At 35.0% G+C, this 57,671-nt stretch carries 62 protein-coding genes, 1 tRNA gene and 1 pseudogene (1 of these 64 running past the window's edge); 28 read left to right on the top strand and 36 right to left on the bottom strand.

The features are described from left to right. A partial coding sequence (locus HPY60_04190) for a hypothetical protein (GenBank protein ID NPV50382.1) occupies positions 1–993 on the top strand: 993 nt, incomplete at its 5' end. A gap of 149 nt (positions 994–1,142) precedes the next feature. Here the strand turns inward: HPY60_04190 and HPY60_04195 are convergent. From HPY60_04195 to HPY60_04215, 5 genes are all read right to left on the bottom strand, one after another. After that, positions 1,143–1,670: a hypothetical protein gene (locus HPY60_04195; GenBank protein NPV50383.1), complete on the bottom strand. Its 528-nt coding sequence runs from the start codon at positions 1,668–1,670 to the stop codon at positions 1,143–1,145. A 7-nt stretch (positions 1,671–1,677) separates the two neighbouring features. Continuing rightward, positions 1,678–2,604, bottom strand: a complete 927-nt coding sequence (locus tag HPY60_04200; GenBank protein ID NPV50384.1) for a hypothetical protein — start codon at positions 2,602–2,604, stop codon at positions 1,678–1,680. A 245-nt stretch (positions 2,605–2,849) separates the two neighbouring features. Next, positions 2,850–2,924: transfer RNA gene (locus HPY60_04205), tRNA-Thr, on the bottom strand. A gap of 33 nt (positions 2,925–2,957) precedes the next feature. Continuing rightward, positions 2,958–3,917 carry a ribose 1,5-bisphosphate isomerase gene (locus tag HPY60_04210; protein ID NPV50385.1) on the bottom strand — a complete coding sequence of 320 codons (960 nt, stop codon included), beginning with the start codon at positions 3,915–3,917 and terminating at the stop codon, positions 2,958–2,960. Then, the gene (locus tag HPY60_04215; protein NPV50386.1) at positions 3,910–4,809 is read right to left on the bottom strand and encodes a carbohydrate kinase family protein; all 900 of its coding nucleotides are present in this window, start codon (positions 4,807–4,809) and stop codon (positions 3,910–3,912) included. Before HPY60_04215 ends, HPY60_04210 begins: the two co-directional genes overlap by 8 nt. 66 nt (positions 4,810–4,875) lie before the next feature. On the opposite strand from HPY60_04215, the gene HPY60_04220 reads away from it, so the two are divergent. After that, positions 4,876–5,700 (top strand): ATP-binding cassette domain-containing protein, encoded by an 825-nt coding sequence (locus tag HPY60_04220; GenBank protein NPV50387.1) that lies wholly within the window; start codon positions 4,876–4,878, stop codon positions 5,698–5,700. 5 nt (positions 5,701–5,705) lie between these two features. Continuing rightward, a complete protein-coding gene (locus HPY60_04225; protein ID NPV50388.1) occupies positions 5,706–6,500 on the top strand; it encodes an ATP-binding cassette domain-containing protein in 795 nt (264 codons plus the stop codon). A 290-nt stretch (positions 6,501–6,790) separates the two neighbouring features. Here HPY60_04225 and HPY60_04230 read toward each other — a convergent pair whose 3' ends face one another. From HPY60_04230 to HPY60_04240, 3 genes are read right to left on the bottom strand one after another with little or no spacing between them, the layout of a single operon-like run. Continuing rightward, on the bottom strand, positions 6,791–7,831 hold the full coding sequence (locus tag HPY60_04230; protein NPV50389.1) for a DUF2117 domain-containing protein: 1,041 nt from the start codon (positions 7,829–7,831) through the stop codon (positions 6,791–6,793). Further along, positions 7,825–9,180: a phosphoglucosamine mutase gene (glmM, locus tag HPY60_04235; protein NPV50390.1), complete on the bottom strand. Its 1,356-nt coding sequence runs from the start codon at positions 9,178–9,180 to the stop codon at positions 7,825–7,827. The genes HPY60_04230 and glmM overlap by 7 nt, the downstream gene beginning before the upstream one ends. Positions 9,181–9,184: 4 nt before the next feature. Continuing rightward, a complete protein-coding gene (locus tag HPY60_04240; GenBank protein ID NPV50391.1) occupies positions 9,185–10,429 on the bottom strand; it encodes a hypothetical protein in 1,245 nt (414 codons plus the stop codon). A gap of 86 nt (positions 10,430–10,515) precedes the next feature. Between HPY60_04240 and hycI the strand changes: the two genes are divergently transcribed. After that, on the top strand, positions 10,516–10,989 hold the full coding sequence (gene hycI, locus HPY60_04245) for a hydrogenase maturation peptidase HycI (protein ID NPV50392.1): 474 nt from the start codon (positions 10,516–10,518) through the stop codon (positions 10,987–10,989). On the opposite strand, the gene HPY60_04250 is transcribed toward hycI, so the two are convergent. Both HPY60_04250 and HPY60_04255 read right to left on the bottom strand, forming a co-directional pair. After that, positions 10,986–11,462: a hypothetical protein gene (locus HPY60_04250; protein ID NPV50393.1), complete on the bottom strand. Its 477-nt coding sequence runs from the start codon at positions 11,460–11,462 to the stop codon at positions 10,986–10,988. The two genes, hycI and HPY60_04250, sit on opposite strands and share 4 nt — an antisense overlap. Positions 11,463–11,479: 17 nt before the next feature. Continuing rightward, positions 11,480–11,962: a hypothetical protein gene (locus tag HPY60_04255; GenBank protein ID NPV50394.1), complete on the bottom strand. Its 483-nt coding sequence runs from the start codon at positions 11,960–11,962 to the stop codon at positions 11,480–11,482. Between the two features lie 129 nt (positions 11,963–12,091). Between HPY60_04255 and HPY60_04260 the strand changes: the two genes are divergently transcribed. The 3 genes from HPY60_04260 (at position 12,092) to HPY60_04270 (ending at position 14,335) form a co-directional block, all read left to right on the top strand. Continuing rightward, positions 12,092–12,619 (top strand): hypothetical protein, encoded by a 528-nt coding sequence (locus tag HPY60_04260; GenBank protein NPV50395.1) that lies wholly within the window; start codon positions 12,092–12,094, stop codon positions 12,617–12,619. A gap of 50 nt (positions 12,620–12,669) precedes the next feature. After that, on the top strand, positions 12,670–12,831 hold the full coding sequence (locus HPY60_04265; protein NPV50396.1) for a hypothetical protein: 162 nt from the start codon (positions 12,670–12,672) through the stop codon (positions 12,829–12,831). 217 nt (positions 12,832–13,048) lie between these two features. Further along, the gene (locus HPY60_04270; GenBank protein ID NPV50397.1) at positions 13,049–14,335 is read left to right on the top strand and encodes a phenylacetate--CoA ligase; all 1,287 of its coding nucleotides are present in this window, start codon (positions 13,049–13,051) and stop codon (positions 14,333–14,335) included. Between the two features lie 29 nt (positions 14,336–14,364). Here the strand turns inward: HPY60_04270 and HPY60_04275 are convergent, their stop codons facing one another. The 8 genes from HPY60_04275 to HPY60_04310 are packed head-to-tail and all read right to left on the bottom strand — an operon-like array spanning position 14,365 to position 22,830. Further along, on the bottom strand, positions 14,365–16,014 hold the full coding sequence (locus HPY60_04275; protein NPV50398.1) for an FAD-binding protein: 1,650 nt from the start codon (positions 16,012–16,014) through the stop codon (positions 14,365–14,367). An 8-nt stretch (positions 16,015–16,022) separates the two neighbouring features. After that, positions 16,023–16,667 carry a 4Fe-4S dicluster domain-containing protein gene (locus HPY60_04280; protein ID NPV50399.1) on the bottom strand — a complete coding sequence of 215 codons (645 nt, stop codon included), beginning with the start codon at positions 16,665–16,667 and terminating at the stop codon, positions 16,023–16,025. A 42-nt stretch (positions 16,668–16,709) separates the two neighbouring features. Further along, positions 16,710–17,591 carry a CoB--CoM heterodisulfide reductase iron-sulfur subunit B family protein gene (locus tag HPY60_04285; protein ID NPV50400.1) on the bottom strand — a complete coding sequence of 294 codons (882 nt, stop codon included), beginning with the start codon at positions 17,589–17,591 and terminating at the stop codon, positions 16,710–16,712. After that, on the bottom strand, positions 17,591–17,998 hold the full coding sequence (locus HPY60_04290) for a heterodisulfide reductase (protein ID NPV50401.1): 408 nt from the start codon (positions 17,996–17,998) through the stop codon (positions 17,591–17,593). The genes HPY60_04285 and HPY60_04290 overlap by 1 nt, the downstream gene beginning before the upstream one ends. Continuing rightward, complete coding sequence (locus HPY60_04295) at positions 17,995–19,452, bottom strand: Ni/Fe hydrogenase subunit alpha (protein NPV50402.1); 1,458 nt, start codon at positions 19,450–19,452, stop codon at positions 17,995–17,997. Before HPY60_04295 ends, HPY60_04290 begins: the two co-directional genes overlap by 4 nt. Continuing rightward, positions 19,449–20,420 (bottom strand): oxidoreductase, encoded by a 972-nt coding sequence (locus HPY60_04300; GenBank protein ID NPV50403.1) that lies wholly within the window; start codon positions 20,418–20,420, stop codon positions 19,449–19,451. Before HPY60_04300 ends, HPY60_04295 begins: the two co-directional genes overlap by 4 nt. A 2-nt stretch (positions 20,421–20,422) precedes the next feature. Beyond that, entirely contained in the window at positions 20,423–20,839 is a 417-nt protein-coding gene (locus HPY60_04305) for a hydrogenase iron-sulfur subunit (GenBank protein NPV50404.1), read from the bottom strand. A gap of 5 nt (positions 20,840–20,844) precedes the next feature. Beyond that, positions 20,845–22,830, bottom strand: a complete 1,986-nt coding sequence (locus HPY60_04310) for a CoB--CoM heterodisulfide reductase iron-sulfur subunit A family protein (protein NPV50405.1) — start codon at positions 22,828–22,830, stop codon at positions 20,845–20,847. A gap of 335 nt (positions 22,831–23,165) precedes the next feature. Between HPY60_04310 and HPY60_04315 the strand changes: the two genes are divergently transcribed. Genes HPY60_04315 through HPY60_04325 form a run of 3 tightly spaced genes read left to right on the top strand, consistent with a single transcriptional unit; the run spans position 23,166 to position 26,013 of the window. Further along, a complete protein-coding gene (locus tag HPY60_04315; GenBank protein ID NPV50406.1) occupies positions 23,166–24,047 on the top strand; it encodes a fumarate hydratase in 882 nt (293 codons plus the stop codon). A gap of 4 nt (positions 24,048–24,051) precedes the next feature. Beyond that, a complete protein-coding gene (locus HPY60_04320) occupies positions 24,052–24,648 on the top strand; it encodes a fumarate hydratase (protein NPV50407.1) in 597 nt (198 codons plus the stop codon). Positions 24,649–24,657: 9 nt separating this feature from the next. Then, positions 24,658–26,013 (top strand): NADP-dependent malic enzyme, encoded by a 1,356-nt coding sequence (locus HPY60_04325; protein ID NPV50408.1) that lies wholly within the window; start codon positions 24,658–24,660, stop codon positions 26,011–26,013. 11 nt (positions 26,014–26,024) lie between these two features. On the opposite strand, the gene HPY60_04330 is transcribed toward HPY60_04325, so the two are convergent. Both HPY60_04330 and HPY60_04335 read right to left on the bottom strand, forming a co-directional pair. Next, positions 26,025–26,501, bottom strand: a complete 477-nt coding sequence (locus HPY60_04330) for a HEPN domain-containing protein (protein ID NPV50409.1) — start codon at positions 26,499–26,501, stop codon at positions 26,025–26,027. Further along, on the bottom strand, positions 26,476–27,024 hold the full coding sequence (locus HPY60_04335; protein NPV50410.1) for an ArsR family transcriptional regulator: 549 nt from the start codon (positions 27,022–27,024) through the stop codon (positions 26,476–26,478). The genes HPY60_04330 and HPY60_04335 overlap by 26 nt, the downstream gene beginning before the upstream one ends. A gap of 181 nt (positions 27,025–27,205) precedes the next feature. Between HPY60_04335 and HPY60_04340 the strand changes: the two genes are divergently transcribed. Together HPY60_04340 and HPY60_04345 are read left to right on the top strand one after the other, a co-directional pair. Beyond that, complete coding sequence (locus HPY60_04340) at positions 27,206–27,589, top strand: HEPN domain-containing protein (protein ID NPV50411.1); 384 nt, start codon at positions 27,206–27,208, stop codon at positions 27,587–27,589. Further along, positions 27,562–27,873, top strand: a complete 312-nt coding sequence (locus HPY60_04345; GenBank protein NPV50412.1) for a nucleotidyltransferase domain-containing protein — start codon at positions 27,562–27,564, stop codon at positions 27,871–27,873. The genes HPY60_04340 and HPY60_04345 overlap by 28 nt, the downstream gene beginning before the upstream one ends. A gap of 11 nt (positions 27,874–27,884) precedes the next feature. On the opposite strand, the gene HPY60_04350 is transcribed toward HPY60_04345, so the two are convergent. After that, entirely contained in the window at positions 27,885–29,309 is a 1,425-nt protein-coding gene (locus HPY60_04350) for a ribulose-bisphosphate carboxylase (protein ID NPV50413.1), read from the bottom strand. Between the two features lie 125 nt (positions 29,310–29,434). Between HPY60_04350 and HPY60_04355 the strand changes: the two genes are divergently transcribed. After that, complete coding sequence (locus HPY60_04355) at positions 29,435–29,734, top strand: nucleotidyltransferase family protein (GenBank protein NPV50414.1); 300 nt, start codon at positions 29,435–29,437, stop codon at positions 29,732–29,734. Then, positions 29,724–30,068, top strand: a complete 345-nt coding sequence (locus HPY60_04360) for a DUF86 domain-containing protein (protein ID NPV50415.1) — start codon at positions 29,724–29,726, stop codon at positions 30,066–30,068. The genes HPY60_04355 and HPY60_04360 overlap by 11 nt, the downstream gene beginning before the upstream one ends. 4 nt (positions 30,069–30,072) lie before the next feature. On the opposite strand, the gene HPY60_04365 is transcribed toward HPY60_04360, so the two are convergent. Next, positions 30,073–30,996, bottom strand: a complete 924-nt coding sequence (locus HPY60_04365) for a UbiA family prenyltransferase (GenBank protein NPV50416.1) — start codon at positions 30,994–30,996, stop codon at positions 30,073–30,075. Positions 30,997–31,098: 102 nt separating this feature from the next. Here HPY60_04365 and HPY60_04370 point away from each other — a divergent pair, with 102 nt between their 5' ends. The 3 genes from HPY60_04370 to HPY60_04380 all read left to right on the top strand — a co-directional run bounded on the left by HPY60_04370 (position 31,099) and on the right by HPY60_04380 (position 34,052). Further along, complete coding sequence (locus tag HPY60_04370) at positions 31,099–32,130, top strand: DUF354 domain-containing protein (protein NPV50417.1); 1,032 nt, start codon at positions 31,099–31,101, stop codon at positions 32,128–32,130. Positions 32,131–32,185: 55 nt separating this feature from the next. Further along, complete coding sequence (locus HPY60_04375) at positions 32,186–32,353, top strand: hypothetical protein (protein ID NPV50418.1); 168 nt, start codon at positions 32,186–32,188, stop codon at positions 32,351–32,353. 316 nt (positions 32,354–32,669) lie between these two features. Next, positions 32,670–34,052: an oligosaccharide flippase family protein gene (locus HPY60_04380; protein ID NPV50419.1), complete on the top strand. Its 1,383-nt coding sequence runs from the start codon at positions 32,670–32,672 to the stop codon at positions 34,050–34,052. On the opposite strand, the gene HPY60_04385 is transcribed toward HPY60_04380, so the two are convergent. From HPY60_04385 to HPY60_04415, 7 genes and pseudogenes are all read right to left on the bottom strand, one after another. Beyond that, complete coding sequence (locus HPY60_04385; protein NPV50420.1) at positions 34,038–35,066, bottom strand: polysaccharide biosynthesis protein; 1,029 nt, start codon at positions 35,064–35,066, stop codon at positions 34,038–34,040. The two genes, HPY60_04380 and HPY60_04385, sit on opposite strands and share 15 nt — an antisense overlap. Further along, positions 35,067–36,197 (bottom strand): DegT/DnrJ/EryC1/StrS family aminotransferase, encoded by a 1,131-nt coding sequence (locus tag HPY60_04390; protein NPV50421.1) that lies wholly within the window; start codon positions 36,195–36,197, stop codon positions 35,067–35,069. 2 nt (positions 36,198–36,199) lie between these two features. Continuing rightward, the gene (locus HPY60_04395; protein NPV50422.1) at positions 36,200–36,628 is read right to left on the bottom strand and encodes an acyltransferase; all 429 of its coding nucleotides are present in this window, start codon (positions 36,626–36,628) and stop codon (positions 36,200–36,202) included. A 78-nt stretch (positions 36,629–36,706) separates the two neighbouring features. After that, on the bottom strand, positions 36,707–37,849 hold the full coding sequence (locus HPY60_04400) for an N-acetyl sugar amidotransferase (protein NPV50423.1): 1,143 nt from the start codon (positions 37,847–37,849) through the stop codon (positions 36,707–36,709). A 142-nt stretch (positions 37,850–37,991) separates the two neighbouring features. Next, positions 37,992–39,137: a UDP-N-acetylglucosamine 2-epimerase (hydrolyzing) gene (gene neuC, locus HPY60_04405; protein NPV50424.1), complete on the bottom strand. Its 1,146-nt coding sequence runs from the start codon at positions 39,135–39,137 to the stop codon at positions 37,992–37,994. Continuing rightward, complete coding sequence (gene neuB, locus HPY60_04410) at positions 39,134–40,180, bottom strand: N-acetylneuraminate synthase (protein NPV50425.1); 1,047 nt, start codon at positions 40,178–40,180, stop codon at positions 39,134–39,136. The genes neuC and neuB overlap by 4 nt, the downstream gene beginning before the upstream one ends. Positions 40,181–40,183: 3 nt before the next feature. Further along, a pseudogene (locus HPY60_04415) lies at positions 40,184–40,881 on the bottom strand (acylneuraminate cytidylyltransferase family protein). Positions 40,882–40,965: 84 nt separating this feature from the next. Here HPY60_04415 and HPY60_04420 point away from each other — a divergent pair. From HPY60_04420 to asnB (HPY60_04450), 7 genes are read left to right on the top strand one after another with little or no spacing between them, the layout of a single operon-like run. Then, positions 40,966–42,390, top strand: coding sequence for a hypothetical protein (locus tag HPY60_04420; protein NPV50426.1), 1,425 nt, complete (start codon positions 40,966–40,968; stop codon positions 42,388–42,390). A gap of 26 nt (positions 42,391–42,416) precedes the next feature. Then, the gene (locus tag HPY60_04425) at positions 42,417–43,556 is read left to right on the top strand and encodes an N-acetyl sugar amidotransferase (GenBank protein ID NPV50427.1); all 1,140 of its coding nucleotides are present in this window, start codon (positions 42,417–42,419) and stop codon (positions 43,554–43,556) included. 15 nt (positions 43,557–43,571) lie between these two features. Continuing rightward, positions 43,572–44,180: an imidazole glycerol phosphate synthase subunit HisH gene (gene hisH / locus HPY60_04430; GenBank protein ID NPV50428.1), complete on the top strand. Its 609-nt coding sequence runs from the start codon at positions 43,572–43,574 to the stop codon at positions 44,178–44,180. 5 nt (positions 44,181–44,185) lie between these two features. Continuing rightward, positions 44,186–44,947 carry an imidazole glycerol phosphate synthase subunit HisF gene (gene hisF, locus HPY60_04435; protein ID NPV50429.1) on the top strand — a complete coding sequence of 254 codons (762 nt, stop codon included), beginning with the start codon at positions 44,186–44,188 and terminating at the stop codon, positions 44,945–44,947. Between the two features lie 55 nt (positions 44,948–45,002). After that, on the top strand, positions 45,003–46,196 hold the full coding sequence (locus HPY60_04440; GenBank protein NPV50430.1) for a glycosyltransferase: 1,194 nt from the start codon (positions 45,003–45,005) through the stop codon (positions 46,194–46,196). After that, the gene (locus tag HPY60_04445; GenBank protein NPV50431.1) at positions 46,171–46,974 is read left to right on the top strand and encodes a class I SAM-dependent methyltransferase; all 804 of its coding nucleotides are present in this window, start codon (positions 46,171–46,173) and stop codon (positions 46,972–46,974) included. The genes HPY60_04440 and HPY60_04445 overlap by 26 nt, the downstream gene beginning before the upstream one ends. A 45-nt stretch (positions 46,975–47,019) precedes the next feature. Further along, positions 47,020–48,780, top strand: a complete 1,761-nt coding sequence (gene asnB, locus HPY60_04450) for an asparagine synthase (glutamine-hydrolyzing) (GenBank protein NPV50432.1) — start codon at positions 47,020–47,022, stop codon at positions 48,778–48,780. Here asnB (HPY60_04450) and HPY60_04455 read toward each other — a convergent pair. From HPY60_04455 to HPY60_04480, 6 genes are read right to left on the bottom strand one after another with little or no spacing between them, the layout of a single operon-like run. Beyond that, positions 48,777–49,721, bottom strand: coding sequence for an SDR family oxidoreductase (locus HPY60_04455; protein ID NPV50433.1), 945 nt, complete (start codon positions 49,719–49,721; stop codon positions 48,777–48,779). The two genes, asnB (HPY60_04450) and HPY60_04455, sit on opposite strands and share 4 nt — an antisense overlap. Further along, the gene (locus HPY60_04460; GenBank protein NPV50434.1) at positions 49,717–51,054 is read right to left on the bottom strand and encodes a nucleotide sugar dehydrogenase; all 1,338 of its coding nucleotides are present in this window, start codon (positions 51,052–51,054) and stop codon (positions 49,717–49,719) included. Before HPY60_04460 ends, HPY60_04455 begins: the two co-directional genes overlap by 5 nt. Next, positions 51,054–52,100, bottom strand: a complete 1,047-nt coding sequence (locus tag HPY60_04465) for a glycosyltransferase (protein NPV50435.1) — start codon at positions 52,098–52,100, stop codon at positions 51,054–51,056. Before HPY60_04465 ends, HPY60_04460 begins: the two co-directional genes overlap by 1 nt. Positions 52,101–52,144: 44 nt before the next feature. Next, positions 52,145–54,019, bottom strand: a complete 1,875-nt coding sequence (asnB, locus tag HPY60_04470; GenBank protein NPV50436.1) for an asparagine synthase (glutamine-hydrolyzing) — start codon at positions 54,017–54,019, stop codon at positions 52,145–52,147. A 9-nt stretch (positions 54,020–54,028) separates the two neighbouring features. Next, entirely contained in the window at positions 54,029–54,745 is a 717-nt protein-coding gene (gene nadE, locus HPY60_04475; protein ID NPV50437.1) for an NAD(+) synthase, read from the bottom strand. Then, positions 54,738–55,181, bottom strand: a complete 444-nt coding sequence (locus HPY60_04480) for an Lrp/AsnC family transcriptional regulator (protein ID NPV50438.1) — start codon at positions 55,179–55,181, stop codon at positions 54,738–54,740. Before HPY60_04480 ends, nadE begins: the two co-directional genes overlap by 8 nt. A gap of 44 nt (positions 55,182–55,225) precedes the next feature. On the opposite strand from HPY60_04480, the gene trmY reads away from it, so the two are divergent. The 4 genes from trmY (at position 55,226) to HPY60_04500 (ending at position 57,376) form a co-directional block, all read left to right on the top strand. Beyond that, positions 55,226–55,807: a tRNA (pseudouridine(54)-N(1))-methyltransferase TrmY gene (trmY, locus tag HPY60_04485; protein NPV50439.1), complete on the top strand. Its 582-nt coding sequence runs from the start codon at positions 55,226–55,228 to the stop codon at positions 55,805–55,807. 23 nt (positions 55,808–55,830) lie between these two features. Continuing rightward, positions 55,831–56,508 (top strand): hypothetical protein, encoded by a 678-nt coding sequence (locus tag HPY60_04490; GenBank protein ID NPV50440.1) that lies wholly within the window; start codon positions 55,831–55,833, stop codon positions 56,506–56,508. Between the two features lie 279 nt (positions 56,509–56,787). After that, positions 56,788–57,000, top strand: a complete 213-nt coding sequence (locus tag HPY60_04495; protein ID NPV50441.1) for a DUF2281 domain-containing protein — start codon at positions 56,788–56,790, stop codon at positions 56,998–57,000. Positions 57,001–57,037: 37 nt separating this feature from the next. Further along, complete coding sequence (locus tag HPY60_04500) at positions 57,038–57,376, top strand: PIN domain-containing protein (protein ID NPV50442.1); 339 nt, start codon at positions 57,038–57,040, stop codon at positions 57,374–57,376. A 55-nt stretch (positions 57,377–57,431) separates the two neighbouring features. Here HPY60_04500 and HPY60_04505 read toward each other — a convergent pair whose 3' ends face one another. Further along, positions 57,432–57,671, bottom strand: partial view of a PQQ-binding-like beta-propeller repeat protein gene (locus HPY60_04505; protein ID NPV50443.1) — the end only. Its footprint extends 816 nt past the window's final position; only the last 240 of its 1,056 coding nucleotides appear in the window; its start codon lies off the right edge, out of view; its stop codon occupies positions 57,432–57,434.

Below are 57,671 nucleotides of genomic sequence, written 5' to 3' on the forward strand. Positions count from 1 at the left end.
ACCTATGACCCTGCTGCAAGATCTGATCTCTGGGACAGCTTCATATCAACAATACTGCCGGATGCGGATGTAAGGCTATTTGTGCAGAAGATCTGCGGGCTATCTCTAAATGCTGCAATAATCGAGCAGAGGTACTACTGCTGCTACGGCAAGAGGGATAACGGGAAGTCAAGATTCACTGAAGCCATAACAAGGGTACTTGGCGACTATTCGCAAGTTGCACCATTTACCACATTTGAAAAAAAGAAGCTGCAGACTGGCCAGGCAAGAAGCGACATTATTAGAATGAAGAACAAGCGTTTGGTCGTTATCCATGAGGTCCCGGAGGATGCCAACAGGGTCGATGACAACCTGATAAAAAGCATAACTGGAGGGGATGTGATCGCATCACGCGATCTATATCAGAAGGAAGAGGAGTACACCCCCACCTGTAAGCTTATTTTTGAGGGAAATCACAAGCTCAAATACTCTGGCCATGAGCCCAACTTCATCAAAAGAACGGTATTTGTGCATTTTGACGTTACAATCCCTGAAGATAAGCAGGACAAGGAGCTTCCATACAAGCTTTCAGACCCCAATGTAAAAAGCGCAATTTTGAACTGGATGTATGAAGGATGGATTGAATACAAAAAGGACATTGAACTAAACAAGAAGCTAACAATACCTCCTAAAGTTAGGGCCATAACGACTGAGGCAAACCTAGAAAACGATCCGGTCGGATTTTTCCTTGAAAAGTGCTGCTATATAGAGAAAGGTTCCAAAGTCAAGAGCTTTGAGCTCTACACCGTCTATGAAAACTTCTCACAACTTGAAGGGATTACCACGTTTAAGATCCAGAAGTTCGGGCGCATAATGAAGGACAAGGGATATGACAAGGAAAGAACCATGGAAGGGGTTCTATACATGGACATAGGCATCAAGCGCGAGTGGCTGTCAAATGAAGAGTATATTGAATTTAATCCACCGGAAGAAGCAATAATTGAAGACACCTAGAATCTATGTAGGATATGTAGGTTTTACCCCATTTCCTAGAAAATATAAAATTTTACGCCTCGTATAGGGGTTTTTATGAAAATGGCCAATATCCTACATAACCTACATAAATCAGATTGGCCCTAATTTTAAGGCCAATTGCATACTTATCACTTAGATTCAAAAAGCCCTCTAAAAAATAGTATGATCTTGTGGCCAACTAGACCAGAGGCCACCTGGAGTATGAACTCCCCATTTTTTATAATATCGTTATAGTCCACAGTTAAAAAAGCTGGATTGGAAGGAGATTCTCTAAAGGACCATAAAATTGAATTACTAATGATTTTGGAATCCTTTTCAAGATTGTGGGGGCTCTTTCCAGTTTTCGTTACAAGTTCATCAAGTATGGCTTTTTCTAGATTCTTATACAGCTTGTCGTCATGGAAATTCTTTTCAGCTGCACGTGAAAAGAAATCAAAGGCGGTCTTCTGAACTGATCTGATTGTTCTGACATCCCTGCCAGGGGTACTAAATCTCTCTAGCCTCTTTTTCTCAAATTCCATTCTTACTTCTCTTGAGTAAAAATATTTGTAACTAGAAAAGGGGAATTTCTGGAAATGTTTTTTTGCATTAATGTGAAATTTATCGTTGGGATAGGCATATGCTATAGGAACGCCAGAGTCACAAAAGAAGTTCATAGCAACCCTACGATAGCATCATTCTCTCTAGTTTTTTTAATTCCTCGGGCTTTAGATCTTTTGATAGTTCTTCCGTATAAGAAAGCATTTCCTCATATGAAGGCCATAGGTTTTCTTTTATCAGATCTGACTGAAGTTCTTGCAGCTCTTTTCTTATTTTTACTACTTCTAATTTTGATTTCTCTGTGAATCTTTTAATTTCCTCTTCTTTTTTTGGGCCCGTCAGTGTATTGGTGTACGGTGTCAAATATGTATAAAGCCTATCCTGGATTTCTTTTAGCTTTCCCAGATAGACAAATGCTTTGGATCTATTTTTATTATTTCTTAGGCCTAGCATCATGCTTTCAAATATATCTGTAAAATCACAAAAAGCCTGGAGTATTTCTTCATCTTTCACATGGTGCAGCGAAGTGTAGTAGTCTGTTATAACATTCTCAATCTTGTTATTGATCAAGGGATCATAACTGTCTTTTTTTATGGAATCTATTACTTGACTAATGAATTCCACTGTTTGTATATTGTTTTTATACAGAGGCTTATACTCCTTCGGGCATTTATTTTTGTATACCCAGTCGTAAAATTGTTCCCTTGGTTTCATGAATATGCCCTTGTAGTCGTTAATGATTTTGTCTATAGCTAAACGCTCTTCAGGTTTGGACTTAATATCTGAGCTAACATAATCGGATAAAGAGTTAACATGCTTGGTATTCAAGATCTCTACAGCCACGGGAGAAAAAAATCCGTGTCTGTACCAGCCATAAGTAAGATTAGTATAGTTCAATTTCTCAGCCATAAATACTATGAATTTCACAAGCCTTGTCTTTGTCAGGTATTTCCTTTGACTATCATCTCTAATATTGGCCATCAGAGAATCAAGGGCAAATTTTATGAAATCCTCTTCTGGAAAAGTATTGAAATTTACTGGGCCTACCATCTTTATTTTGCCTCCAGGAGATTAAATTCTATACAATTATATAATTATCGAGGTCTTACAAGTATATTGTAATTAAAATACTTTATAAATTATATACCTCAAGCTTACACTTGTAAAATATCTTAAATAGAAATTTAAGGGTGTTACAGATAAGGCCAAATTGATTTACATTAGGAAAAGAAGAGAATGCAATAATTTCATTTTTATTTATATACTAAGCCGAGTGATTTCGAATTAAAATAGGAAGCCCCGGGGGGGATTTGAACCCCCGACTTGCTGATTACAAGTCAGCCGCTCTAGCCAGGCTGAGCCACCGAGGCGCAATCTAAAAAGAACTATAACAATTTATAAATTTAATCCTCCCATGGTTCCTTCTCAAACAATCCCAATCCATAAGTTTCCTTCAATACTAAAATTGCTGCTTGAGGAGCTATTAATCCTTTTTCTGTTATAATCAAATCTATGTACTCAGGAGGAGTAACATCAAATGCAGGATTATTGACTTTAAGTCCTTTTAGTTTTTCATAATCTTCTTTTGAAATCACTTCAAATATGTCTCTTTCTTCAATTTCGATTAATTCTCCACAATAAGTCTGAGGATTAAATTTGTAAGTTTCTGCTGCAACGATTACCTTAACTCTTGCTTCGTGCGCTATTGATGCAAGCGTTGCTGTACCCACTTTATTGACCACAGCCCCATTTGCTGCTACTGCATCTGCGCCAATAATAACATGGTCGGCCTCACGTATGAATATCCTAGCTGCCGAGTCCACAATTAAAGTAACATCTATACCTTCATCTAGTAATTCCTTTGCTGTTAGTAGCCCTTGAAGCCTTGGCCTTGTCTCATCAGCATACACTTTGATCTTCTTCCCATCCCTATGAGCCTTCTTTATGATACCAAGGGCCATTGAACTATTGCAATGGGTAAAGATAACATCTCCGTCTCTTATACGCTTTGAGCCTATTTCGGCAATCCTTTCAAGTGCAAGATTTGAATTTTCACAAAAATCATCAGATGCTATTGAGATCATTTTTTTTAGAGATGCGACATCTTCTCCGTTCTTATATCCTTTCCCAAGTTCAACTAAGACGTACCTAAGGGCATTTTCAAGTGAAACGGCAGTTGGTCTTGTAGCAATAAGAAATCTGGCTGTTTTCTTAATATCTTTAACAAATCCATCGGGGTCATTGCCTTTATAGCTTTCCGCCTCTAACTTAAGGGCTTCTGCAACAGTTCTACCTATTTTTGCAGCCCCTCTTATCTTCATCTCTTTTATATCCTCTGCAATAGCTATAACTCTTTTATCCATCCAACCTGCTCCTATATAAATTTTCAATCTCTTCTTTTTTAACTTTTAATATGGCCCCATAGCTCTGTACACAAAAACTTGCTGCTGCGTTTGCATATCTTAACGAACTTCTTATATCAGAGGTCTTAATATAATTATTTATGAAAGCAGATGAAAATGTATCTCCTGCACCTGTAGGGTCAATAACTTTCACTGGAAATGCTTTTTCATGAATATAATTTTTACCAAAATAATAAACTCCATTTTTGTCAGCCTTGACAATAACATTCTTGACTCGTCGCTTCTTTAGATACTCCCCTCCGTCTTCTAAGTCTTTGGATCCTACTAAAGCTGAAAGTTCATGTCTATTGACAAAAAGAAAATCTACATTTTTCACCATCTTTAATACATTATCAGAATGAGAATAACAGAGTTGCTCACCCGGATCAAAACTAACAATGTTTCCATTTTCTTTTGCGATATTTATTGCATGTTCTGCTATTTCGATTTTTGTGGGAGAGATATGAACAAATCTATATTCCTTAAAAAATTGGTAGTTTATCATATTTTTTTCAAACTTATCATTAGCGCCTTTATAAAAAAGAAACATCCTATCGTTTCCTTTGTTTATGATAAACATCCTTCCAGAAGGGGAATTTTGAAGGATAAGATTAGAATAATCAACATTGTAATTTTTTAGAGTTCCTATTATCCCATCACTATCATTTCCAACAGCCGCTATAATCCCGCAAGATAATCCCAATATGGAGCTATTAACTGAAACATTGAAAGCAGAGCCCCCATATCTTATCTCAAGACCTTCTATTTTAGATTCTCCATTAACAACTGGGAATGACTCGACCCCCATTATAGTATCTATGTTAACATTTCCAACGCACAATAAATCTTTCAACTGTCAATCCCCTCTCCAAATTCAATTGATGTAAAGTTTATAAAGATTGTTGGAAAATCTGTTATAATGATTGAGATAAAAGACCTCCACTTCAAATACCACTCTCAGACTGAAGAAGTCCTAAAAGGTATTCATCTTAATATAAAGAAGGGGGAGTTTGTCTCAATAATAGGCCCGTCAGGCTGTGGTAAATCAACACTTTGTCTCACACTAAATGGTATAATACCAAAAACAATAACGGGGGATTTTTCTGGAGATGTCATTATAGAAGGAATAAATACTAAGGATAGAGAGGTAAGTGAATTTTCAAGGAGGGTAGGTATGATCCTCCAAAATCCTGAATCCCAGCTTTTTGCAATGACTGTTGAAGAGGAACTGGCCTTTGGGCCAGAAAATTTAGCTGTGCCAAGAGAGGAAATTGAAGAGAGAATATCTTGGGCCCTATCAATTGTGAATATGGAAGATAAAAGGGATGAGTTCCCGGGCAATCTTTCTGGTGGACAGAAACAGAGGATAGCCATAGCTGCTTCTCTTACGATGAAGCCCAATATTCTTGTTCTTGATGAGCCTACAAGTCAGCTTGACCCAGTCGGAAAGACAGAAGTATTTTCTGTTCTAAAAGAACTTCACAAGAAGGAAAAAATGACAATTGTATTAGTTGAGCATAGGACAGAGCCAATAGCAGAGTTATCCGATAGAGTTGTCGTGATGGATAAAGGATCTATAGTTTTGGAAGGAACTCCACGACAAGTTTTTGAAAAAGTTCCCTTTCTAAGAGAGCTTGGGATTATGGTCCCCGACATAAGCTACCTCACTTATCTTCTAAAAGAAGGGGGCTATGTAAAAGACATAGCACTAACTGTCGAGGAAGGAAGGAGGCTTTTCATTTGAATGCAATTGATATAGAAGGTATACATTTCGCCTATCCGGAATCAAAGGAGATATTAAAAGGAGTTACATTGTCTGTTAAGGAAGGAGAGTTCCTTTCGCTAGTAGGCCAGAATGGAAGCGGTAAAACTACACTGGCGAAGCATTTTAATGGATTATTGAGGCCAACTAAAGGCAAAGTCTTTATCCTTGGTGAGAATACGAAAAATTCATCGATTGCAGAGCTTTCAAGAAAAGTTGGTCATCTTTTCCAGAATCCTGAAAATCAGATCTTTGAAGAGACTGTATTTGCTGAGATTGCATTTGGCCCTAGGAATCTGAATATACCGGAAGACGAAATAGAGGCAAGAGTTGATAAAGTCTTAAAGACAACTAGACTATCAAAATATAGGGATACTCATCCTTTGTCTCTTTCTGGTGGAGAAAAGCAGAGATTGGCCCTTGCATCTGTTGTAGTTATGGAGCCACAAATTCTAGTTCTAGATGAGCCTACTACTGGCCTTGACCTTTTATCCATACAAGGCATCTTAGAGGTAGTAAAGGAGCTCCACAAGAAAAATGTAACTGTTGTATTGATTACTCATGACATGGGGCTTGTGTCAGAGTTGTCTGAAAGGGTAGTTATTATGGGGAATGGCCAGATAATTGGGGACGGTACACCAAAAGAAATATTTGCTAATGATGAACTTTTAACAAGGGCAAGCCTTGAACCCCCACAGATTATGAAATTCTCTAAGATTTTAGGATTAAAACCAGAAGTAAAAGTAGATGCACTTTACAAGAGAATTATTGAAACTTTATAGAATTCTTGACTGAGTTTTTATTAATATTATTTTTAGTTACCAATATTTATTATTTTAAAATATTATTTACATTAATTAAAATATTTATTATTACTATCGAAAGATTTATAAATCAATAATGTCTAATTTATTTATAGCACTGGAGGTGAAGTGCATGAGAAAAATTATTGGATATGTTGCTGCAGGTGCAATATTGGCCACAGTATCAGCCGCAGTAATAATAAAGCAGAAAAAGAAAGAAATAAAAAACAAGTAAGATACTAGAATATTATCTATTTTTTTATAATATTTTAGTATTCAATTTTTCTTATTATTTCTTCACCCAAATATTCTTCAATGTCTTTTTTTAGTTTCTCAAAATCTGATTTCATTATGGTATGGCCTTTAAAAAAATGTGACTTAATTCTGTCACCAGAAATATCGTCTCCCTCTACTTCAAAAAGAACTGAACTCTTGTAAAAATGCTCTCCTTTAATAACTCCGTCTTTATCTCCATCAACAATTCCGATGATGGGAATTCCAAATCGTTGTAAGATGTACCCAGAAATTCTTGTTGTATCGTCTCCGACTGTCACAGCTCCCGCTATGTTTGATAAGTTTTGGTATATAGAGTATGCATCATGATTAATTAATAAGATATTTTCACCCATAATATCTCTTATTTTTACTGCATCTTTTGTTTCAAACCCATCGGTACTGTCCACCTTTAAAGAAAAGATATCAACTTTCTTTAGTTTTTCCAATCCATGTTTTTTTATTTCTACCCCTTGGATTCTTTCTATTTCCTTATTTCTGACATATATCCTGACATCCTTATCAAAAATCTTTCCAACTACAAGTCCATTAAATAATAATAGTTCTCCAGGATTGCATCCTCTTATTTTTCTAACAAGGTATTGGCCTTCTTTTGTTATCTCTATTCCCTTACCGACAGGTTCTTCAATGAATCCAAGTAAATTCAAATTCTTCTTCAGATCTGAAAATCCTCTTTTGACCTCGAAGAGTTTTTTTGTTTTTATGTCAATGCCTAAAATCTCCCCATCGAAAGTTGCTCTCTCCCCTATTGCTCCAAGAAAAGTTCTGGCAGTTTCAATAGATCTAGCTTTCAATACAAGTAAGACTGAATCAAATCCCTTAAGCTCTGATATGGCAACAGATGGTCTTTTAAAAACAAGTTCAACCCCATCTATCCCACTATCAAATAGCGATGTTATGCCCATAGTCCCGACAATATAGGATTTTGTAGGGTATATACTACTCAGTTTTTCTAAAATATCTTTACTTCCTTCATCATAAAAGATATCAATTCCATGGAATAATAAAGCTAACATGCTACTTTCATCAAATTCTTTGTTTCTTCTACTAGTTTTTTTGCCTTATCTATACTCTTTGATTCAGCTATTATCCTAACAATAGGCTCTGTATTTGACGGCCTTATATGTATCCATGAATCGTCTAAATCGAATTTTAGTCCATCTATATCATTATAGGGATTGCCTTTAAAGAACTCTTTTATATAATAAAGATTTTTTTCAAATGAATCTCTTGAGATATTTACTTTGTCTTTTATCATATAATACTTGGGGAGTTCAGAAACTATTGCGGAAAGAGATTTCTCTGACTTTGATAATCCTAGTAGTATTAAAGAGATGGCGGAGAGGGAGTCCCTTGCATATTGGACCATTGGAAGTATGACTCCGCCATTTCCTTCGCCTCCAATTGACGCATTGACCCTAATCATTTCTTCAACTACGTTTATCTCCCCAACTTTAGACCTTAGGACCCTACCTCCGAGTGATGAAACTGTATCGTCAAGAGCTCTAGTGGTAGAGAGATTAGTTACAACAGTTTTATTATTTGGATTTAAGTATTGAATGAAGAATTTTGATGCAAGTACAAGCGTATTCTCTTCCCCAATATAACATCCGTTTTCATCTAGTATGGCAACTCTATCTGCATCCCCATCTAGGGCAAATCCAATGTCTATCTCTCTATTCTCCTGAATAAAATCTGAAAAATAAGCGAGATTTTCTTTCAGTGGCTCTGGATTTCTTGGAAAAGAAGCTTTTGGATCACAGTTCAATTTAACATGTTTAAATCCAAGTTTTTCTATAAAAGTAGGTATTAGTTCTGAACCGGCGGCGTTGCATGCATCTACTGCAACTGTGAAACTATTTTTATTAAAACAGTCAAAATTGATCTTAGAAAGAACAGATTCAATATGGAGTTGTTTTGCAGAGGGATCTTTTATTATTTTTCCAAGTGTATCATAAGATTGAAATTTAAAATTTTTTTCCTCTAAATTTTTTTTAACAGCGTTGATCTTTCTTTCGTTAAAGAAGATTCCATTACCTTCAATGAACTTTAATCCGTTCCATTTCTCTGGATTGTGGCTTGCAGTTATTGATATTCCGCCTGAAGCCCCTTTTACCTTTGTGACATATTGTACAGTTGGAGTTGGTGCAATTCCTATATCTACTATATCAAATCCTAGAGATTCAAGAGAGGATATGACTGCACACTTTACCATATTTCCTGACATCCTTGAATCATTGCCTATAACTACTGAGCCCGTAGGTATCTCTTTTGCAAATGAGGAAACATAACTACATATGAGCTCTGGGGATAAACCTCCTCCAACTATCCCCCTGAGGCCTGAAACACCGAATATGACTTCCATTTATTCACCCTAAAGAAAATTTATTTGTAGAAACGCCACAAGCTTTCCTTTCCTCTTTTGTCATTTCAAATATCTTTTCCATTAATTCTTCATAATCTTTAGTTAATACTATTCCACGCCTCTCTGCAGCTCTGGAGTACGTTTTTAGAGATGAATCAAAAAATAGTTCTGAGGGCATAGATCCAAGGGATTTTGCCCACATGCAGAAACTTGGAACATCTTCGGAAATAACGCCATGAATATGGGCGGCGAATCCAATCTTTTTTCCAGTATAGATCATAGTTCCAATAGAAGATTTAGCATTGTCCCCAACTACACATCCAAAAAATTGCTCCCCTGAATCAATTGTTTTTTTTCCTATCTTGTATTTTATAGTGCCATATGTATCTTTCAAATCACTGTTTGAGGTCCCTGCCCCAAGATTCACCCATTCTCCAAGATAAGAATGGCCAACAAATCCATAGTGTTGCTTGTTGGAGTATCCATGGAAGATAGATTCTTCTATTTCGCCCCCAATTTTACACACATTGCCAATTGAGCATTCCTGTATCCTTCCGCTTTTGATAAGGCATTTTTCTCCAATATAAGTTGGCCCGGCAATTCTAGAAAAAGCTCTAATATCTGTATTAGCACCTATGTATATTGGTCCCTTTCTTGCATCGAATACAATATTCTTTTCAGCTTCAACGTCTTTTCCAATATAGACAAGTTTTTTGTCTCCAATTATATCTATGTCCAAATTTGTATTATCTTCAGTGGAACAGTATAAAAAAAATTCTCGTTTAATTTCGTTACAATTTTCTTTTATTATATCCCAAGGGTATTTTAAGAGCTTGAGATTGGGAACCTTAAATTCTTTTAATCCTATTTTTTTTAGCCTCTCAATATCATTGTATTCAGAGATATCTAAAGCACCTAAAGATTTTTCTTTTATGTAAATAAATGCAATTTCATTGCCAGAATAATAAATCCCTTCTTCTTTGATATCTGGCTTTTCTTTCATGAGCGTCCTGCCATTAACAAAAAGCACATCCCCCTTAGTAGATTTATCAAAAATAAGCCCATTATTTGAAAATAGGGATTTTAAATAATCTCTAATTAATAAGTAAATTTTTGCTTCAGGAAAATAAAATTCTATTTTTTCCCTTAAATTTTTAAAACCGCATCTTAATTCAAATACGGGCCTGGAATAGGTAAGGGGTAAAAAATTCTCATAAGTATAATCTTCAAATATGCAAATATTATCCAAATAATCCCTCTAATATTTTTCCAGGGATATACATTTAAAAGTTGTGATTAAAAAAGAAAATCAATTAACTTAAAGACGTAGATTAGATGCAGAATATAGAATTATTTCTTAAAGAAGTTCTTAAAACAAGAGTGGCGGTGCTTGGCGTTGGAAGCGACCTCAGAGGGGATGATGGGGTCGGCCCTTATCTTTCTGAAAAACTAGCCTTATTGAACAATGAATCATTTCTTAGCATAAATGGAGATTTAGTTCCAGAAAATTTCACGCAAGATCTACGAAAGTTTAAACCAAAAAATGTTATTATTATAGATGCAGCTTTCATGGAAAAGATGGCCGGCGAGGTAGAGATTATTACAATAAATGAAGTAACTGGAGTTCCTTTTTCTTCTCATTCGATGCCACTTTCCGTTCTTGGTAAATATCTTTCAAAAGAAATTGGCTCTAATGTATTCATTCTTGGGATACAAGCAGAAAGAGTTGACTTTGGAAGCGATATCTCTGAAAAAGTAAAAGAGGCTGCAGACAATATATACGAGGCCATAAAAAAGGAGATTAGTTAGTCTCCATTTAATTTTTCTAAAAGATTTGTGATTTCATTATCACTCATCTCTTTAATCCGATATTTTTTCAGCAACTGATCTCGTTGATTAATTTCTTGAAGTTCTTCTGGTTCTAAGTCTTTAATGATAATGCATTCTGGATGGGATATCTTTACAATCCCAATATCGTTTAAGGTTAGCCTTACAACTGAAACTCCACATCGAATGAATTCAAAAGGCGATTCTAGTCCACATTCATTACCATAAAATATAGTTCCAGAATTTATCAATTTCCTTTCTGCCCCCAATAAGGTGCCTTCAGAAACAATAGCTTTAATCTCTTCTTCATACTCCCCTTTGTCAGCGAGTATTCTTATATAACCTGTAAATCCATCAACATCATCAATGATTTGACCAATAAATTCTTCAAGAGAATCTACATTCATATTGTATTTGACGGATGTTTTTACTATGTGCCCTTTCGGGAGTTTCATATTATTACCTTTGAGTTTTAGTCTTTAAATCTTTCGAAAGTCACCATGCATGGTGCATTTTCATTGAATTCAAAATTATATTTATACTTTAAAGATTCTCCTTCAATATTATAGTCAAGAGCTCCCAACAAGGTTATTGCTCTAAGACATGCTATCTCTTTTTGCTCCCCTATAAGTTTATTACAGTGAGATTTGTATGGGCATTGGAGTGCTTTAAAGATAAAATTTTTATCATCGCCTCCGAATTCAAAATCATCAGGATTAAAGAATTGGGCTGTGACAAGTGCATCAATAAACATCTTAACTGTATTGTATGGACTCAATCCTTTTTCAAATTCCATGCCAAGCTCACCCCAAGACTCAATAAACGGGCGAATAGATATGGTCCCCCATTTTCTATAAAATAGTTTTGGTCTATCAAAAAAAACATTGGCCGTAGATTCAACACCATAAAGCCATGCATTCATAATCACTTGGGTGAATTTTAATTTCTTCTCCATAGTCATTGTTTTCTACCTCGTTGATAATAAGGTTATTTATATTTCGACTTCTATTTATTTAAATTTTACTAAACTCAAATACTTAAATTTAAATTTCAAAACATATCGAAAATTTCTGATGGTGAAATAATGAAAATAACTAGAAATGATGACATGAAAATGCTTTCATCACTTGACGAATGGGAGCTAATTGACCTTTTACTATTTAATATCAAAAATCTCTGGAGAGTTGACGGGCTTTACTTTTTGGAGATAGAAGAAAAATTTGGGGTGGAGGCTGCAACAGATATAGATGTCAAGTGCTGGGAGTATATAGCAAAGATAGAAGCCAAATATCTAAAGCAAATGTTTTCTCTTGAATCAAATCTTGAAGGTCTTGGCAAGGCGTTGAGATTAACTAGCTGGGCCCTTGACCACCCCTCTAAAGAAATAGAACTAAAGGAGGATCTACTAGTATTTCGTATAACTGATTGCCATACACAAAAAACTAGGAAAGAAAAAGGATTCCCAGAGTTTTCATGCAAAAATGTAAGATTCAATTATCTAAAAATCTTTGTTGAAAATTTCTCTCCAAACATCGACGTATGCTGCAAGATATGCCCTCCAGATGAACGTCCGGACAACATTTGGTGTGAATGGCATTTTAAAATGAAATAGGGATAGAAAAGGTTAAAAATAAGGTTAACCTAAAATTTGAAAGTGAGAATATGGCTACTTGGAAAAATACTTCAAATGATATAGTCAAATGTCCTAAATGTGGCTTTGTCTTTTCAAAGCAGTATTCAAGGGTTATTTCATGCAAAACATGCCCAATGGCAACATCAGGATGTGTATTGATAAAGTGCCCCCGATGTCAGGAAGAGTTCTAATCTTTGAATAAATACAGATATTATTCCTAGTAGTTATTATAATACCGAAAAATATATAAAGAAGGGTATAAAAAATTTTATGGGGGAGAGATTATATTCCGATTATGATTACCCTCCTTTATGTCCAAAAGATTCCATCAGGATTTGCCCTTTGGGCTCTCTCCTCCAAAAAACGGGGTAGATACATTTGCAATATTGGGATGAAAAGATAGAAACGATGAAAAGGGATGAACTGGAAGCATTCCAGTTAAAACATCTTAAAAACATATTGAATCATGCGTATAACAATAGTGAGTTCTATAGAAATAGCTTTAGAGCCGCTGGAGTATCCCCAGAGGATATCAAGAGTCTTTCTGACCTCGATAAACTTCCAACGATTAAAAAGGACGACATTCGAAAAGATCAAGAAGCTACTCCTCCGTTAGGTAAGATGACCGCAGTATCTGAAGATGACGTAGTATACATCTCAGTTTCAAGTGGCTCTACAGGGATGCCCACGGCTTCCCCTTTCACCTTTCAAGATTTTGAAGACTTCATGGATTTTGAAGCAAGGTTATTTTATTCGTCAGGAATGAGAAAAAATGATAGATACTGCCATGCATTGAATATGTCTCTATTTGTTGGAGGGCCATGTGTTTTGGGCGCTCAAAAGATTGGAGCCTTGTGTATTCATGCCGGAACTATCCCCTCAGAAAGATTACTTAGGATAATGATGCAGTTCCAGCCAACTATTACTTGGACAACACCATCCTATGCCTGGTATCTTGGTGAAACTGCAGAAAAACAAGGTATTGATGTGGCACATGATACGGCAATAAATAAAATCTTTGTTGCAGGAGAGCCGGGTGGCTCTATCGGGGCTACAAAAAAGAGAATCGAGCAACTTTGGGATGCTGATGTTTATGATTACTACGGTCTTTCTGATATATTTGGAGCTTGCGCTGGAGAATGTGAGGAGAAGGCAGGCCTCCACTTTGCAGAAGACCACATGATTGTTGAAGTTCTTGATTTAAAAACTGGTGAGCCAGTCGGTGAGCATGAAGAGGGAGAAATGGTATTAACAACTGTCAAGAAAATGGCAAGACCCATGATAAGATTTAGGACTGGTGACTTAGTATCCTATGAAGATGAAAAATGTTCTTGCGGTAGAACTCATAAGAGACTATTGGGAATATGTGGAAGAACAGACGACATGCTCATAATAAAGGGAGTTAATGTATTGCCCTCAAGTGTCGAGCCAGTAGTAAGGGGTAACAAAAAGCTTTCTGGAGAATACAGGCTTGTAGTAGATAGAGTTAATCACCTTGACGTCTTAACTATTGAAATTGAAAGTAGTTGTGAATACAAAGGAGATCAAAAACTATTACAAAGTGAAGTACAACGTGACCTCAGAGCTGTTTTAGGCATAACTCCAAAAGTAATAGTTTATGAAGACGGTACATTGCCAAGAGAAACGCACAAAGCAAAAAGAATTAAAGATAATAGAAAGAACGTCTGGAAATAAAATTTTATTTTTAATAAAATAAATATTTTTTAAAATATATCAATTGCTCTTGACAGCACATTGCTTCCCCTATATTCTGGAAGAATCATGGGCGATTTTCTACTCTCTGGAACTCCTGCTTTTTTCAATTGCTCAGAGTATTTTGTAACGTGTGAGAGCGTCAACTTTCCAACTGAGGCTTTCTTTGCATGCCTTGCTGCAGAGATTCCTGCCCTTCTGCCAAAGACAGAGTAGTCAAGAAGAGAGTTTCCCATAAGCCTATTCTTTCCATGTACACCACCAGTTACTTCTCCACCTGCAAATAATCCCTTTACTTCTGTAGCCCCATTTGCATCGATAACGATTCCCCCATTTTGGTAGTGAAGCGTTGGAAATACTAATATAGGATCTTCTACCATATTTATATCAAATCTCTTAAACATTCTGTACATGGCAGATAGTTCTCTCTCAGTAACTCCTTCTCCCTTAAGCATGTTAATCATTGGTGAATCAAGCCAAATACCTTGCATCCCCGTAGGTGTTTCTACACCCCCGCTTACCCCATAACATTCTTTTATGAATGCGGCACTTTCGACATCTCTTGGTTCCAATGGGTGGACAAACATATCACCGTCTTTATTCAAGGGTTGTGCGCCAAGACCCCTAACTTTTTCAGTTATAAGTAGTCCAACTATCTGTTCTGGGAAAGCTGCACCAGTAGGGTGGTATTGTACGGAGTCCATATCCCTCAACCTTGCACCGCACCTATATGCCATTGCAAGACCATCTGCAGTTGCACCATAGTGATTTGTAGTAGGGAATCCTTGGATGTGAAGTCTCCCAAACCCGCCTGTGGCCATGACTGTAGATTTAGCCCTTACAACGTAATACTGGTGAGTTTCGATATTGAAAAGAATCGCACCTGCAACTTGGCCCCTATCGTCCATCAAAAGTTCAATTGCCGGTGAAAACTCTACTGCAGGAATTGAGAGGTTTATGAATTCATCTCTAATGACCCTAAGTAGCTCCATGCCAGTATAGTCTTTAGCAGAGTGCATTCTTTTTCTTGATGTTCCTCCACCATGGATAGTAATCATTGTTCCATCTTTTTGCTTGTCAAACATTACCCCTTTTTCTTCAAACCATTTAATCACTGCTGGGCCATCAGAAACCAATGCCTCCACAAGACCTGGATCATTTGCAAAGTGCCCACCACCAATTACATCAAGGTAGTGAATTTCAGGGGAGTCATTTGGTTTGTCTGCTGCTTGTATACCTCCTTGTGCCATAATTGAGTTTGAGTCGCCGTGTCTAAGTTTTGTTGTCATCAAGATATCATCCGGATCAATGCCCTCATATGTAGCCCAGATACCAGCCATTGTTCCTGCTCCACCCCCTCCGATAATGAGAAGATCAACATCATAATCAATTTTAGATAGGTCAATATCTTTTTCAGAAATTCTAGGATATGATTCAATTAAATCGGCAACCTCAAATGGAACTATCTCGCCTTTTGAGGGTCCTACTGAAAGTGTTCTTTTGACTTCAGGTTTATAGTCGGGGTGAAATTTATTTAGAACATCATCTCTTTCTTCAAGAGACATCTGCTTGTATTGAGCTTTCAATCTTTTTTCTCTTGTTTTTTCAACTTTTTCAATAGACTCTCTCATAGATTCTGGATAACCTTTAATAAGCTTCATCAAACCACCTACTCAATCACCCTTTTTTTGTAAAGCTCCTTAATTTCATTGAGCCCCATAACTTTTAACTTGGAAATTTCTTCCTTTGTAACTCCACTATTTAACTTTGCAACGGCTTCTTCGGTATGGATTGATTTGGGGGCAACGAATTTTCCATTTAGTCTTCTTGCAAGCTGACCAACATGATACTGAGTGATTTCGGCAGGGCATCTAAAAGCGCAAAGCCCACACTGGACACAATCAAACGATAGAGTGGCTGCTTTTTCTATATCACCCCTCAGAGATGCTTGAACATAATCCATTACCTTTAGCTCCTGGGGGCAAACTTTGGTACAACTGTTACAACTTATACATCTTGCAATCTCGGGGTATTCTTTTAGAAGTACATTGTGGGCTATGTTTAGTTTATCGACATCATATTTTTTCTTGTTAGCAGGTGTAAATGGTAATTGAACAAGGTACATACCATCATCAACTGTAGTCTGGCATGCTAGAGCAGACTTTAATTTGTAGTCATTTTTCAACCTATAAATAGTCGCACATGCCCCACAAAATCCAGCTCTGCAACCCGCACCTCTTGTATATCTATAGCCTGCATATTCCATGGCTTTCATCAGGGTCAATCCTGATGGAACTTTATACTCCTTGCCCATGATAAATACACTTACCAATGGGATCTTATTATTTTCAGCCAACTATAAACCCCCTCTTTCTTCTATTTTATCTTTAATAAACATGTAGTCCTTCAAAAACTTCTCATTATTCTCTGAAAGAGAAATCCTTAACAGTTCTGATAAATAAATAACAGGGATCTTTTGATTTATTTTTCCTTTTTCAAATAAACTCTTCTGTGCCGTAGTCAGATTGTACTGGCAAAGTGGACATGGAGTAACGATTACATCCGCCCCTTTACTATGAGAAATAGAGACTATCCTTTGAACACAATCGAGAACTGCTTCTTTGTTTGTTATGATTTGATGAGCGCCACAACACTCAACTGTCATAGGATTTTCAATGACCTTTGCTCCAAGAGCTGAAAGTATATCCCCCATTATATGAGGGGAGTCCTGACTATCAAATGCAATAGTCTTAGGCCTTAGCAGCATGCACCCATAATAAGGATCTACTTTTAGATTTTTTAAAGGCAATTTTACTTTATCCTTAATCTTCTCAAGACCTATATCGTTATACAAAACTTCCAAAAAATGCATAACTTCAATATTGCCAAGGTAGTCCTCTTCGGTATCCATGAAAAGATTGACATTGTATAGTTTGTCTGGGTTGTCTTTATACATCAAATTGACTTGTTTTAAAACATTGTAACACATTGAGCAAAGAGTCACGAGCTTATTAGTTTTAAGTTCTCTTCCCATCTCCTGCGCCCTTATCAGAGTTCTTGTAGCAGATAGATGGTCTGCCATTACATCCGAGGTGAGATTATAGACAACACCGCAGCATGTCCAAGTGGGCAATTCCTTTAGCTCAAATCCCAGAAGCTTTGCAACTTCTAATGCCGCTTCTTCATCTTTTTTACCGGTGGTCTTTAGTGTGCAGCCAGGGTAATATGGATAATCCACTACCATACCCCCTTCTTAATCGCTGCAACTATTGCCATCTGAGGTATCTCTTCAATCATCTTCTCTATAAACTCTTTTGAGTAAATATTTATGAAGTCCTGTTTGTTTCTAAGCATTACGTTTCTCAAAGCTTCCATTATCTTTGCTATATCAACGCTTCTTGGGCACCTTGCAGAACAGGTAAAACATGCAGCACATACCCAAAAAGTGTTTTGGTCAAGGACTTCAAGGTCCCCCATCTGAACATATCTAATTATCTTGTTAGGTGCTACGTCCATACTGTCTACGACTGGACAGGTAGCTGAGCATTTACCGCACTGATAGCACTGGAATATATTCTGTCCCGATATCTCTTCAACAGTTTTTCTAAGTTCCAATCCCTTCTCAGAAACGGTAAAAACCACTATATACCCCTCCCAAGCCTCTTGACAAGCTCTCTATTCTTATCGTAGATAGATATTTCAATTGGCGATGTTCCAGGGAGGCAGTGTGTGGCGCATGCAAAACAGGGATCATAGGCCCTAAAGGCCATCTCTACCTTATTCAGTATTCCATCGTTTACTTTTCCATTCTTGATCATGCCTTTTGCTGCGTCCCTAACAGACATGCAAATGGCGCCAGCATTATTTGTTGTGGCAACTATCATGTTTGCTTTCTCAATTTTTGCATCCTCTGTTAATTTGTAATGATGGAATAGTGTTCCTCTAGCGGCTTCAACTACACCTACACCTTCATTTGGAAGGCCGACTTTGTTCCTGAGATCCTGTTTCAAAATCTCATTATCTCTACTAAGTTCTAATGCTTTTTCAGAAGCATAGAGTAGCTCTATTAGTCTTGCCCAGTGGAATGCAAGGGTAGAGTTTACTGGTTTTCCCAGAGTTTCAATTAGCTCTTTATATGCCTCATTTGCAAGTGGTGTTGTAAATCCATCGATAACGTTTATTCTTCCTAATGGACCAACACGATAAACTCCACTATCGACCCCACCGGTAAGACCATTCCATCCAATCTCTTTTAGATAAGGATACTTCATATAGGTCCATGGCTCAACATGCTCTTCTATATAATCGGCGTACTTAGTTGCTTCAAAACAGGCAAACTCTTTATCATCTGGACTTTTTACCCTAATTTTTCCATCATAGAAGTTCAAGCTATTATTCTTGTCAACTAGCCCCATATTGTAAGTTTCAAGGGTATAGGCCTCACTTTTGATTAGGTCAAGGTATGTTTTATTTTTCAAAACAGTGTCTTTGAAGAAGTTTAAGGTAAATTCTGAAAACTTAACACATGACTCGGCCATCTGTTCAATTTCATTTCTTTCCTCTTCAATTAATCCTTTTGAAACGCCACCTGGAAGACCGCATACTGGGTGAGTTGGTTTACCTCCAAGAATCCTTGTGATCTTCTGGCCATAGGCCCTATGTTTAATTACTTCCTTACCAATTTCAACTCCAACTTTTCCAATGACACCTATAATGTTCCTATCGCTCTTTGGGGCATCTGGGCCTACGACAAAATCAGGCCCGCCTAGGAAGTAAAAGTGAAGAATATGGTCGTATATAACATAACCACAGTACATTAATTCTCTGAGTTTTTTTGCAGTTTCTGTTGGTTCTGTACTAAATGCAGCGTCAAGTGCTTTAGTCGAGGCAAAGTGATGTGCCACTGGACAAACACCACAAATTCTTGAAGTAATCTGGGGCATGTCCTCTGCAAGCCTTCCCTCGCTAAACTTCTCAAATCCCCTAAGTTCAGGTATTTGTAAATAAGCATTTTCAACGTTTCCACCGTCATTTAGAAATATCTCAATCTTGCCGTGGCCCTCAAGCCTTGTAATGGGGTCTATTGTAACTCTTTTCATTTAATCACCTTTCTCTTAATGAAGGATGAAGCAAGCGAATACCGGTAAAATGTTCCAACTGGATCCTTAATTTTTGAGACAAGCTCTTCTACCTTTTTCTCGTCAAGCGTTAATTCATTTTCAACTGCCAAGACAGATGCCAGTGCAGATATCATCTTAGCACCTTGGTCTGTTACCTCCGGAGTCTTACCAAAACATCCAGTGCATGGCATGTTACCTTTGATGCATTGATGGCCACATCCTGATCTAGTTGCAGGGCCCATGCAGATAATGCCTTGATCAAGGAAGCATTTTTCTGGGTCAGCTTCCTTTTCATAAACTCTATATATTGTTTCTATCATCTTATCTTTCTTTTTTCGCGGGCACTCATCACACAAAGCCTTCACAGGCGCCAAAACTGCACCCTTTGGTGGTAGGTCACCAGCCAAGAATTTATTAAATGCCTCCTCAACTATATTTGGGGTTGGAGGGCATCCGGGAATATAATAATCAACATCTACGACTTGATCAAGAGTTTTAACAGTGTCATAAAACTCTGGGATATGGATCTCTCCTTCCTTGACTTCAAAGGAGGGTAGGGGTAGAGTGTTTTCACTATTTACAGTTGTTTCTGTTTCCTGATAGGCCCTGTCAAATATCAGTTTTTTATTGAATAGATTTGCCAATGCGGGAATGCAGCCTTCATGTGCGCATGAGCCGAATGCAACAAGGAGCTTAGATTTTTTCCTAAGTATCTTTGCAAGCTCTTCATTTTCACTAGTCCTTATGGCGCCATTAAAAAAGCAGACATCTATGGATTTGTCTTTCATCTTCTTTAGATCTTCATATTTTGTGTCCATCGCAACAGGCCACATCAATATGTTTGCCTTTTCAATGACATCTAGTATCTTTTCATTGATATCTAAAACAGCAATTTCGCAGCCACCGCATGATGCAGCCCAGTAAAATGCTATGTTTGCTTTACTCATTTTTATTCCTCCATTTTGAGTGGAGATGGCCCAATCTCTTTTATTTTAACGACCATATCATTTACGACTTCTCGAAACTTGTTTCCTTCACTGGCCGATATCCATTCTAGTCGTAGCCTCTCCTCTTCTAATCCCATATCTTTCAAAAGCATTTTAAGAAGTTTTACCCTTCTAAGTGTTTTATAATTACCTTGAGCATAATGGCAGTCACCTGGATGACACCCCCCGACAAGAACTCCATCTGCACCCTTGGCAAAGGCATCTAAGATAAAAGATGGATCGACTCTTCCAGAACACATCACCTTTATAGGAACTGCATTTGGGGAAAATTTTAATCTTGAAACTCCTGCAAGATCTGCCCCTGCATATGTGCACCACTTGCATAGAAAAGCAATAATTTTAGGTTCAAAATCTTCCATAAAATCTACTCCAGTATTACTTCAATCATTTTAAACATGTTTTTTGATTCATCATTTTTCATTGTAGCTGCCCCACTTGGACATGCTGATGCACAAGTGCCACACCCTTGACAAAGAGCTTCATTTAATTTTGATCTCTTAACTTCCTTTCCATCTTGAGTTTTAATTTCAGCTTCTAATGCTCCGTATGGGCATAGGGTAATGCATACACCGCACCCGCTACATATATCCTCGTTTATTTCACAAATCAAAGGCTCTTTATGAAGGAAGTCGGATGAAAACATAGAAAGGACCTTTGATGCTGCAGCACCTGCTTGAGAAACTGATTCAGGTATGTCCTTTGGGCCTTGAGCTGTACCGGCAAAGAATATACCAGATGTCATGCTTTCTACCGGCCTTAATTTTGGGTGTGCTTCTTTTAAAAATCCATTTTCATCTAATGAGATTTTTAGTTTTTGTTTAATTTCATTTATTCCAGATGAAGGTTCAATCGCCATTGCCAAAACTGCAAGGTCGGCCTTAACTTCGACTTTCTTACCTGTTAAGGTATCAACTCCCCAGACAACTACCTTATTGCCATCCTCAAAAATCTTTGAAACTTTGCCCCTTGTGTAAAGCGCATGATCCTCTTCTGTTGTCCTGTAATAAAACTCCTCATAATCTTTTCCTGCTGTCCTGACATCAATATAGAAGACGTACGCATTTCCATCATGGACCTTATGCTTGAACAACATGGCATGTTTTGCAGTGTACATGCAACATATCTTAGAGCAGTAAGGCTTGTGCTCTTCAACATCCCTTGAACCGGAACACTGGACAAAGACTATATCTTTTACAGGCTTTCCATCTGAGGGTCTTACAATCTCACCGCCTGTTGGTCCTGATGCAGATAAGAGTCTTTCAAACTTAAGGCCACTTATAACATTGGGGTACCTGCCCCCACCATAATCTGAAAGATTTTCAAGGGGATACTCTTGATATCCTGTTGCAACTAAAACTGCGCCAGCATCAACTTCAATAATCTCTTCCTGCATATCAAAATCAATAGCCCCGAGCTTACAAAACTTCTCACAAATCTTACATATGCCCTTTGTGTAATAAAGGCAATTTTCTCTATCAATGACAGGTTTATTTGGAACGGCTTGAGGGAATGGGGTATAAATGGCAGTCCTTTTAGAAAGACCTTCCTGGAACTCCGAAGGTACCTTTACGGGGCACTTACTATAACAATCCCCACATCCGGTACAAAGATTCCAGTTTACTGAAGTAGGTTTTTTCTTTATCTTCACTTTGAAGTTTCCAACATACCCGCTGATACCTTCCAACTCTGAGTATGTCAAAAGCTCAATATTTGGGTGGTTTGCAGCTTCTACCATTTTAGGAGTAAGGATACACTGAGAGCAATCAAGCGTTGGAAAAGTTTCAGATAGCTTTGCCATCTTTCCCCCAATAGAAGAGTCTCTTTCAATGAGGTAAGTTTTGTATCCTCCGTTAGCAATATCAAGCGCTGCCTGGATCCCAGAAACTCCTCCGCCTATCACAACTGCGTTCTTAATAATTGGAACTTCAATGTCATTAAGAGAGATATCATTTTTGACCTTCTCCACAATGCTTTTAGTAATTTTTATCGCTTTTTCGGTAGCTTTGGCCTTATCTTCATGCACCCAGCTACAGTGCTCCCTTATGTTAGCAATCTCACATTGGTAAGGATTAAGTCCAGCATTTTTTGAGTTAACTCGGAAGGTCTTTTCATGGAGGGTTGGTGAGCACGCTGCAACTACTACGCGGTCAAGTTTTTCCTTTTCAATAGTTTCCCTCATAAGTTTTTGGCCGGGATCAGAACACATGTATATGTAAGTCCCAGCATATGCTACGCCTTCCATTTTAGATATCTCTTTTGCTACTTTTTCCACGTCAACTGTCCCAGCGATGTTGGAACCACAATGACAAACAAAAACACCTACTCTTGGAGAAGAAGAGTTAGCAGCCATTAAAAGTCATCTCTCTAATTTTGTACTACTAATATATTTTTTTAGGTTTTAAATGTTTTGGTTATATAATACAGCTAAGACCAAATAATAATTATTAAATAAAATTATTTTCGGATAAAATTGGCAAATATTTTAATTTTACCGGGTAAGACATTCATTGTATTTTCTATAAAATGAAAATTTGTATAATATTTTAAGAATATTTGATTTTTTTATTACAAAAATTAACATTTTTTATACAAATGAACAAAATATTATCGATATTTGTCTAAACAATAATCTTTTTAAAGCGAAAAAACAATGTGTATACGGAACTCTATTTTTCGGGGGATTAAATGATAGATGAAACCCTAGTAAAAAACACCATAATTGAACTTCTAAAGGACTCTTCAACAAAGCTTCCTTTAGATGTCAAAAATGCCTTAGAAAAGGCTTACGAAATTGAGGAAGGCCCTGCAAAGGCCCAGCTAGAAGCCATAATAAAGAATATTAAGATGGCTGAGGATTCTTCTACTCCGCTATGCCAGGATACGGGCGTCCACATATTCTTTGTGAAGATTGGAGATGTTGGAAATCCTAAACTTGAGAAAAGACTGCCTAGCATTATTATTGATGGCGTAAGAGAAGCCACAAAATCTGTTCCTTTGAGGCCAAACGCCGTTCACCCTCTGACAAGAAAGAATCCAGGGGACAATGTCGGGGATTACATGCCCTATGTTAATTACACGCCAATTGATGCTGATTATATAGAAATAACTGCAATGCCAAAGGGTGCAGGAAGTGAAAACATGTCCCGAGTTGCAATGTTAAATCCTTCTGACGGACTGAAGGGTATAAAGAAGTTTGCCCTTGACACAGTTGTTGGTGCAGGTTCAAAGCCGTGCCCACCTACAATAATAGGCCTTGGTATAGGGGGAAGTGCTGACATATCAATAAAGCTTGCAAAGATGGCTTTGCTTAGGCCAATTGACCAGAGGCACACTGATCCTGCTGTGGCAACTTTGGAAAAAGAGCTCTTTGAAGCTTTTAATGCCCTAGGTATTGGGGTCATGGGGCTTGGTGGAAAGACTACCGTGCTTGGTGTAAATGCCGAGCTTGGATACTGCCATACAGCCTCACTCCCCGTTGCAATAAATGTCCAGTGCTGGGCAGGAAGGAGAGCAACTGCTAGAATTTACAGAGACGGGAGGGTAGAGCATCTGACCTACAAGAGGTGATAATATGGAAAAGATATTAAATTTACCACTTGATGAAAAAACTGTTAGAGAGTTAAAGGTTGGAGAAACTGTTTACCTTAATGGGATCTTCTTTACCGCAAGAGATGAGGCCCATATGCATGCTTTAGAGTATGCAAAGGAAGGAAAAAAAATCCCCTATGATTTCAAGGGGGCTGCAATCTACCACTGTGGGCCTATAATGGCAAAAGATGGAGAAAAATGGAGGGCAGTTGCTGCTGGCCCAACTACTTCAACTAGAATGAACTCTCTTGAACCGGAGTTCATCGAGAAGTTTAAGGTTTCAGCCATAATAGGTAAAGGGGGTATGTCAAAGCCAACAGTAGATGCTATGCAAAAGTTTGGATGCGTATACCTTGCAATCACAGGTGGTGCTGCAGTACTTGCCGCAAAAGGAATAAAGGAAGTCTTGGGCGTAGAGTGGTACGAGCTTGGGATGCCAGAGGCTTTGTGGGTATTAGTTGGCGAGAAATTTGGCCCGCTCACAGTTGCTATTGATGCGCACGGAAATAGCCTTTATGCTGATGTGGAAAAGGAAGTTGAAAAGAACATACCGAAGGCGAAGGAGATATTAAAGATTTAAGGTGAGATTATGGAAAAATTATCAAAAGAAGATTTGATTAAAAAAGCATCAAAACCTGCAGAAGACGCTATGAAACTCCACCCTTTTTACAAGGGAAAGATTGAAATCGTTTCAAAAGTATGTATAAGGGATTTCAGTGATTTTGCTATATGGTATACGCCTGGGGTTGCAGAGCCTTGCAAAGCGATTAACAAAAATAAAGATACTGTTTTTGATCACACAAACAAGGGAAACGCAGTTGCCGTAGTTTCAGATGGAACAAGGGTATTGGGTCTTGGAAATATTGGGCCAGAGGCCGCAATGCCAGTAATGGAAGGTAAAGCTCTTTTGTTCAAATATCTTGGAGGCGTGGATGCATACCCGATTTGCCTTGACACAAGGGATCCCGACAAACTAATTGAAACTTGTAAATTAATCAAGCCGACATTTGGTGGAATCAATCTAGAGGACATTGAAAAGCCCAAGTGCTTCTTCATTTTGGATAAATTAAGAGCGGATAAAGAGATGGATATCCCAGTCTGGCATGATGACCAGCAGGGTACAGCCACAGTTGAAGTTGCAGGAGCGATAAACGCCCTAAAGGTCGTTGGTAAAAAGCTAAATGAGGCAAATATTGTATTAGTTGGAACAGGAGCGGCCAACATAGCAACTTCAAGGGTCTTAGTTGCCTCAGGTGCAAATAAAAAGAATATCGTTGCCGTAGATTCAAAAGGAATATTAAATGCAAATAGGGATGACCTTGAAGCAGACAAAACAAACAATCCCTTCAAATGGGATCTATGCGTCAATGCAAACAAAGAGCAGAGAGCTGGTGGGATAAAAGAGGCGCTTAAAGGGGCCGACATCTGTATCGCAGCATCAAAACCTGGGCCAGACACAATAAAAAAAGAAGAGGTAACTGGTATGGCGACAGATGCAATACTATTCGCATCTGCAAATCCAATGCCAGAGATCTGGCCATGGGAAGCAAAAGAGGCAGGAGTTAGAATTGTCGGAACGGGAAGAAGTGACTTCCCAAATCAAATAAATAACTCAATTGTATTCCCGGGGATCTTTAGAGGTGCGTTAGACGTCAGAGCCAAAACAATAACTGATGAGATGTGTGTCGCAGCAGCATTTGAGATTGCTAAGACTGCCGAGGACAAAGGCCTATCTGATGAGTACATAGTTCCAAAGATGAGTGAGTGGGAGGTATTCCCAAGAGAAGCTGTTGCAGTTGGTATGAAGGCAATTGAACAGGGCATTGCAAGAGTTAAATACAATAAGAATGAGCTCTACGAGATTGCTGAGAACATCATCAAAAAAGCAAGAGACGAAACTCACATGTTGATGAAGCACGGCATTATAGAGATGCCACCTAAATAAATTATATTTTTTTATTTATTAAACATCAAGACTAATTTGTTTCTATATTCTATTATTTCCTTTTCTTTCAATTTATCTATAAAATCAATAATTTCTAAATTAAAAGATTCTGCCACCTTGATCATTTCAAAAGTAACTTCTTTAGTAATATGAAAATCTACATAGTACTGGTTGTCTATTCTTTCTCTTTTTGCGCGTTCTAGTGATGATGTATCGATGCCAAATATAGATTTTAGAAGCATTATACTGGCAATATGATTTTCAGATTTTAAACCAATTCGATAAAACAGAGCTAGAACAGAATGGTACATTGAATAGTAAGTCAAAGCGATAGAATCATTTAGATTTCCTGCTTCGGCTAAAATCTTTGAAGAACTTAAAGATTCTTCAGACCTTTTTAGATAAGCATTTTTAAGATTCTCACTTGGCTCTAAGATCTGAATCTTTTTCTCATCAAAAAGCTTAGCTAAAAAATCTGTTTTTATCATAGAATCTTTCAATTCCTTTTATAATAATATGATTTGCTTCGATTTCTTTTATTAATAAGTTTTCTCTATCGTATTCCCCAATTTTAACGCTTAATCTTGAGTCTATTGATTCAATTTCTTTTTTTATGTTGTAATCCTCTGTTTCTATATAAATGTCTATATCACTTGATTCTGAAGGAGTGCCTTTAGCATATGATCCAAATAAAATTGCCATGTCGATATTTTCTTTGTCTATTATTTTCTTTATTATACTCTTTAGTTTGGGGTATTTTTTCAAAAACAACATTAGATAGTAACTCTCAGCCATTATTGCAAAACTTCTTGCTTCAAGATTTTTCTTAATAAAGTAGACGTAGTTCTTTCCTTCTACCTTATAATCAACTAAATTTTCATTGTAGAGCCAATCAAGCCTTCTTTTAATTAGGGTTTGATTCGTCTTTAGCTTTCTAGCTATTTCCCTAATATGGCTTTCTTTCTTAAGAAGGGTGAGAACTATATCATATTCGTTACAATTTTGTAACATATGTAACAAAATTGTTACAAGATTATTTAAATCTTTTTGTTAAACTAATCATATGTAAATATTCGCTAAAATAAAAATAGAGATGCCACCTAAATAAATTATATTTTTTTATTTAATTTAAAGTAAATAAACTTTCTATTACCATAAGTTTTAATAACTATATTTCTTAAGTAACTGTGTCATGAGAAGGGAAATTGAACTCTGGTGGCTTCAGGCAAAAAAGGATTTTTCAGTGGCTGAAATTCTGTTTGAGAAAAAGCAATATTATATGGTTGCATTTTTATTTCAACAATCCATTGAGAAGGGATTAAAAGCACTGCACTTAAAGAAAAATAGAAAGCCTGCAGATTTCACCCATTCTTTAGTAACTCTTGGAAATGCATGTAAAGTTCCAAATTCTCTTATGTTAATATTAAGAAATTCCACATTGGATTTTGTCATGTCAAGATATCCAGATGCTTCAGATGAATTACCTTATGAAATGTATGATAAAACTATTGCATCCCAGAGAATTGACGGGGCAAGGGAGGTTTTGAAATGGATAGAAAAAGAGCTAGAAGCCTAGAGGAACTTGTAGAGCTGATAAAAAATGAGTACTCCCCTGAAATAGTACTTCTATTCGGTTCAAGGGCGAGAGGAGATAATCTTATCACAAGCGATTACGACATTATAGTTGTTAGTAAGAAATTTATAGGGATTCCTTTCTTAACTAGGCTCTTTTTGATGCAAGACCTTTGGGATGGTGAGAGACATCTAGATGCACTTTGCTATACCCCTGAAGAATATGAAAGGAAAAAAAATCAGATGGGAACTGTCCAGCAGGCCTCACTAGAAGGTGTCCCCCTTTAATTATTCAATATTTACTTCTTTCCTTTCGAGAAGAACTCAATAGCCTCTTCTAGCTCTTTGTGTGACTTGGCGTATTCTTTGATGTCAATTCCCTTCTGGTAAGCTTCGCATGCTTGAACGAGTGCCTTTGCACCTGCTGTTGTTCCCCTAGGATGTGCGTGGCAACCTGCCCCCATTGTTGTAATGAAATCAATATTTCCCATTACATCGATGAAAGGCTTTAGTAAAGTTGGATTTAGCCCTCCAGAGATAATCGGGCAGCATTTTTTCATGCCCCTCCAGCTATCATCTTCTAAAATAACGTGGTGCGCAGTATCCGCTTGAGCAAGAGCTACGGAATCTTTGTCATTCTCAAATATTTTTGACCATTCCTGCTCAAAGAAGTGCCCTTTATCTTTAAAATGCAAAATATTAACTGCAGCAACTATATCTTCTTCTGGGCTGCCTTTCATCTTCCCAACACCTGCAGTCCCAGTATGGATCCCTGATGCACCAGCAAGTCTTGCAAATTTAGAGAGAACTAATACTGAAAATCCTATAGGGTTTTCCGGTCTGGTAAAAGCACCGTGTGCCGCCCTATGGAAGTGTATGAATACATCTGGATACTTTCTTCTTAGGGTTTGGACTGCCATCCATCCGGCTGTTATTCCATCAATTAAGAATGCGTAACTTCCTGGCTCAAATCCGGCATTTCTTATGAGTTCACACCTTTCAATCATAGTGTCAAAGTCTGCAGCAGAAACATTAAAGGAATGAACTTTTTTCTCCCCTGTTTCCTTGACCGCTTTGTCCATGGCTTCTTTGACATTTTTCACCATCTTATCATATGGACAGAAATCTTGGTTTGCCTGTGGCTCGTCATTTTTAACAAAATCTCCACCCCCGACCCAGAAATCATAAGCAGCTTCTGCATACTCCGCTGAAGTTAGCCCCATCTTCGGTTTTATAATGGTCCCAAGTATTGGTCTATCGTATACATTTAGGTATTTCCTCATATCATCTAAAGTATAGCTAGGCCCATCGTACTGTTCAAGCATTGCCGGGGGAAACCATACATCAAGCAATTTTAATGCACTTACTTCCTTCATCCCAAGGACATTTCCAACTATATACGTCAATATATTTTGTACGTTTCCGCCCCTGTCAAATAGTCTCCACGGATAGGCGATCCATACAAGCCCTTTATCTTGATCAATTTGATAAACTAGGGCATTCATCTCCTTTGAAAATGGTGTCTCTGTTTTAACATTAAAATTTGTACCAGTGGAGGATTCTGCCGCAACTTCTGCCGCTGCTTGAAGCATATTTAGGCTTCCTCCGGATATTAAGTGAAAAACTGAAAGTAGGTATTCTCCATTTTTAGGATTAGGTATGTCAAAATTCACATATCCCTTTTGGTGTATGTTAAGTGTCTTAATTAACTGTTCTTTATTCATTCCTGTCATATTACTCAACCTTATTCTTATAGGTCTCTAAACTTATAAAATTTGCCCGTTAGAATTAGATTATACTTGATGTATATATTAGTTAATTTTTTATATGGTATTGAAGTATATACCAATTGATGAAAACAAAGGCAGAGGTAATCAAAGTCTTAAAACAAGAACTACCATACTTAAAACAAAGATATGGCGTTTCTAATGTAGGGCTCTTTGGCTCTTATTCTAGAAATGAACAGACCGAACACAGCGATATTGACTTACTTGTTGACTTTGAGAGGCCAATAGACTTTTTTAAACTTTTTGACATGGAAGACTACCTAAAAGAGAAGTTTGGTATAGATGTTGAGATAGTAACAAGACCTGCACTAAAGGACAGAATAAAAAATAGAATCCTGAAGGAAGTATCTTATGTCTCTTAGAGACGAAAAACTCTATATCGATGATATCTTAGAAGCAATATATAAAATTGAAGAGTATATCCAAGATATTGATTTTGAAGATTTTAGTTCTGATATGAAATCAATAGACGCAGTTATCCGAAATTTGGAAATAATTGGAGAAGCAACTAAAAATATTTCTGAAGATTTCAAAAACAGATATCCCGATATAAATTGGAAAGATCCCACGAGGATGAGAGACAGACTAATTCATGCCTATTTTGGGGTAGATTTAGGGATTGTTTGGGAAACTATAAAGTTTAGAATTCCTGAATTAAAAGAACAGATTGAAAAAATAAGTGAAGATGTCGAATAATTGTTTATCTCCCAGAAAAGCCTGTAATAATCTCTTCAACACTAATCCTCAACTGTTCCCTTACAGTTGCATTTTGATCTATCATATTCTGATTAATCGCTGTGACTGTGGGGGTTGATAAAAGCAAGAAAGATAGGAGCAGTATCACTAATCCAGCATACATGAAGGCAACGTTTACTGATGTTCCTATGTACCTTTTAGATAAGAAATATAATCCTACGGTTGGAACCCCTAGAACTAGAGCCATTAAGGATATTGCAGGAAACGTGTATATCAAAAAAGATGTGACCAACAGAATTAAGCATGCTAGAGACAATGGCAACACTCTTTTCTTATCCTCTCTAACTAGGTGAATTAAGTTTTGGGTGTTGTTCTTGTAGTAGATAAACATCAATGCATAGCCGATTGCTATAGCCATCACAAACATTATTGGGAATCCTTCTAGTGTATTTGTAAATAGGAACCAGCCACTTGAGAACTTTAATACTTGTAGTAATGATATTGTAATTACTGAGAGGGTCTTTCTATTCTTCCACCTAATTGACGGGTGGGAATAACATAGATTTAAACCAATTACTAGAATGTATATTATAAAGAAATTTAATCCAGAGAGAAATGCTAGTGCGGTACCTAAAATAGCAAACAATTTGATTAGTGTGATTGATTCTTTTCTTGACATTGTGCCGTTTGCAACGGCCTTCCACCGGATCTTCATTGAGTTGTGTTTGTCTTCTTTTACATCTGTTAGATCATTGAATAGATATATTGCACCCAGCCCAATTCCAAGGCCTGATGCTGCAACAATGCATGTTAAAATGTTGTAATCTCCCCCGGCCATTGCAAAAAGTATGACGCCAAAAAGAAACTGTAGGGTGTTTTTTGGTAGATTTAGTGTAGCAGAATTATATATCAGCGCTTCTCTCTTCATGAGTTCTTTCGATATGATAAGTATTTATAAATGATTTGGTTAAATAGATTCATTGGTAATGATTATAATATATATAACTATACTTAAAGAGGGAGGGTATTTTTGAGTAGAATCCTTATAGATATTGGTCATCCGGCACATGTTCATTTTTTTAAGAATTTCATCTGGGAGATGGAAAAGAGAGATCATGAAGTATTAGTAACTGCCAGGAGAAAGGAAAGTGTTTTTGAACTGCTTAATTATTACGGGTTTGAATTTATAGATTTGGGCATTAATAAAAAAGGGCTATTTAACAAGGCCATGGGATTATTGTCAAATGATCTAAAACTATTGAAAATATCTAGGAAATTCAAACCTGATGTATTGACCGGAATTGGAAGCCCTTATGTAACGCAAGTTTCGAGAGTTATTGGATCAAAATCAGTTCTTTTTACTGACACTGAGCATGCATCTCTGATAAATAAACTTTCTGTGCCCTTTTCAGACTTTGTTTTAACGCCGACATGCTTCTTAAAAGATTTTGGGAAAAGGCATGTGAGGTATAACGGATACCATGAGCTGGCATATTTACACCCCAACTGGTTTAAAGAAGAAAAAGGATTTTTGAAAGAGTTAGATATCAAAAAGAAGGAGAGATACTTCCTCCTAAGATCTGTTTCTTGGCAGGCAAGCCATGACATCGGCTATAAAGGTATAACTAAGGAGTATATGGAAAAAATTATTAAATTATTAAGGGATCATGGAAGAGTTTTCTTAAGTTCTGAGTACGATGATAAGACGTTTGAAGAATATACAATAAAAGCCCATCCTGCAAAAATTCACACTTTAATGGCGCATTCCTCCCTTTACTTTGGAGAAGGAGCAACTATGGCCTCTGAATCTGCTATTTTGGGGGTGCCAAGTTTTTATATCTCTCCCCTTCTTGGGACAATGGGAAACTTCGAAGAACTGGAGAAAAAGTATGGGTTACTCCATTGCTTCAAAGAGACTAGCTCGGCAATGTCACTTTTAGCTGAATTAATTAAAAATGATAAAGTTAGTGAATGGAGACAGGAAAGAGAGAAGTTACTAAATGACAAGATAGATGTGACATCCTTTATGATTGAGTTCTTTGAAGATAAGATATTCAAGTAAAACAAAGATTTATATGTAAGCGAGGGTGAGGGATAACAAGATTGGGGTGGAAAGTATGGATAAAAAAACAATGATTTTGAGCATTCTAGCTGTTATAGGCATAGTTGGAATCGTAATGTTTCAGAGTAATGTTTTAGGCAATCCTTTGATATCTGGACTTGGATTTGCTCTAAGTTCCATCGTGGTATTGATTGGATGTTTAGTTGCTTTTATTAGATTCTAATAGTTCTATCCAAAATTAGTATATTCACATAATAATATCTCATTTTATTAAATTCATGATTTTTAATATACCAAATATATGGCATCAGAAGAGATTTTAATCAAAAATAGAGTATTAGTTTTCCAGTAACTTTGAAGAAAATACGAGAGAAATACAAAATTTTATAGGTATTCTTTAGCTATATTCAGATTAATTCAATATTAAATAGATATATAAATATGTCAAAGTGTAAACAAAAATAAGTGAGGCTTTGGCTAAGGAACACAAACTTTTTGCCCAAAGAATAGGACTAATTGGAATAACAAGCGTCCTTTCTATGATAATAAGAATTCTTCTAGTGCCTATTTTGACCAAAAATATGCCAGTTTCAGAATATGGTGTTTGGGTTCAGGTCAACGCCACAATAGGATTAATCCCACCGATAGTTGGACTAGGGCTTCCTTTTGCCATAGTAAGATTTCTTGCTGCAACTAAGGATAAAAAAGAATTCCAAGAGGGATTTTACTCCATTTCGGCGATAGTTGTGATGCTAAGCGGATTAGTATCTTTGTTATTCTTTATATTTGCAGTTCCAATATCAAAAATACTGTTCAATGGAAACTTAGCAGTGACCATAATATTACCTTTCATTCTATTTATCCAAAGTTTAATCGACCTCCCTATGAACGTATTTAGAGTATTACAAAAAATTAGGTTACACTCTAGTTTCCTATTGTTAGATATGATTCTAACTGTCTCTTTTGCATCTTATTTTGTTTTTCTAGGGTATGAAATTTATGGCGCAGTACTTGGCCTATTAATCTCTAAAGTGTTAGTATTCGTTTCAATGATGGGAGTAGTTGTGCATAAAATAGGATTTTCTATCCCAAAATTCACTAACATCAAAAAGTATATATCATTTAGTATTCCTTTGTTACCGGGCAACTTTTCAAATTGGATAATCAACTCCAGTGACAGATACATTATTACTATTTTTTTGGGGACGGCCTTTGTTGGGTATTATGCGCCTGGCTATACAGTTGGATCTTTTATTCTAATGTTTGCTTCTCCTTTCTCTTTCATATTGCCTCCAGTTTTATCAAAGTACTTTGATGAAAAAAATATAGAGCAAGTTAAGAAAATTCTAAAATATTCAATGAAGTACTATCTCTTGATTACAATACCTTCCGTTTTTGGTTTGTCGATTCTTTCAAAATCGATATTGACTATTCTTTCAACTTCTGAGATTGCATCGATTGGATACTTAATAACACCTTTTACAGCTGTTAGTTATCTCATATATGGGCTTCAGGGAATTATCGGGAATATTCTAATTATCAATAATAAGACAAAAATAGCTGGTTTAGCAATGTCTGTATCGGCTATTGTAAATCTTTCGCTGAATTTATTATTGGTGCCCTTTATTGGGATAAACGGGGCAGCTTTGACTACTTTAATAGCATTTTTAATTAATTTTATCATAACAATTTATTATTGTGTAAAGTACATCCGATTTGATTTTAATCTTAGTTTCATTATCAAAAGTATTCTTGCTTCTGTAATAATGTCATCACTGATTTTTTACCTAAGCCCCATAAATCTTAATGATCTGCTATTTACAATAGGGGTCAGTGCTGCTTTGTATTTTGGGATTATATATCTCCTAAAAGGAATTAATAAAGAAGAGATTAAGTTTTTCTTAAATTTACTTAGGCATTGAGTCATTAATTAAAATCTTTATTTCTTCTTTACTTAATAGGGGCATATTTTTTGAGTTGTAGTTTTTAAGAGTTGTTTTTTTAAAATTATTGGGCATTTCGTAATTAGTATCTTCAGCTATTTCTAGAATAGGAGGTTTTACAATAAACATATACTCGTCTTCATAGGCATTTTCTGATTCTTCTTCGGTCATAAGTTCCTCGTATAATTTTTCCCCTATTCTTTTTCCTATTATTTTAGTCCCTGAATTTTTATTAGAATTGGGATATCTTAGTTTTTCAATCATTACTTCTGCAAGGTTAGATATTTTTACAACTGGCATCTTTAATATGAAAATCTCTCCTCCTTGTGCCAATTTAGCGGCTTTCAAAATTAGGCCTGTAGATTCTGAGATCTTCATGATAAATCTTGTCATTTCTGGGTCTGTGATAGTGATGTCATTTCCGTTTAATATCTGATCTCTAAAAGTGGGGATAACTGATCCTCTTGTATCTAATACATTACCAAACCTAACACAAGATAAAGCGGTACTTTTTTCACCTTTATAATAATTTGAAGAAATTGTTAATCTTTCAGAAAGCAACTTTGTTGCACCCATAACATTAATGGGATTTACTGCTTTATCGGTACTAATAGTAATAAATTTTTCGACATTTTCATCAATTGAAACCTCAATTAAGTTTTGTGTTCCAATAACATTAGTTTTTATGGCTTCAAATGGATTGTATTCACACAAGGGGACATGTTTTAAAGCAGCAGCGTGAAATACAATTTGTGTGCCTTCAACAGCTCGTTTTAATCTTTCTTTATCTCTTATATCCCCTATAAAAGGACGGATTAAATTATTATTTAGATTTCTTTCAAGATCAAATACTCCTGTTTCGTTATTGTCTAATACTCTTATTGATTTAGGGCCGAATTTTAAAAGTTCTTTCACTAGTTGACTTCCAATTGAACCGGCCCCACCTGTAACAAGTATGATTTTATTTTTGTAATAATTTTTAATTTCGTCCATTTATTCAATCTCCTTAAAGAAATTTTTTATTTCTCGAGAAATTATATCCATATATAATTTTTCCAATGAGGGAAACATAGGTAAGGTAAGAACTTCTTCTGACAAATTCTCCGTTATTTCTAAGTTACACTTATATCCTAAAACATCTCTGTAAAAATGTGTTTTATGAACCGGGAAAAAATAAATCTTAGTCATTATACCTTTTTTCTCTAAGTATCCCATGAGTTTATCCCTCAAAGTTTTATCAACTCTAATCGTATATAATTGATAAACGTTGAAATAATCTTTTGGGGGATTAATAAACTTAACATTATAATCTTTTAGCTTAGAAGTTAGATATTTTGAATTATCTCTTCTTTGCTCTATTAATTTGTCTGCTTTAGAAATTTGTGATATCCCCAAAGAAGCGATAATATTTGACATTCTGAAGTTATAGCCTAGGCTAACATAGTCTGCAGTATTAGTGGAAAAAAAGTAGTCCTTTATTTCGGATCTTCCTTGAGAGTGGATTAATTTTAATTTATTATATATGTCTTTTGAGTTAGTAGTAATTGCCCCACCTTCACCGGTAGTAATTATTTTGTTCTGGCAAAAGCTGAACATTGAAGAATCTCCAAAAGTACCTATTTTTTGCTTCTTAATTCTTGCACCAAAAGCCTCAGCAGCATCTTCTATAAGAATTAATTTGTTGTCTTCTGCTATTTCTTTTAAAGCTTTAATATTACAGGGGCATCCACCATAATGAACTGGGATTATAGCTTTTGTTTTATCAGTGATTTTTTCATTAACATCCTCAGGATTTAAACCAAATGTATCCTCTTCGATATCTGCAAATACAGGCTTTGCCCCCACGAAAAGAGGGGCGTTTGCTGTTGCAATAAATGTAAAGGATGGAACTATAACTTCGTCTCCGTTTTTTATGTCATAGGACAATAGAGAACTGTGCAAGGCAGAAGTCCCAGAATTGAAAGTAACGCAGTATTTTGCACCTATATATTCGGATATTCTTTTTTCAAAATTCTCAACATTTGGACCTTCTGTCCAGTACATTCCCAATTTAATAGCTTCTGTGATGCTATTAACATCTTCTTGATCCCAAAATATCTTAAATAGTGGTATTCTCCAGCCCATAGTTAGTCTAACTCTTTCACCATAGATTCTAACTCTTCTTCTGATAGTTTTCTTATAACTTTTGCGGGAACGCCATAAGCTAAAACTGATGGAGGTATATAATCTTTAACAAAACTATAAGCACCAATTATTGAATTTTCTCCAATTGTTACTCCTGGCATTATAGTAGAATGACTACCAATTCTACAATTTTTCTTCAATATAACTTTGCCTTCTTTATTATCTATAGTAGAAACTGAGTAGATTGAGCAATGAGATCCTACCTGAACATAATCTTCTATTGTAACCCCATTTTTTGCATTAATATAACTGAAGGCCCCGATATCCGTCCTGTATCCCAACTGAAAATTATTTGAATTTTGGACTACCCAATTATACTTTGTTAATTTTCCGTTTTCAATAACTGGCGGAATCCAATTTTTAAATCTCATATTAATTCCCCCAATAAAGATAAAAAATAATTAGCTTAATACATTTTAAATTTAAGCTTTAAATTGATGAAAAAATAATTAAAGTGGAATTTTTAGAATCTGTTCTGTTTCGGAGTCCTTTAATTTCCATTCATGTTCTCCAATTTTTTCCCATACTTTTGGATTAATGAATTTTTCTGTGATTGTCCAGAATTCTTCTTCTGTATATCCCGTAAATTCAAGAAAATCTTTTAGTGCTTTTGGATCAACAAGTTTTGGGTCATTTTCTTCTACTAATTTTATGGCCTCTTTTCTACTAATTTTGCCACTTCTAATCCAGTAACAGCAAACATCAGTAGATCTAGAGAATCCAAATTTTGGATATTTAAGCCATGGATGCACCAAATAACCAAGTGCATCTATCTGATCATAATCTTCGATGTAACCTTCTCTTTTCCATTCTCCTGTGTCGCCTAGAGATTTGAATCCATATTTCTTGGCTATTTGATAATTTTTATATCCATCCCAAGGAACAAAATAACTTAAATATATGGGCTCTAATTTAGATTTCTCAATTTCCTCCTTTGTTGGGTAAACACAAGTGTACAAATCTTTCATTTTTATATCGTCGCCAATCCATTCTTCAAGATTTACCGGTTTAACGACATCGTTATTAATTTGATCCTTGGCACTATAACTCTCTTCTTTTTGAACTCCACCATACTCGACTGCAACATTTTCTCCATAGACAATAAGGGGAATATTCATATTGATTGCAATTCTAATTGGGTAAACATAAACTGCTCTGTCCCAATACCAAGTCGGAGACCCTAATTTTTCAAAAGCTTTTCTCAACATTTTTCTTGCAATTTTTCGGTTCAAGGATAAAGAAAGTATATCACAACCAAAAGCATCGCTCATATTATAATAATTATGCCTTCCAGTTTCAGTCCAACCAAAATTATCCACATTTACTAGTAACGGATTCATTTTCATTACTTCTTTCATTATATAAACTTGAAAATGGCTGTCTTTCCCCCCACTAACAGTTATTATGCAATCATAATAATCGCCATTTATGCCCCTATACTTATCACACAATTTTTTCAATTCGTCCATTCTATTATCCCAATTAATTTTAGCCTTTTTTTCGGAATGCCTACAAGCTTGGCATATTCCTTCTTTATCTAAAACTACACCCGGCTTTGTATCCGGCATAACGCATTTTTTGCATCGTATCATAATAAACACCTTATTTTTTATTTAATTTTAGATTTATAAGTATTATGGGATTATATTGGACAAATATTTGATTTATTTAATATTAATTAATAAATTTAGGACAAAAAATCTATTTTACAATACATATGGCAATAATGTACCTCTAATCTTTAAATTGTTTTATAAGTAAATCATTATTAATATAAATCTCAGATAGAATTTTAACTATTCTATCTCCTGATTTTCCATCTCCATACGGATTTCTTATATATTTCATACTTTCTTTGAAATCATTGTTTTCCAATACATAAATAATAGCATTTTTAATCGATTCTTTATTATGATCTGTATCAATAATGTGCTTAGACCTCTCTCTATTTTTTTGTCTTGACCCTATATTAATTACTGGTATTTTAAAAGAAGGAGCTTCAATTATAGCGCTGCTCGAATTCCCCACAATTACGCTTGCTGTTTTTAATATAGCTAAATAATCGTTTCGCGGAATATTTTCATAAATCTTTATCTTATTGTTATTTTTATATTTTTTAATAACATCAATTATTTTTCTTCCACCGGCATCACAGTTTGGATAGATAACAATTGTTTGGTAATTTAATTCTGAAATAGCATTTAAAGTTTCACGAATTTGAGTAGATGTGTCTTTAATTTCTGAGGTAACAGGATGTTGAATAACCAATATTAGAGGCTTGGATAATTCTAGTCCGTATTTACTAGAAATTAATTCTGACTCTATTAGCTGATTGTTTAATATGTCATCTAATCCTGGAGCCCCTACAATGAAAACATATTTTGGATTTTCTCCCATTCTAATTATTCTTTCAGCACTTTTTTCAGTTGCTGCAAAATGAATATTTGATAACTTAGTTATCGCATGTCTAGCCGATTCATCTATATTTCCAGTTATTTCTCCACCATGTATATGTGCCACTGGTATAGATAAATAGGCACCGACTATTGCGCCTGCGAGCATCTCACTCCTGTCTCCCAAAAGAAGTATAAAATCCGGTTTAATTTTATTTATGGCCTCTACTAATTTCTTGATTAAATCTCCAATAAAAATTGCCATTGATTCTTTGTTGTCTTTCTCGTATATAGACTCTATGACACGCATCTTAAAATTATCTTTTTTAATTTCATTTATAGTCATTCCAAATTCTTTCATAATGTGCATACCCGTAACTATTATCTCTAATTCTAGGTTCGGATGGGAATCGATTTTTTTTAAAACTGACTGCATTAAGCCATAATCTGCTCTAGAACCAGTTATGTAAAGAATTTTTCTTTTCACGATATCAAGTCCCACGATAATAATTGATTCTTTTTTATTTCTTTTACAGTTTTTCGCCCCAGTATATCTTGGATATATTTTGATTCAATGCCTATACCAGGTCTTTTTATGTCTATTAAATCCTTAGTTATTATGGTTCCTTTTGCAAGGTCATATTTTGAAACAATACTTTTTCTAACTATTTTCTTCATTTCTTCCTCTTCATTAGTCGGAACTTTTACTCCATTCCCCAAAGCTTTTTCCACAATTCTTATACTATCAATCATATTTCTAAATTCTTCTGGATCTAATGAGATTTTATGGTCTGGGCCTTCATATTTCTTGCTTATAGTAAAATGTTTTTCTATTATGCAAGCACCTAAGGCAACTGCTGCAATCGGAACTGTAATACCAATAGTGTGGTCAGAGAATCCAACAGGTAAATTAAATTCAGATTTTAAAGTTTTTATTACTCTTAAGTTAGCGTCTTCGTATTTGGTGGGATAAGAAGATATACAATGTAAAAGTATTATATTATCTATACTTTTTTTGATAGCTTTAATTGCACTTCTTATCTCATCTAGATTAGACATACCTGTTGAAAGTAAAATCGGCTTTTTTTTCGATGAAATATGTTCAATTAATGGTATATTTGTAATTTCACCTGAAGCTATTTTAAATGCCGATATACCAGTAGAATCCAAAAAGTCGACACTTTTTAGATCAAACGGAGAAGATAAAAAAGTAATATTCTTTCGTAGGGAATATTCATAAAGTTCAATGAAATCATCTTGATTTAATTCTAGTTTTTTAATCATTTCATATTGAGTTTCTTTATCATTTTCATTTGTTTTTTGATAATTGGCTTTTCCGGTATTCTCTATAAGTAAATCATCAGCATAAAAAGTTTGAAATTTTATTGCATCTGCACCAATTCTCGAGGCTTCTGATATTAATTCTTTAGCAATATTTACATCGCCATTATGATTGACCCCTGCTTCTGCAATGATGTAGCATCTGGAATTATCCCCTACTAGGCTCCCATCAATATTAAAGTTTTTCATTAATTATGTTTGGATTAACCTATATTTAAATATGATTTCTGCCAAGTTAAAATCTTCTTCAGAATCTATATCTATACTTCTTTCAAAAGGCATAAGATATGGAATAATCTTATCTCAAAAAAACTTAAATATTGATTTAAAATTTTTGGAGTAGAAATATAGATTGCGCCATTGGGGGTATACAAAGACGGTAATTCTTGTCTTCTTTTTTCTAAGTAATCTTGATTAAAAAAGGATTTTAAATAATTATTTTCTAATTTAAAAGACCATAAGGGTGAATGATTAAGATTACAAACACTTATAACAGATTCACATTTACCTTCTAAGAATATCCGAATAGCATTATCTATGTCCTCTGTAGTTCTTAATGGAGAAGTCGGTTGAAGAAGAATAATTATTTTATCATTATTAAGATTGAGATTATTTAAAAAATCCACTAGAACTTCAATTGTTTTTGTTTCATCTCTCGCAAGTTCTTTTGGTCTTTTGATAACTAATGAACCGTAATTCTTGGATATTTGGGATATCTCTTCATCTTCCGTACTAACATAAACTTTATCAATTAATTTAGAGTTAATAGCCGCTTTAATGGTATGAGCAATTAACGGTTCGCCTGCAAATAATTTTATATTTTTACGTTTTAGGCCTTTACTGCCACCTCGTGCAGGTATTAAACAAATTATTTGTCGGCTCTTGTTCATAGGACTGCCCCATTAAAATATATATTATTTATATTATAATCTCTCCATATAAATTTATATATCTTATCTATATTTTAATTTCTAATGAATAATATGGATGATATAGAATTTATAAAAAAAATTGAAACTGAATTTGATGTTAGTTCAATTAAAGTGGACGATACACAAATTTGGCCATTCCTTAGAATTCACTATGCATTTGCTTATTTAAATAAATATATATTGGATGTTCCAGAACAAGAATGTATTTCATTATCAAATAAAAAAAATAGGCTCAACAATATATTTTATGGATTTACGAATTTATTTAGAAGATACGATTATTTAATTTTCTCTGATACAATGGAACTACGATTAATTGACAATAAATATTTTAATAAACTAGCTCATTCTATTATTAAATTTCTTGGTGAAAATAATACTTTGTTAGTAGAAAATCCCGCTTCAGGATTTCATTTTAAATTATCTCAAAGATTAAATAAAAACATTATCTCACTTGACATATTCCGTTTTTTATGTTATTTTTATCCATTTAAAAAAAGATTATTAATTCTAAATGAAAATATATTGAAGCAAATAAATAGCCAATACGGCTTGGATATAGACTACAATAGTATTTCAAATAAATTTTTTGTATACACAAATATATTCAAATTTTATTTAAAGATATACAAACCAAAATTAATTTTCATAAGTAGTTATTATGATACCATATACCAATCGTTGATTCATGCCTCTAGGACTTGTGGGATTAAGGTCATTGAATTACAACACGGTAGCATTGATTCTAAACATCCAGCATATAATCTATTTGTTGATCTAGATAAGTCTTTTTTTCCAGAATATCTTTTTGTATTAGGGGGCAACATGAATAAAATATTTACTCAAAATAATTATTTTATTGATAAAAAAAATGTGTTCCCTACTGGGAACATGTACATTGATTTTATTAATAATGAATATGAGCTTCCATTAGAAATTGATTCTAATTTTTTAGAATATAGGGGCATATACAATAAAATTATAGCCGTTTCTTCTCAGTATACTGTAGAAGCTGAATTAATAGAATTTCTCAAAGAATCTGCTCTCTTAATCCCTGAAGTTCTATTTATTTTTATACCAAGAGACATAACTAAGGATTATAGTAATTATTATTTCCCAAAGAACATAATTATTATAAAAGACCTTGACGTGTATCAAACTATCAAATATTCTGATTTTCATTCAACGGTATACTCGACTTGTGCAATAGAAGCGCCTGCTTTGGGTGTTCCAAACATTCTAATCAACATTAAGAACGAATCAAAAAAATATTATTCTGAAATACTATCTAATCCGGATGTAACAAGATTTGTAGACACGCCTGAAGAATTTGTTAAATTAATACAAACTTGGGGCCCTAAATCAAAAGAAGAAATAAAACAGTTACATGAAGGATTTTATGCCAAAAATCATAAAGAAAGCTTAAAAAAAGCATTAGATAAAATAATGAATGATACTAAGCTGTAACTCCTTATGTATTTTTAGGTGTATTAATGATTACTAAAGAAAGACCTTACCAGATATGTACAAGATGTGTTATGGACACAACTGATCCAGAGATAGTCTTTGATAAAAATGGAGTATGCAACCACTGCAAGCGTGCCGAATTACTAATGAATATGCCCCCATATTCACTTAGTCCTGATGAAAAGAAGAAATCACTAGAGAAATTAGCAGAAGAAATCAAAGAAAAAGGCAAAGGAAAGAAATATGACTGTGTAATTGGCTTGAGTGGGGGTACAGATAGTACCTATGCGGCATACATAGTTGTAAAATTGGGATTAAGACCTCTTGCAGTACACTTGGACAACGGCTGGAACTCAGAGTTGTCAGTTAAAAATATTGAGAATATAGTAAAGAATCTGGGTATAGACCTTTACACTTATGTCATAGACTGGGATGAATTTAAGGATTTACAAATGGCATTCTTAAAGGCATCCACACCCGATTCAGAGATACCAACTGACCATGCAATATGCTCTGCCCTTTACCAAGTTGCAAGAAAGCACAATGTAAAATATATACTAGCCGGTACCAATCTTGGAACTGAATCAATTTTGCCTGCTTTGTGGTCTCATGGGCACTCTGACTGGAAATATATTAAGAATATCCAAAAAAGATTCGGATCAAAAAAACTAAAAACTTTTCCGCATCAGAGCATGCTTGATCTCTTTATAGATGTGAAAATAAGAAAAATCAAATGGGTCCATCTCTTAAATTATATTGATTACGTCAAAAAAGATGCAGTAAATATTATTGAAAAAGAATTAGATTGGCGAAATTACGGCGGAAAGCACTATGAATCCATATACACTAGATTCTTTCAAGGATACATTCTACCTGTTAAATTTAATTTTGACAAAAGAAGAGCACACCTATCAAGTTTAATAATATCCAATCAAATTACAAGGGATTACGCATTACAAGAACTTACAAAAGATCCATACCCAAGTATTGAATTACTAGAAGAAGATAAGGAGTTTTTCATAAATAAATTTGGAATCGAGGAAGATCAATTCAATCAAATTATGAATGCTAAAACAAAAACGTTTTGGGATTATCCCTCTTATGAGAAATCTAGTTTCTGGGCCTACATCAAAAATTTATACTACAAAATTTACAAAAAAAAGTAGTCTATGGAGAATTAAATGATAGTAATAGTTGACTATGGGATTGGAAACATTGGGTCTATAGTAAACATGATAAAAAAAGCAGGAGAAAAAGCAGTCTGCTCATCAAATCACGAGGAAATAGAATCCGCAGATAAATTAATTCTCTCAGGCGTCGGCTCCTTTGATACAGGGGTAAAAAATATTGAGGATAGAGATCTAAGGCAAATATTAGATAAAAAAGTTCTCAAAGAAAAAATCCCAATACTAGGTATATGTCTAGGTATGCAGCTCATGACAAAATCAAGTGAAGAAGGAGAGCTAAAGGGTCTTTCGTGGATTGATGCAGTTACTCTAAAATTTAATTTTAAGAATAATGGCCTAAAAATTCCACATATGGGTTGGAATTCCCTAGATATAAAAAATCAAGACACGTTATTCAAAGAGATGTATGAAGAGCCTAGATTTTATTTTGTGCATTCGTACTATGTAAAATGTAACGATGAGAAAGATATACTCTCAACTACAAACTATGGGATTGATTTTGTCTCGTCGTTTAAGAAAGATAATATTATGGGAACTCAATTTCATCCTGAGAAAAGCCATAAATTTGGCCTTAAATTAATGAAAAACTTTGTGGAGATGTAAATATAATTCTTAAAACAAGGGTCTTGCCGTGTTTACTCCTAAAGAATGGGGGCCTTGTAAAAACAATGAAATTCAGCAATCCAAAATATGTTGGAGACCCAATAAACGCCGTTAAAATATTCAATGAAAAAGAAGTAGATGAAATATTGATACTTGATATTGAGGCAAGTAAACAAAATAAATCTCCTAACTTCGAACTGCTAAACAGAATAGGTAAAGAAGCCTTCATGCCGATGAGTTATGGTGGTGGGATAAAAAATTTAGAAGATGTTAGTAGAATACTAAGCTCTGGATTTGAAAAAGTTTGTTTAAATTCGACGGCCTTAAAAAATCAAGGTCTTATAAATGAAATATCCGATATATATGGTAGCCAAAGTGTCGTTGTTTCAATTGATGTTAAGAAAAATATTCTTGGAAAGTACAAAGTATACGATTATCTAAATAAGAAAACAACTAATTTAGATCCACTTGATTATGCCAAATCTGTTGAACATTTTGGTGCTGGAGAAATATTTCTTAATTCAGTGGATAGAGATGGCACCATGGAGGGCTATGATATAGAACTAATAAGATATATTTCAAGCGAAGTCGGGATACCTGTAATAGCGTCAGGCGGGGCCGGAAAAATAGAAGATTTTGAGAAAGCAGTAAAAATCGGTGGGGCCTCGGCTGTTGCGGCTGGAAGTCTATTTGTTTTCCAGGGAGTCCATAGAGCTGTCTTGATAACATATCCCGAGAGAAAAGATTTAGAAAAAATCTTAATATAACTCTTTTATACTAATTATTCATATTGAAATCAAGTAATTAATAATGGTTATACCAATGAAAAGACAAATCAAAATACTTTTGGGATTAATTTCTGATATATTATTTTTACCATTTATCCTAGTCGCTCTCCCCATAATTAAACTAACAAAATATTTTAATAAAAATAAAAAATCAAAGCCTTCTATCTTTATGGGCACAATGCCGATAAATAATTGGGTGGCAATAAGGGACGGCCTAAAGAAAAAAGGATTCGATGTTATTTTATTAGTCCATAGGGTACCAAAACATGAGAGAAATATAATCGACTATGACACCATTAAATTGATTGGATTTTTACCTTCATATATCCAAGAATACATCATATTCCTTTGGGCGATTAACAGATATGATTTATTTATCATGCCTTTTAAAGGGAGGATACTTGATAGACATGTTCTTCTTAATTGGCTTGAACTACCACTTCTTAAAAAAATGGATAAGCTGATTATTCTTAATAGCTATGGGGGAGATATAATGACGCCTAGGATGACACTTTCCTCAAAAGGCTACAAATACAGCATAATTGAAGGCTATGAAAAATCTCCAAATTATTCTAAAGTAGATGAGAATTATATTTCTAAAAATAGGGGTTATTGTGAAAAGTGGGCAGACCATATTATTAGCGCTCTTGATCAGGTGGAGTATCTCACCCGAGTTGATAGCTATTTTCACATGAGATGTATTGATACAGAATCTATTATGCCAATCTATAAAACTAATAACGACAAAATAAAAATATTGCATGCAACTAATCATAGAGAACTAAAAGGAACAAAATACCTGATTGAATCTATAAACAGTTTAAAAGAAGAAGGAAATGGCATAGAATTAACTATCCTTGAAGGAAGGCCGCATGGAGAGGTGATATCTGCCATAAAAAAATCAGACATTATAGCTGACCAGTTTATAATAGGGGCCTACGGCAGGTTTGCAATTGAAGCTATGGCATATGGGAAGCCTGTTCTTTGTTATTTGAGGGAAAATCTTTTTGAGAAAAATCCAATATGGGATGAATGCCCCATAGTCAATGCTAATCCGGATAATCTAAAAGAAAAAATAAAACAGCTTATGGATAATAAAAATAAGAGAATTGAATTAGGTAAAAAAAGTCGACATTATGTTGAAAAGTATCATTCAGTTGAGTACGTTGTTGGAAAATTAGAAGCAATAATCAGTGAGCTTTATGGAAGCAAACAAAAAGACAACTAAAGATTATTGGGAAGATGTGTGGGGTAATGAAAATAAATACAATAGATTAGATATCAAATCATCAAATTTTAAGACATGTATAAAAAATTACCACTATAGAAAAGTCTTCAGGAAAATAAATCCCGTATTATCTAAACTTCCAAAAGGTGCAAAAATACTGGAACTTGGTTGTGCAAATTCGCCATGGCTTCCTTTTTTAGCTAAGGAATATGGATTTCAGGTAGAAGGTATAGACTATTCAAAAAAAGGATGCAAACTATGTGAAAAAATTTTACAAGAAGAAAATATTAAAAATTTTAATATTGCGTGCTCAGACTTTTTTGATATCCCCAAAGAAATGGAAAATAGATATGACATGGCTTTCTCATTTGGAGTCGTGGAACATTTCAAAAATCCGGATGAAATAATAAATATCTTTTCATCTGTATTAAAAGAAGATGGCATCTTAATCACTGGAATTCCAAACATGGGGAGCTTTTACGGAAAACTGCAGAAATATTTTAACGAGGAAATTTACAAATTGCATAATCCCCTTAACCTAGATGATCTTTCAAAAAGCTATTCTGAATGTGGCCTTAAAATTCTTGACATGTACTACCTTTACAATTTTAATTTGAACAATATAAATCCTGGCGATACTCAAAGGAAAAAAATATATAAAATATTGAACAATAAAATATCAAAGATATTCTGTATATTCTTGGATTCTATCCTATCGATTATTGGAATCAACAATAAATATATTAGCTCATATATGATTATAATGGGCAAGAAGTAATTTCAAAACAATAATCTTTTATTGAGCAATTTATCATTAGTTTTAATGTGTGGAATCAACGGCTTTAACTTTGAGGACAAAAATCTTATCAAAAAGATGAATCATTTATTAAAGCACCGAGGCCCTGATTCGAACGGTCATTATATTGATTCAAAGGTATCTCTAGGTCAAACTAGGCTTTCGATAATAGATCTATCAACTGCTGGAAGCCAGCCGATGTCAAACGAAAATGGAGATATCTGGATTGTTTATAACGGTGAAGTTTATAATTTCAAAGAACTAAAAGAATGTCTTAATAATCACAAGTTCAAATCAGAAACAGATACTGAAGTTCTAATCCATCTTTATGAAGAGCACGGAAAAGAAATGCTATCAAAGTTAAACGGCATGTTTGCCTTTTGCATTTATGATTCTAATAAAAAACAGCTTCTTCTTGCAAGAGATAGAACGGGTGTAAAACCATTATACTACTGTTTTGATGGCAATAAATTCATTTTTAGCTCTGAAATTAAGGCCATTCTAGCCCACAATATCCCTAAAGTTATTAATTATAATTCTCTTGCTTTTTACCTAATGTACGGCTACACGTTAGACGAATCTTTGATAGGAGGGATAAAACAACTTCCGCCTGCAACATACTTGATTTTTGACCTAGAAAAGAAAACTATTACTGAGGGTAAATTCTGGCAGTTAGTTGAAAATATAGTTGAAGCAGACATTGATGAAGTCGAAGCACTTCTAAAAGATTCAGTGAAAAGAAGATTGATTGCAGATGTCCCTGTAGGCTCTTATTTATCTGGAGGAATCGACTCAAGTATTATAACTGCCCTCTCTAGGCCATATATTGATGAATATCACACATTCAATGTTAACTTTGGTGATGAAGTTTATTCTGAGTCAAAATATGCAAGGATAGTGTCAGACCACCTAGGCACAATTCACCATGAGCTCACTGTTGAAATTGATAAAGTTATCAAGGAAATTAATAATATTGCCTGGCACTACGATGATCCAATTGCCGAAGGTGGGACAATACCAAATTACTTTGTATCAAAACTTGCAAAAAAATATGTTACAGTGGCCCTTGCAGGTGAAGGTGGGGATGAAGTATTTGGGGGATACAAATGGTACCGCTACCAGCCAAAACTTGTAAAATATTCTAAGTATATTCCTAAAATACCTGAGATTGGTAGCTCTTCGAAAAGAAAAAAAATCAGGATGATAAATAAGGCAAAGAAAGGGATAGAAGAGCTACAGGCATCCACTCATTTATGGCTTTCACCTAGCGAAATAAAAAATATCTCTAATTTTGATTATTCTGACCCAAAAATAAACTACCTAGGTCACGCAAACTATGAATTAAAAAAGACAATTAATAAAATGCAGTATATAGATATTAATACTCTTTTACAGTCATACAATCAAAAATCAGATAGGATGACGATGGCATTTGCAGTTGAAGAGAGGGTACCCTTCCAGGATTATCGATTGATCGAAGCTTCTTTTTCTCTTTCTGATGAATTAAAGATCAACAAGGGAAATGAAAAATACATTATCAAAAAGATAGGTGAAAAATATCTACCCAATGAGATTGTAAATCGTGAGAAAAGAGGATATGGGGTTCCCATTTCCCACTGGATAGAAACAAAACTGATGGGAGAAATAGTTAGGAAATTTGATTCATCTAATCTCTTGGAAGATAAAATTTTTATAAAAGATTTTTATAAGAAAATCAAGTACCATCATAATACTTACTGGTCACTATACGCCTTAGAACTATGGTATGATAATTACATGTTGAATTAATCTTTTTTATTAAAAAACTCAACTGTTTTTTTAAGACCGTTATCTAAGGAGTATTTAGGAGTATAATCAATTAGGGCTCTGGCCAGAGAAATATCCGCTAATGAATCCTTTACATCCCCTTCTCTTCGTTCCCTATAAATAATTTCGACCTCTATTCCAAGCATTTTCGCTATCTTCTGGGACAAATCATTTACAGAAATTCTCTTTCCCCCAGCGATATTCAATGTTTTTCCATCCGATTTTTTGCTTTCACATGACAATAGATTTGCATTTACAACATCTTCAACAAAAGTGAAGTCCCGTGTCTGGTCTCCATCTCCATATATATCTATTGGACTACCTTTCATTATTGATGATATGAATCTCGGTATCACTGCAGCATATTCTGATTTTGGATTTTGTCTGGGGCCATATACATTGAAATATCTAAGTGAGGTAGTTCTAAGTCCATAAATTTCATAAAATACCTTACAATAGTTTTCCCCACATAGTTTTGAAATGGCGTAAGGAGAAAGTGGAGAAGGGCACATATTCTCTATTTTTGGGAGAGTGGGCGTATCTCCATAAACTGAGGAAGATGAGGCAAAGACAACTTTCTCGACATTAGAATCTCTTGCCGCAACTAGTACATTCAAGGTGCCACCTATATTTGCTTTGTTTGTGGCAATAGGATTTTTTACACTTCGGGGAACACTTGGTATAGCAGCTTGATGCAAAACATAATCCACATCAGAAAAGCATTCTTGCAATATTCTTAGATCTGTTATAGAACCCTTCACAAAATTAATTGATTTTTCTTCTACTAAATCAACAATGTTTTCAAAATTTCCAGTGGAGATATCATCAATTACAGTAACTTCGTTATCTTTGTAAATACTGTGGACTATATTTGACCCTATGAAGCCTGCCCCACCAGTAACAACAATTTTTTTATTTTTAATATCCAGCACCTACACCCTTATACTTAAATCCTAGTTTTAAGACCTTTTCTTTATCGTAAACTCTTCGGCCGTCAATGATGATAGAGGTATTCATTATTTTCTTTATTTTTTCCAAATCAAGTTCTCTAAACATCTGGTGCCCAGTCATTAGAACAAGACCATCTGCATTTTTCAATGCCTTGTAAGGATCCTTTTCAACTCTAACCCCAAAAGATTTCATGAAATCTTCTTCAACATAAGGGTCAACAACTGTTATATCTGCCTTTGATTTTAATAGCTCTTCAACAAGATGTTCTACAGGAGTTTCCCTTGCATCACCAACATTCTCTTTATATGAAAATCCTAATACTACAATCTTAGAATTCTTAACAGGTTTTTCCACATCATTTAAGCTATCTCTCAAAAGCTCAAATATATGGTGAGGCATATGATCATTTATTGCTCTACCTGCAGTAATTACCTTAGAGTGATATCCAAGCCCTCTTGCCTTTGCAACAAGGTAATATGGGTCAACCGGGAGACAGTGCCCACCTACGCCTGCACCGGGGTAGTAAACATTGAAGTTCCATTTAGTGCTTGCAGCTTTTATTACATCCATTATGTCAATACCCATCTTCTCAAAAATCAAAGATAATTCATTCATGAGGGCAATATTTAAATCTCTTTGTATATTTTCAATGACTTTTGCAGCTTCGGCCGTTTTGATATCTCGAACTTTTGTAACTCCTGCTTTTATAACATGTGCGTATAGATCTTTTGTAATCTCTCCCCACTCGTCATTTATTCCGCCGACAATTCTTTTAACATTCTCAATTGTGTGCTCCGAATCTCCAGGATTATATCTTTCAGGACAATATGCCAGTCCAAAATCAATTCCGGCTTTTAGGCCTGTTGACTCTAAAATAGGCTGCAACACTTCCTCTGTTACACCAGGATACACTGTAGATTCTAGGATAATAAGCTGACCTTTTTTTAATCCCTCTTTTACTTCCTCTCCAGCAGATTCAACATAAGATAGATCAGGTTCTTTGTCCTTAGTTATGGGGGTGGGAACAATTAATATGGAAACATCACTTTTTGAAACTGCGTCTTTTGTATTTGAAGTGGCATATAACTTTGATTCAGAAACAACTTTCTTCAATCTCTCGTCAAGCCCGAGCTCACCAAGATGAGAAATACCTTTGTTAACTTTTTCAATTATCTCTTTTTTCTTGTCAACACCAATAACATTAAACCCTTTCTCTGCAAAAAAAATAGCAGTTGGAAGGCCAACATAGCCGAGACCGATGATACAGAGTGTAGCATTTTTATTTTTGATCTTGTCCTTTAGCATCAAGCCACCTTTGAAAATATTTTTTCCCATATTTTACTAGCATTCTCAACAGAATGAACACTTCTCACTTTTAATGATTCTTCGCTCATTTTCTTATAAACTTTCTTATCTGAGAGTATTTTTATTATTTTATCTGTATAGGCACCAACATCATCAAATTTATCTATTAAAAAGCCGTTTTCTTCATCTTGGATTATATCCCCTACATCCCCTACATCACTTGATATAACTGGAACTCCACATGCCATAGATTCAATAATAACAGAAGGCATTCCTTCAGATTCGGAGGTGAGTAATAAAATTTTAGATTTATTGATTAAATGATTTATATCTTTCCTAAATCCCAAAAATACAACATTACTATCTAAGGAAAGACTTTTTACTAATGACCTACATTTTTCTAAATCTTCTCCATCTCCAATCATTGCAACTTTAAGGTCTGGCATCTCTTTGACAATTTCAGAAATTACTTTGAAGAAAATATCAAGCCTTTTAACATATGTTAATCTTCCGATGAAAGAAATATCATACTCTTTATAAACTGTGTTATCTTGAATATAATCCTCCATATTGATAACATTTGGAAGAATGAATATCTTATCTTTTTTGATACCATTTTCGATCAAAATATTTCTACTCTTAGCACCAGTTACCATAATAAAATCAGAACTTTTTAGGACTCTAAGATAGAATCCTCCAAGGAAGCGAGAATTTAGATGATACCGTAAATCACCTATGATTGAAATACAGAACTTTGCACCAATCACTCTTGAGACATAATATCCGATTATTCCATGTGGGACCAGATAGTAGCTAATTACGAGCTTAGTCTTGTATTTTTTCCCTAAAGTTATTCCTTTAAAGATTCTAAAAATATCCCTTATAATTTTGGTATTGGGGATATTTGCATAGATTGTCTTATTTATCTTTGGACCTTCTCCTCCACGTAATACTATTATCTTTTCAATTGCGGAAATATTATAGATTGGCTCTAACTTCATTGAAAGCTTTAGGTCGCTCATCTTTCCAAAGACTAAAATATTCAAACAATCACTTGGATTTATTTAAGAAAAACTCCTTTTATCTTTAACTAAGTTAGATTCTTAGGAATCTCTTTTTCAATGAATATCTTATACCAAAGCACAAGCATCACAATGTTCCACAAATAATTATAATACCACCTTAATTTTGGATTTGGTTTTGCGGATAGTATTCTAGAAATTATCTTTTTGTTAATCCCAACTTCTTCCAGTATTTTATCATCAAGGATCCCTTCTGCATAGTCTTTTAGATCCTTCCTAAACTGATAATATGGATTTACTGCAAATCCCCATTTTGGTTTTGAAAAGACCTCTTTTGGCAGGGTATCTTTCATGGCAAGCCTGAATGCATACTTTGTAATGCCATTTTGCAACTTGTACTCTCTTGGCATAGAAAATGCTAACTCAACAAGCCCCTTATCAAGAAGTGGTGCCCTAGATTCTAGAGAGTTTGCCATCCCCATTCTATCCTCAATATGGAGAAGGTGGTAAGGCAATTTAGTTTCAAACTCAGCGTAAAGCTTCTGATTTATTATGTTAAGATTATTTGAAAAGTAAGGCAAAAATAGTTTTTCTACATCTTGGACATTATCATATATTTTTTCATTATAGAAATATTCTTTTGTTTCGTTAGTTATGTTCATAGCACCTCTTAGAAGGAGATAATATCTTGTTACGTCCTTAAGCTGTGATACAGCATTTACTCTTCTGAAAAACTCATGATAGTTTAGACCCAGTCTAAACGGCATGCCATTTATCAAATTAAAAAGGCCTTTAGAAGAAACGAACTTAGGGATATATTTACCGTATCTAAGATTCTTTTCCATATAGAGATCTCTATCATACCCTGCAAAGAGCTCATCACCTCCCATTCCCGAAAGGATAACTTTGACATGTTTTCTAGCCGCTTTGGATACAAGGTAGCTCTGTAACATCCCTATAGAAGGTTGCTCAGAATGATATACGGCTTCTGGCATAATCTTCAATAGATCATTTTCAACTAATATCTCGTGGTGATCCGTTTCAAAGTAATCGCTGACAAGTCTTGCAGAATCAAGCTCGTCTGTAGGCTCTCCAAATCCAACAGTGTAAGTATTTACCTTTTGAAACTGTGATGCTATGCCAACAACAGAGCTTGAGTCAATGCCCCCAGAGAGGAATATCCCTACAGGGACATCTGACAATGTCAACCTTCTTCTGACTGCGTCAGTAAAGAGCTCCTGAATCTGTTTAACGTAATACTCAATTGGTTTTTCTTCTTCTTTTACTTCTAGTTTCCAGTATCTCTTGGTAGTGATTTTTCCATTTTCATAAATTAGAGTGTGCCCAGGTAAAAGCTTCTTTATATTTTTAAAAAGTGTCCTCTCATAAGGGATAAACTGGAGATTTAGAAGATAGTTAAGTGAAACACCGTCAAGCTCAACTTTTATTTCCTTATAATTTAGTAAAGATTTAATCTCAGATGCAAATAATAAAATCCCATTATTGAAAAAATAGTGTAAAGGCTTTTTTCCTGCAGGGTCGATTGAAAGTATGGCCTTCTTTTTAACTGAATCCCAGATGGCAAATGAAAACATACCCAATAGTTTTTTAGGAAAATCTTTCCCATACTCTTCATAGAGATGGACTAAAACTTCTGTATCGCAATTTGAATAAAACCTGTGGCCCTTCTTTTCTAGCTCTTCTTTTAGTTCTAGGAAGTTATAAATCGCCCCATTAAAAACAACAAAGACTGTTTCATCTTCATTATGCATTGGCTGGTGACCGCCGGATACATCAATAATGGATAGCCTTCTATTTCCAATTGAAGCATCTTTATCGGTGAAAATTCCATGATCATCTGGGCCACGATGGTAAAGGGAATCAAGCATATTCTTTATTAGCTCTTTATCTTCAAATCCAAAAAATCCAGCGATGCCACACATTAAACTCACTTAGAAATCAGGTATTTTTGGCATGTTTCTCTTGTGTTCGCTTTTCAGTATCATTTCTTCAATCTTTACTTTGACACTTTCACTTACAGTTTTTCCTTCAATATAGTTATCAATTTCCTGATAAGTTATGCCGAGCTCCCCTTCGTCAGTCTGTCCTTTCCAGAGGCCTGCTGAAGGTGGCTTTTGAATTATTCTCTCAGATACTTTCAAAGATTTTGCAAGGGAATAAACACTTCTTTTTGTCAGATTCCCTAGTGGCAATAGATCACAACCACCATCACCATATTTTGTGAAGTAACCAAGTGTTAGCTCACTCTTATTTCCAGTTCCAACGACAAAGTAGTTCAGCTTATTTGCATAATAGTAAAGAGTAGTCATCCTGAGCCTTGGTTTGATGTTAGCAAGAGAAATATCTCTATCGTCCCTCATGTGCCCGAATGATTCGAGCAGCGTATTATAAACTTTGTCCAAATCAATAGTTTCGTATTTTAATCCAATTTCTTTTGCAACATACTTTGCATCGTCAATGTCAGCTTTATTGCTGTGGCAAGGAATTATGAGGCCTAGAGAGTTTTCAGGAAATGTTTCTTTGCAGAGGTAAGCGGTAACAGTTGAGTCAATCCCGCCACTTAACCCAAATACTATTCCTTTTCCACCTCCGGCATTGACACTATCCCGAAGCCAAGAAGAAAGTTTCTTTGAAAGATCACTAGTCAAACTTAACCTCCATGTCTTCTTTGATTATATTTAGAACAATTGATGTTGAAACACTTTCAACGAAATCGATTGATTGGATCCATCTTGTAAACTTTTCAAGATGAGAGCTATTCTTAAACCGTCCTATAATAATTGCATCATAGCCACCAGTCACGTCATATACTGCGACTACGTTACTCTCTGTCTTAACTTGGTCCTCTACCTCTTTTAACTTTCCTTTAGAAATGATAAGATGGATAACAGCTGTAAAATCATAACCACATTTTTCTGAGTCTAAAACAGGTATGTACTTTTTTATAATTCCTGCATCTTCCATGGCCTTAACTCTCAAAGATATTGTCGTTATAGAGTGGCTTAGCCTTCTCGCTATCTCAGAAAAACTTGTTCTAGCGTCCTGATTTAAAATCTTAAGTATATTTATATCAAGACTGTCCATACGTATTGGATAATCTTAAATTGTTAATAAATCTTTTGATTTTTATGAAGAAAATATTCATTTTAAAAGCATCAAAGGCCAAAACATCAAAGGATTTTTCACTAAATGACCTGCCTGGCGATGGAGGGCGAATGGATATCGTTGCCAGATGCGTTAACTCGGCATTCTTTCTATCTCATGATCTTAGGAAAGATACGGAGCTCATAGTTACTCTTGAAGGTGAGCCTAATCCACCTATCACTTTAAGATTTGTTGGAAGTAAACTAAAATACTTAAGTCCAGATGAGAGGTGCACCGGGGGCCTGATTAAAAAAGCTTTAGAAAAAGTAACGGATAAAGAAACTGAATCAACGCCTGGAATATTTGTATCAAAGAAAAGCTTTTCAGAAGTAATTACTGAAATTGGTTCAGAAATAATCTACCTCCACGAAGAGGGAGAGGATGTCCAAAATATGCCTTTTGATTTAGATACAATATGTTTTGTGTTGGGAGACCATACAGGGCTATCTCAAGATGACGAATCATTATTGAAAACTGCAAAACGAGTTTCAATATCGCCTATGGTACTCCATGCCGACCACTGTATAATAATAGTACATAACGTTTTTGATAGGAAAAACTTATAAATAGGAAAAATCAATTATCAATGATGTCAGACGATAACATAGAGAATATCCTAAAGTCATCACTTTGGATGGTGCTACTTACTATTCTAATGATATGGGCGCCAATTGTAGGGCCAATCGTTTCAGGCATCGTCGGTGGCAAGAGATCCAGAGGTGTAAAAAACGCTATCGCTGCATTTTCCCTATGTGCATTGATCGTCTTTATCATATTTCTTGTGATATCTTTTATTGTAGGCGATTTCTTAGAGCCTGCAATTGTTAGGAGAGTTCCTTTTGCAATACCGACAGGGACTAAACTCTACATGTTAATAACTGCATTATTCTATATCTACCCAATATTCATTGGGGCAATTGTTGGTAGCGCCCTTACAGAAGAGGGAATTAAGTTCCCCAAATTTGAAAGGGAACGGCCAAAACCAAGGGAAAGAGAATATTATGAAAAGAGGTACTACCCTGAAGAAAGGTATGTCCCAGAAACTTACCTTCCAATGGAAAGGCCAAGAGCACAATACGACCCTTATTATGACAACTACCCCGTTCCAGCTCCAAGGCCACAGATACCCTCGCTTCGTGTTAGAAGAGAAGGCTACTCCTGTGAAAGGTGTGGTAGGCCATTAATTAGGACAGAAGTGTCTGATAAGGGGAAAAAAGAAATAGTATACAAGTGCGACGCATGTCAAATTATGTATGATCTTGTTTAAATCAATCTTTATTATAATACATTGAATTAATAAAATTAGAATGCTGTTTGCTCCACTCTTTATTTGGTTTCTTCTTCACCCATTCTGCTTGAAGTTTCTCTCTTTTTCTTCTTCAAGCTCCTTTAAATCTGTTCTCTGTTCTCATCAATTTTCCTTTCTGATTCTTTCATCAGTTCACCAAACAAAGTGCCTAGCATATACTTATTTGATACCTAATATTTAATTTTATTGTTTGCGCAAAATAGAAATATATAAATACTTTAAATCTAAGTATAATTCATGAACGAGGTAGATATCCAATCTAAATTCCAGAGTCTTTCCCCAGAATTAAAAAAAGAAGTTTTAGATTATATTGACTTTCTTATATCAAGAAATAAAAACAAAAAACAAAAAACAAAAAAACTTACTTTTGAGTGGCAGGGCAAATTGTCAGATCTTAAAGAGGAATTTACTTCTGTCGAGCTTCAGCACAAGGCTTTAGAGTGGCGCTAATGTATCTCCTTGACACAAATATACTGCTAGAGATTTTATTGAATCAAAGAAAAGCAGAAAATGTAAAGAATTTATAGATCATAATATAGAAGAAGTGATCATAAGTGATTTTTCTTTACACTCAATAGGGGTTATTTTACTTAGATACGAAAAGGAAGAAGCTTTCAATGTTTTTATTAGGGATATAGCGCCTACATTTAAAATTTTATCGTTGCCTTTGAGTGTATATGCCAATATTTATGAATTGAAAAGAGACTATGACTTAGATTTTGACGATGCTTATAATTTTAAAATTTCAGAATTCTTTAATCTAATTCTAGTTACACTGGACAAGGATTTTGACATAATAAAAGATGCAGATATTTTATTCTTATAACTCTTATTTTAAATCATTATAAGTTTGAATTTATATTAAAAATATAAAAAATAAATTATTTCTTCTTGAGTTTCTTTGTGTAGATTAAAGCCCCGGCTGCGAAAATTATCAAAATAAGAATTGCTATGTAAATTGGATTAAACGATGAGCTCTTCTCAGGCTTAGACATTGACTCTACATCTAAGAAATATACATATGCATCAGTGGAACCCGCCACAACGTTTTTACCGTCAGGAGTTATTGAAACTGACCAGACATTTCCTTCGGTTTTAAATTCTCTTAAGTGCTCTCCTGA

Source organism: Methanofastidiosum sp., assembly GCA_013178285.1.
Taxonomy (GTDB): domain Archaea; phylum Methanobacteriota_B; class Thermococci; order Methanofastidiosales; family Methanofastidiosaceae; genus Methanofastidiosum.

What these genes read in the sequence shown, in the direction of transcription:
- HPY60_04195 (NPV50383.1), bottom strand. Translation starts at nt 1,670, where the DNA reads ATGAACTTCTTTTGTGACTCTGGCGTTCCTATAGCATATGCCTATCCC.
- HPY60_04200 (NPV50384.1), bottom strand. Translation starts at nt 2,604, where the DNA reads ATGGTAGGCCCAGTAAATTTCAATACTTTTCCAGAAGAGGATTTCATA.
- HPY60_04210 (NPV50385.1), bottom strand. Translation starts at nt 3,917, where the DNA reads ATGGATAAAAGAGTTATAGCTATTGCAGAGGATATAAAAGAGATGAAG.
- HPY60_04220 (NPV50387.1), top strand. Translation starts at nt 4,876, where the DNA reads ATGATTGAGATAAAAGACCTCCACTTCAAATACCACTCTCAGACTGAA.
- HPY60_04230 (NPV50389.1), bottom strand. Translation starts at nt 7,831, where the DNA reads ATGTTAGCTTTATTATTCCATGGAATTGATATCTTTTATGATGAAGGA.
- glmM (NPV50390.1), bottom strand. Translation starts at nt 9,180, where the DNA reads ATGGAAGTCATATTCGGTGTTTCAGGCCTCAGGGGGATAGTTGGAGGA.
- hycI (NPV50392.1), top strand. Translation starts at nt 10,516, where the DNA reads ATGCAGAATATAGAATTATTTCTTAAAGAAGTTCTTAAAACAAGAGTG.
- HPY60_04250 (NPV50393.1), bottom strand. Translation starts at nt 11,462, where the DNA reads ATGAAACTCCCGAAAGGGCACATAGTAAAAACATCCGTCAAATACAAT.
- HPY60_04255 (NPV50394.1), bottom strand. Translation starts at nt 11,962, where the DNA reads ATGGAGAAGAAATTAAAATTCACCCAAGTGATTATGAATGCATGGCTT.
- HPY60_04260 (NPV50395.1), top strand. Translation starts at nt 12,092, where the DNA reads ATGAAAATAACTAGAAATGATGACATGAAAATGCTTTCATCACTTGAC.
- HPY60_04265 (NPV50396.1), top strand. Translation starts at nt 12,670, where the DNA reads ATGGCTACTTGGAAAAATACTTCAAATGATATAGTCAAATGTCCTAAA.
- HPY60_04270 (NPV50397.1), top strand. Translation starts at nt 13,049, where the DNA reads ATGAAAAGGGATGAACTGGAAGCATTCCAGTTAAAACATCTTAAAAAC.
- HPY60_04275 (NPV50398.1), bottom strand. Translation starts at nt 16,014, where the DNA reads ATGAAGCTTATTAAAGGTTATCCAGAATCTATGAGAGAGTCTATTGAA.
- HPY60_04280 (NPV50399.1), bottom strand. Translation starts at nt 16,667, where the DNA reads ATGGGCAAGGAGTATAAAGTTCCATCAGGATTGACCCTGATGAAAGCC.
- HPY60_04295 (NPV50402.1), bottom strand. Translation starts at nt 19,452, where the DNA reads ATGAAAAGAGTTACAATAGACCCCATTACAAGGCTTGAGGGCCACGGC.
- HPY60_04300 (NPV50403.1), bottom strand. Translation starts at nt 20,420, where the DNA reads ATGAGTAAAGCAAACATAGCATTTTACTGGGCTGCATCATGCGGTGGC.
- HPY60_04305 (NPV50404.1), bottom strand. Translation starts at nt 20,839, where the DNA reads ATGGAAGATTTTGAACCTAAAATTATTGCTTTTCTATGCAAGTGGTGC.
- HPY60_04310 (NPV50405.1), bottom strand. Translation starts at nt 22,830, where the DNA reads ATGGCTGCTAACTCTTCTTCTCCAAGAGTAGGTGTTTTTGTTTGTCAT.
- HPY60_04315 (NPV50406.1), top strand. Translation starts at nt 23,166, where the DNA reads ATGATAGATGAAACCCTAGTAAAAAACACCATAATTGAACTTCTAAAG.
- HPY60_04320 (NPV50407.1), top strand. Translation starts at nt 24,052, where the DNA reads ATGGAAAAGATATTAAATTTACCACTTGATGAAAAAACTGTTAGAGAG.
- HPY60_04325 (NPV50408.1), top strand. Translation starts at nt 24,658, where the DNA reads ATGGAAAAATTATCAAAAGAAGATTTGATTAAAAAAGCATCAAAACCT.
- HPY60_04330 (NPV50409.1), bottom strand. Translation starts at nt 26,501, where the DNA reads ATGATAAAAACAGATTTTTTAGCTAAGCTTTTTGATGAGAAAAAGATT.
- HPY60_04335 (NPV50410.1), bottom strand. Translation starts at nt 27,024, where the DNA reads ATGTTACAAAATTGTAACGAATATGATATAGTTCTCACCCTTCTTAAG.
- HPY60_04340 (NPV50411.1), top strand. Translation starts at nt 27,206, where the DNA reads ATGAGAAGGGAAATTGAACTCTGGTGGCTTCAGGCAAAAAAGGATTTT.
- HPY60_04345 (NPV50412.1), top strand. Translation starts at nt 27,562, where the DNA reads ATGGATAGAAAAAGAGCTAGAAGCCTAGAGGAACTTGTAGAGCTGATA.
- HPY60_04350 (NPV50413.1), bottom strand. Translation starts at nt 29,309, where the DNA reads ATGAATAAAGAACAGTTAATTAAGACACTTAACATACACCAAAAGGGA.
- HPY60_04360 (NPV50415.1), top strand. Translation starts at nt 29,724, where the DNA reads ATGTCTCTTAGAGACGAAAAACTCTATATCGATGATATCTTAGAAGCA.
- HPY60_04365 (NPV50416.1), bottom strand. Translation starts at nt 30,996, where the DNA reads ATGAAGAGAGAAGCGCTGATATATAATTCTGCTACACTAAATCTACCA.
- HPY60_04375 (NPV50418.1), top strand. Translation starts at nt 32,186, where the DNA reads ATGGATAAAAAAACAATGATTTTGAGCATTCTAGCTGTTATAGGCATA.
- HPY60_04380 (NPV50419.1), top strand. Translation starts at nt 32,670, where the DNA reads ATGATAATAAGAATTCTTCTAGTGCCTATTTTGACCAAAAATATGCCA.
- HPY60_04385 (NPV50420.1), bottom strand. Translation starts at nt 35,066, where the DNA reads ATGGACGAAATTAAAAATTATTACAAAAATAAAATCATACTTGTTACA.
- HPY60_04390 (NPV50421.1), bottom strand. Translation starts at nt 36,197, where the DNA reads ATGGGCTGGAGAATACCACTATTTAAGATATTTTGGGATCAAGAAGAT.
- HPY60_04395 (NPV50422.1), bottom strand. Translation starts at nt 36,628, where the DNA reads ATGAGATTTAAAAATTGGATTCCGCCAGTTATTGAAAACGGAAAATTA.
- HPY60_04400 (NPV50423.1), bottom strand. Translation starts at nt 37,849, where the DNA reads ATGATACGATGCAAAAAATGCGTTATGCCGGATACAAAGCCGGGTGTA.
- neuB (NPV50425.1), bottom strand. Translation starts at nt 40,180, where the DNA reads ATGAAAAACTTTAATATTGATGGGAGCCTAGTAGGGGATAATTCCAGA.
- HPY60_04420 (NPV50426.1), top strand. Translation starts at nt 40,966, where the DNA reads ATGAATAATATGGATGATATAGAATTTATAAAAAAAATTGAAACTGAA.
- HPY60_04425 (NPV50427.1), top strand. Translation starts at nt 42,417, where the DNA reads ATGATTACTAAAGAAAGACCTTACCAGATATGTACAAGATGTGTTATG.
- hisH (NPV50428.1), top strand. Translation starts at nt 43,572, where the DNA reads ATGATAGTAATAGTTGACTATGGGATTGGAAACATTGGGTCTATAGTA.
- HPY60_04440 (NPV50430.1), top strand. Translation starts at nt 45,003, where the DNA reads ATGAAAAGACAAATCAAAATACTTTTGGGATTAATTTCTGATATATTA.
- HPY60_04445 (NPV50431.1), top strand. Translation starts at nt 46,171, where the DNA reads ATGGAAGCAAACAAAAAGACAACTAAAGATTATTGGGAAGATGTGTGG.
- asnB (NPV50432.1), top strand. Translation starts at nt 47,020, where the DNA reads ATGTGTGGAATCAACGGCTTTAACTTTGAGGACAAAAATCTTATCAAA.
- HPY60_04460 (NPV50434.1), bottom strand. Translation starts at nt 51,054, where the DNA reads ATGCTAAAGGACAAGATCAAAAATAAAAATGCTACACTCTGTATCATC.
- asnB (NPV50436.1), bottom strand. Translation starts at nt 54,019, where the DNA reads ATGTGTGGCATCGCTGGATTTTTTGGATTTGAAGATAAAGAGCTAATA.
- HPY60_04480 (NPV50438.1), bottom strand. Translation starts at nt 55,181, where the DNA reads ATGGACAGTCTTGATATAAATATACTTAAGATTTTAAATCAGGACGCT.
- trmY (NPV50439.1), top strand. Translation starts at nt 55,226, where the DNA reads ATGAAGAAAATATTCATTTTAAAAGCATCAAAGGCCAAAACATCAAAG.
- HPY60_04490 (NPV50440.1), top strand. Translation starts at nt 55,831, where the DNA reads ATGTCAGACGATAACATAGAGAATATCCTAAAGTCATCACTTTGGATG.
- HPY60_04495 (NPV50441.1), top strand. Translation starts at nt 56,788, where the DNA reads ATGAACGAGGTAGATATCCAATCTAAATTCCAGAGTCTTTCCCCAGAA.